Source organism: Lysobacter sp. Soil_N_51, assembly GCF_057655755.1.
Genome location: NZ_JBDGLR010000008.1, coordinates 1 through 55,814, shown reverse-complemented (window position 1 = coordinate 55,814; position 55,814 = coordinate 1). Strand labels below are relative to the sequence as shown.

The window sequence follows — 55,814 nt, the reverse complement described above, 5'->3', positions numbered from 1 at the left end:
CGCCGGCTGGCGATCTTCCGCACTCAGATCTACGCCAGCCCGAATTACCTCGCCCGCCACGGCGAACCGCTGCACCCCGACGACCTGCGCCATCACCGCACCCTGGCGATGCCCAAGTCGCGACGCAACAACGAGTACGTGTGGACCCTCAGCGACGGCGAACGCAGCGTCGACTACGTGATCGACCCGGTCATGGTCGCCAACGACCCCGGTCCGCTGCGCGGCGCGCTGCTGTGCGGCGAAGCGCTGATGCTGGCGGCCGACGTCACCGTCAAGGCCTTCGCCGAACAAGGCTATGTGCAGCGCGTGCTGGCGGGTTGGACCGGGCCGGAGTACGAGTTCAATGCCGTGTTCCCGCGCGGGCAGGTGCAATCGCCCAAGGTACGGGCATTCGTCGACTTCCTGGTCGAACGCCTGAACTTCGACGCCGATTACATGCAGGTGCTGTGCCCGGACGCCAAGCGCTTCCGCAAGGCCTCCGAAGAAGCCGAAGCGGCGATGGCCCACGGCCTGGCCAAGGAAGCGGCCAGCGAACCGCGCACCATCGCGGTACCGGTGGTCGAAGCGATCGAGGCGATCACCGAGGCGGTCGACAAGCGCGCGGCGAAGACGACCGCGCGCGTGGGCAAGCGTGGCGACGAGGTGGAACGCAAGGACGATACGCCGAGCGATGAGGATGCGGCGTTGGTGTAAATCCGCGCGGTCTCAGCTTGCGATTCACCATCCCGGCCGTCTCACGACGGCCGGTTTTTTTGGTACCTCCCCTGTAGGAGCGGCGTAAGCCGCGACCGCGACATTTCGGCTTCGACGCAGCTTTCGACGCAAGCGCAGTGCCGCGGTCGCGGCTCGCGCCGCTCCTACAGGGAGATACCAGCAACACGACGGATGACCTCAGCGCTCCCCCAACCGCCACGACAACCCCGACACCCGCGCCGCATGCCGCGACAACGCCAGCCGCAGCACCGCTTCGCTGCCGGCGATATGCAGCTCGCGGCGGGCGCGGGTCATGCCGGTGTAGAGCAGTTCGCGCGACAGGTGGCGCGCGTCCTGGCGCGGCAGTTGCAGCCAGACCGCGTCGAACTCCGAGCCCTGCGCCTTGTGCACGGTCATCGCGAACGCGCCGCTGTGCGCGGGCAAGGCCGAGGGATGGAAGGGGCGCACGCCTTCGCTGCCGCCGGCGAACCAGGCGACGGTCGCGGCGTTGGCCAGTTCGCGGCCGTCGGCGTCGCGCGGCCGCAGGCAGATGCCGATGTCGCCGTTGAACAGGCCGTGGCGATAGCTGTTCTCGGTGATCAGCAACAGGCGGCCGTGGAAATACGCCGGACGATGCGCGCCGGCCAGCGCTTCCTCGATGCGCGCATTCAACGGCGCCGCGCCCTGGCCGCCGTCGCGCAACGCGGTCAGCAGGCGCAGGCGCGCGGCGGCCTGCAGCGCTTCGAGCGGATCGTCGATCGCGGCCAGCGCGCGCCACGCCGGCAGCAGCCAGTCGCGGCCGGCGCCGGCCAAGGGGTCGTGCACGTCTTCGTGGAATTGCACGCCGGCCAATTCGCCGCCGCGCAACAAGGCCAGCACGGTGTCGGCGTCGCCGGCGCGGGTCGCTTCGGCGAGCGGCGCGAGTTCCAGGCTTTCGGCTTGACGATAGCCGCGACGCAGATGCACGCGATACGCGCTCAACGGCGCCGGATCGGTCTGGATTGCGATCTCGCCGAGCAGCGGCTGCAAGGATTCGGCCAAGGCCGCGGGCAGACCATCGTCGTCGCCGGCCGCATCGACGATCGCGGCGAGCACGTCGCCGGCTTCGACCGACGGCAGCTGATCGCGATCGCCGAGCAGGATCAGCCGCGCGCCGGCCGGCACCGCTTCGACCAACTTGCACATCAGCGGAAGGTCGACCATCGAGGCTTCGTCGACCACGATCACGTCGAACGCCAGCGGATTGCGCGCGTCGTGACGGAAGCGCGGGCTGTCGGGCACGCTGCCGAGCAGACGATGCAAGGTGCTGGCCTGATTCGGCAAGGCCTCGCACAGGCTCGGGTCGATGCCGTCGAGCGCGCTCAATCGCAACGCCGCCGCGCGCAGGCTCTCGGCCATGCGTTCGGCGGCGCGGCCGGTCGGCGCGGCCAGGGCGATGCGTGGCGCGCTGACGCCATCCAGACGCGCCTGCGCGATCAACAGCAGCAGCACCCGCGCGATCGTGGTGGTCTTGCCGGTGCCGGGGCCGCCGGTGGCGAGCAGCAGCGACTGCAGCAAGGCCAAGGCGGCCGCGCGCGCCTGGCGGTCGTCGTCGCGCGCGTTCGGAAACAGGATCGCGAACAACGGCGCCAATGCGGCCAGATCGGTCGGCGGCGGCGCGAACGCGGCGATCCGGCGCAGACCGTCGGCGAGACGGCGTTCGTACTCGCGATAGCGACGCAGATACAGCAGGCCGCGCTCGAGCACCAACGGCGCATGCGCGCTCGCGGCGATGCCGGGCGCGGGCGTGGCGACCCAGCGCGAATCGGCCAGCAGCGCGAGCCACTCATCCGGATCGGGCCAGTCGGTGGTCGCTTCGCTGAGCCACTGCGGGCTGCGCGGATCGAACGCGGCATGGCCGCGCGCGATCGCCTGCGAGGCCAGCGCGGCGGCCGCGAGCACCGCGTCGGGCGTGTCGCGATCGAGCCTGCGCAGCGCCTGCGCGAACGCATGATCGACCGTGCGCAGGCTGCCTTCGCGATGCAAGGCCTCGAGCAGGCTCATGCCACGGCTCCGGCGAACAAGGCATCGACCGCGTCGACCAGTTCGCGCGCGGGTTGGTGCGCGTACAAGCCGGCGCCGGGATCGGCCGGGTCGAGGCCGCGACAGAACAGATAGCGCACGCCGCCGAAATCGCGCGCGTAGTCGTAGTCGTCGCCAAGGCGGAACCGCAGCCAGCGGTGCAAGGCGACGGTGTAGATCAACGATTGCAGGGTGTACTCGCTTTCGCTCATCGCGCGTTCGACCTGGATCGCGTCGTAGGACGGCAGGCGGTTGGTCTTGTAGTCGAGCACGTAGTAGCGGCCTTCGAAGGCGTAGACCAAGTCGATCTTGCCGGTCATCAGACCTTCCAGGCGGCGACGCAGGCCGAACGCCTGGCGTTCACGCAACCAGCCATGCGCATGCAGGGTCGCGAGCAGGCGATCGACCGGCACCGATTCCAAAGCGAAATGGAATTCCATCTCGCTGCGCCGCTCGCGCTCGGGCAGTTCGCACAGGCGCGTGCCTTCGGGCAACGCGGCAGTGAGCGTGAGGCCGACCAGCGAAGTCAGCAGCGGCATGCCGTCGTCGATATCGGCATCGGTGTAACCCTCGCCACGCAGCGCCGAGGCCAGCCACGCGGCTTCGCCGTCGGGCGCGGGCGCGTCGGCGGTCCAGTCGCGCCACGCGCCGAAATCCACGCGTTCCAGCGCGGTGTGGACGACGTTGCCGAAGCGGCTGCCGGAATAGCGCGCATCGCCGGGCGTGAGCAAGACCGCGGCGATGTCGGGCTCGTCTTCGGCGCCGCGCTCGTCGGCGACCAGTGCGCCCTGGCCGGCGCCGTCGTCCTCGTTGGTCAGCTGGGTAAAGCTGTAAACCCACCAATCGCGCGGCACGCTGTGACGCGCGCGACGCGCCGGCGGCACCGCGCCGGCCGCGGGCGGCGGCAGCGGCGTGGGCGGGTGTTCAAGCGGTGCATCGTCGATGACGACTTCGCCGGGAAGTTCGCGCGCGAGCGCGTCGGCATCGGCCAGCATCGCCTGCAACGGCGAGGCTTGCGCGAGATACAACGGCCCGCTCGCCAACCACAAGGCATGACGCGCGCGGGTCAGGCCGACGTAGAGCAGGCGCGCGTCTTCCGAACGCGCCTCTATCCCTGCGCGTTCGCGCGCGCTGTCCCAATCCGGCGCGTTCGGATCGAACACCTCGCTCTGCACCTGCAGCACCCGACCGTGAAGCGGATCAGGGTATTCGCACCATCGGCCGCCGCGCGGCTCGCGCCCGATCGCCACGAACGGCAGGAACACCAACGCGAACTCCAGGCCCTTGCTCTTGTGCAGGGTCAGGATCTGCACCCGGCGCGCGTCGGATTCCAGCCGCAGCTGCTGTTTTTCGTCGCTGTCGTCGGCTTCGGCGATGCGCAGATGCAACCAGTCACGCAGACCGTGCAGGCCGAGCGAACGGGTGTCGGCTTCCTGCAGGGTTTCGCCGAGTTGCAGCAGATTGGTCAGGCGGCGTTCGCCATCGGCCAGCGCGAGCAGGCGCGGCGCGTGTTCGGCGCACAGGTCGCTGACTAACGCGAGTGGCCCATGCCGCTGCCACCGCTCGCGCCAACTCAGCGCCTGCGCTTGCCACACCGCCTGCTCCGTCTCGTCCAACCCCAACGCTGCGATGCGCTCCCCATCCAACCCGATCAACACCGTAGCCAGCGCCGCGCGCAAACGCCCGCCGTCGCCGGGATGCAGCACCGCATCGAACACCGTCAGCAACTCAATCGCCTGCTCGGTCGCGAACAGGCTGCGTCGGCCGGCCGCGACCGCGGCGATACCGGCCGCGATCAGCGCCTGCTGGATGCGCGCGGCTTCGTCGTGACTGCGCACCAGCACCGCGATATCGCCCGGTTGCAGCGCGCGGCCGTCAATGCTCGCGCGGCCCTCGCGCGCATCGCGCAGCCACGAGTGGATCGCGGCGACGCAGGCGCGCACGGCCAGCTCGCGCGATTCGGGTGAACTCCATTCGGGTTTCTTGCGATCGTCGTCGGGCGCGGGCAAGCGCCGGATCGTCAACGCCGGTGCGATCGCGCCGTCGCGTTGCAGATCGGCGTCGGCGACCGCGCCGCCGGGCGCGACTTCGCGAAAGCGGATGCGCGCATCGACGAAGGCGGTATCGCCGGCCTGCGCGTACAGCGCCGAGATGGCGCGCAGCACGCTGGGCCGCGAACGGAAGTTGTGATCCAGCGGCGGCGCGGCCTCGGCCAATGCGGCCGCCGTCAGATAGGTGTGGACGTCGCCGCCGCGGAAGCCGTAGATCGCCTGCTTCGGATCGCCGATCAGGAACAGGCCGGCGGCGCGCGCGGGTTCGCCCAAGCCCGTTTCCAGCACCGTCGCTTCGCCGAACACGCGTTCGAAGATCCGCCACTGGCGCACGTCGGTGTCCTGGAACTCATCGACCAGCGCCACCGCGTACTGCTCGCGCAGCCGCTGCGCCAGGGCCTCGCCGTGCGGCCCGTCGAGCGCCGAGGCGACATCGGCGATCAAGTCGTCGAAGCTCTGCACGCGCCGAACCCGCTTGAGTTCGGCCAGGCGCACGCGTCCGGCATCGCGGATGTCGTGGACCAGACGCAACGCCTGCCGCGCCAGCCATTGCGCGCGTTGCGCGTCAACATCGAGATAGCGTTCGACTGCCAGGAACAACGGCGACGACGGCGTTTGCGCCTGCTTGCCCTTGTTGGTTTTCTCGGCGAGCACCGCCGGGGTCAGCCGATCGATGCGCGGCTCGATCGGTTCGATCGGATCGCCGTTCGCGCACCAGCGATCCAGCGCTTGGCGCAATTGTCCGGGCAGAGTCGCGCGCCAGGTCTGGCCGTTGAGCACCTTGGCCGCCATCGCCGCTTCGATCGCGTCGAACGCCTGCGCGCCGTGTTGTTCGTAGGCCAACCGCAGCGATTCGGCCGCGTCCTGCAAGGCCGACAAGGGATCGGGCGATAGCTCCGGCACCGACGGCAGCAACACCGGCGCGCGCATCAACGCGCCCAGGTCCGAGGCCAATGCGCGCGGCCCGGCGGGCCATTGCAGCGACAGAAGTTCGGCCTGACTGGCGTCGTTGCCGAACGCGCGCCACAGGTCGACCGCGATCTCGTCGATCAGCTCGCGTTCGCTGCCGATCATCTCCGGCGCGGCGAACGGCTGGCCGGTTTCCAAGGCGTGTTCGGCGAGCACGCGCGCGCAGAAGCCGTGGATGGTGACCACCGCGGCCAGATCGATCTCGCGCGCGGCGCGTTGCAGACGCGTGCGCAAGGCCGCGTCGCCTTCATGCTCGGCCTGCGCGCGCACCAGTTCGCGGGTGATCGCGCGTTCGCCGTCGTCTTCGGCGGCGATCAGGGCCGGATCGTCGGCGGCGATGCGCGCGGCCAGCAGCAGACGACGACGCAAGCGTTCGCGCAGCTCCTGAGTGGCGGCGTCGGTGAAGGTCACCGCGAGGATGTCGCCGATGCGCAGGCCGCGTTCGATCACCAGGCGGGTGACCAAGGTCGCCAACGTGTAAGTCTTGCCGGTGCCGGCGCTGGCTTCGATCAGGCGCAGGCCGTCGAGCGGCAGGTCGAGGAAGGGATCGCGCACGGCGCTCATGCCTGCCCGCCTTCGTCGCGGCCATGCACGACCGCGTCGAACACCAACTTGGCGATGTCGCGGAATTGTTCGCCCGAATCGGGATCGAGAAACGGATCGCGTCCGCGCAGCGCCAACCGCACCGCGGCCGAACTCGCTTCGCCCCAACTGCGCGCGCTGCCGTGCCATTGCGCTTCGGCCTTGTTCCAGCCGGCCTTGTTCCAGGCGTTCGGATCCTGCGCCGCGGCTTCGTACCACAGCCAACCCGCGCGCGGCAGGAACGGCAACGGCATGCGCAGGCCGTAGTCGCGCAGCCGCAGCAGCGCGCGCAACGCGGCCTTGGCCTCGCGCGGCGACAACGCGTTGCGCAGATGCGGGCCAGGGCCTTCGTTGGTGTGCGCGAACTGCGCCAGCGGACGCGGATCGCCGAGCGCCGACAGCACCAGCCAGTCCAGGCCGTGCGCTATCTGCGAGGGGCCGTGCAGGCTGTCGAAACGCAGCCGCGCCAAGCCACCCGCATAGACATCGTCGAGCCGGCCGCGCAACTGGGTGCCGCCCAGATCGAGTTCGAACGGCAGCACTTGGCCTTCGCCGTCGCGCCAACGCGCGAACGCGTCCGCGTACGGACGCACCTGACCGAGCAAGGCATCGAGCTGGCGCCGCCCCAACGGACCGGTCGGCAGCAGCGCGCGTGCGCGCAGACTCGCCTGCAGGCGGTCGCGATCGATCCGGCCGTCGCCGGCGATCAGGTCGTCGAACACCGCGCGCTGCAGTTGCTGGCGCATCAATCCCGGCCCCGGCAACACCAGCGGTTCGACGTCTTCGCCGCTCTCGACTTCGTCGGGCAGGCGCAGGCCCAGGCGCTGGCGCAGGAACGCGCTCGGCGGATCGCGCAGGAACGCGCGCAGGTCCTGGTACGCCAGCGTGATCTCGTTCGCGTCGGCCGGCATCGGCGGCAACGCATCTTCCAGCCACGGGCCGAGTTGCAGGCGCGGGCCGTGGCCGCCGGCATCCGCGGCCGGTCGCCATTCGCTGCGATAGCTGAAGCGCCGCGGATCGATCTCGCCGCCGCGTCCGTCCGGATCGGCGCCGAACGCGGCCGGCGCGAACGGCTGCAGCGGTTCGCGCACCACGAACTCGCCGCGCGCGCGCGTCGGGTCGGCGTGATAGCGCGCGGCGACATCCAGCAACTCCGACACCAAGGTCGACGGTTCGCGCGCGCTGCCGTCGCGCGGATCGGCGCCGAGGTAACTCAGATAGAACGCGTCGGACGCGGCGGCGAACAGCTGCAGAAACAAGAAGCGGTCGTCGTCGCGCAGCGAACGGTCGCCGTGACGGCGCGCGGCGGTGCCCAGTTCGGCGGCGAGCCGGTTCATGCCGCCGGCCGGATCGCGGCGCGGGTAATCGCCGTCGTTCATGCCGAGCAGGCAGATCACCCGGAACGGAATCAGCCGCATCGGCACCATCCGGCCGAAGCTGACCCCGCCGGTCAGCAGCGGCGCGCGGGTGTCGGCTTCGGCCAGGGTCGCGCGGAAATGCGCGCGCACCACTTCCGGCGGCACCGTGGCGTTGAAGTCGGCGTTGTCGGCATCGCTGGCGAAACGTTCGATCAGGCTGCGCAGGCGTTCGAGGGTGCGCTGGTCGGCGTTGTCGCGCGGGCGTTCCGGCAACAGCGCGCGCAGCAGGCCGAGCAGGCGGTCGGCCCATTGCCCTGGGGTCAGGTCGCCGGCCAGGCCGCGTTCGAAGCGCGCGAGCACGCGCAGCAGACGGATCAAGGCGTCCAGCGCATCCAGCGACGCGCCTTCGAGTTCGGCGTACGGCGCGATCCCGGCGACCAGGCTGTCGGCGGCCTCGCCATCGCCGGCGGCGTGGCCGATCAACAACCGATCGAGCGCGAACGCCCAGGTGTAGGCATCGTCGCCCGGCGCGTCGTGGCGGCTGCGATGGGCCGCGTCGATGCCCCAGCGCGCGCCGGCCTGACCCAGCCACAGGCGCAGCCGTTCCAGGCCGGCGGCGTCGAGCCCGGCCTGATCGGCGATCGCCGGCGTCGCCAGCAGGTCCAGCACTTCGCCCAGGCCGAAGCGCGACACCGGCAGCGCGAGCAGGCGCAGGAACACTTCGGCCAGCGGCTCGGCCGCGAGCGGGCTGACGTCGGCCAGCGCATACGGAATGAATCCCGCGCGCCCGGCCAGGCCGCCGAACACCGCGGCGATATGCGGCGCGTACGGATCGATGTCGGGCGCGAGCACCGCGATCTCGCGCGGCTGCAGCGGCGGATCGAAGCGGCGGCCCTGTTCGGACTGCGGGTCGAGCAGGCCCTGCAACTGATCGTGCAGCACCTGCACTTCGCGCAAGCGGGTGTGGCAGGCGTGGACCTGCACGCTCGCGTCGAGGCGATCGACCTGCGCGCGCCACGGCGTCGCCGGCAGCGCGCGCCGGTGCAGCAGGTCGCGTTGCAGGCGTTGCAGCAAGGTATCGCGCGTCGGGTCGTCGTGGCGGCTGTCTTCCGGGTCGGCGTAGGCGGCGATCTCGCCGGAGGGATGCACCACCTCGTAGCCGCCGAGCACCGCCATGAAGTCGCGCCCGGCCGTGCCCCAGGCCTGCAGCAGCGGGTTGTCGTCCTCGCCGAACGCGGCGTCCTCGCCCTGGCGCAGGCGTTCGGCCAGGGTGCCCAGGTCGCCCCAGTACTTGCGCGTCGGGGTCGGCAGATAGAAGTGCAGGGTGCCGGCGATCGCCTGGGTCGCGATCACCCGCAGCACGTCGGGCGAGACGTTGAGGGTGGCGAAGGCGAACAGCCGCGACGGCAGGCCGCGCGGGATCCGCGCCGGGCCGTGCTCGCCGCCATCGTCGTTGAAGCGGCTCAGGTAATCGTCGATGCGCCGCGCGCGGTAGCGACGGCCGGAGGCGATGCGGCGCCACAGCGCGGCCTGGGCGTCGTTGCGGTCGCGGCCGGCGTCCCAGGCCAACAGCCAGTCGCGGCGCCAGGCCTGGTACTTCTCGAACAACGAGGCCAGCTCGCCCGACAGCGACCACGATTTGATCGGGTCGTCGCCGTCCAGGTAGGCGCGCAGCGGCGCCAACGCCGGCTCGCGCAGCTGCGCCGGCTGCGACAGCACGCCGTACAGGCGCCAGCGCATCGCCGAGGCGTCGAGATCGTCGCCGCGCTCGGCCGGGTCGATGCCCGGTTCGTTGGCGTCGAGCGCGCGCTGGACGAATTCGCCCGGGGTGAGGAATTCCAGATTGGCCGCGATCCCGTACGCCTGCGCCAGCGTCGCCTGCAGCCAGCGGCGCATCGCGACCTGCGGGATCAGGATGGTGTCGGGCGCCAGCAGTGCCTGACCGGGCGCGGGCGTGCGCAGTTCCTGCGCCAGCAGACCGGCGAGGACGTCCAGCGCATTGGAATGGTAGAGACGGAAATCGGGACGCGCAGGCATTGCGCCATCTTGCCGGAATGGGTGCCAGGGCGCCTGGAGAGGGTGTGGCGATTGGGGCGTTGGCTTTAGAGCGAAAGGCGAATCCCCCACCGCGCGCCCACCCCACTTAAAACCGTTTTAATCGCCCCCCATCAGCATCGCCCCACCCACCGACCCCACCGGTCAAACACCCCGTTGCGGTACAGGCACGGGCCCGGCCGGCTAAGCTGCGACAATGTCCGACGCTCCACCCCCGTTCAGCCGCAGTGGGCCAAGCTGCGCCGCTTCGCCGGCCCTGATCGTCCGCGGCGCTCAACGTCCGCGGCCCTGACCGGCCCCTGGTTCCGCCGTTCGCCCCTTCCCGCACGGATTGCCGCCCCGCATGACGACGCCAACGCCCATCGTCCGCCTGACCGACCTCCGCCTCGACCGCGGCGGCCGCAGCGTGCTGCGCGGGATCAACCTGTCGGTGCCGCGCGGCAGCATCGTCGCGGTGCTCGGGCCCTCGGGCAGCGGCAAGTCGACCTTGTTGTCGGCGCTGACCGGCGAACTCGCGCCGGCCTCGGGCAAGGTCGAAGTGTTCGGCCAGGAAGTGCCGCAGAACCAGCGCGACCTGCTCGAGCTGCGCAAGGGCATCGGCGTGCTGCTTCAGGGCAATGGCCTGCTGACCGACCTGACCGCGGCCGAGAATGTGGCCCTGCCGCTACGCGCCCATACCAAGCTGCCGCCCGCGCTGATCCGCCGCCTGGTGCTGATGAAACTGCACGCGGTCGGCCTGCGCGCCGCCGCCGATGCCTACCCGCGCGAGCTGTCCGGCGGCATGGCCCGCCGGGTCGCGCTGGCCCGCGCGCTGGCGCTGGACCCGCCGCTGATGATCTACGACGAACCGCTGACCGGGCTCGACCCGATCGCGTCGGGCGTGGTCATGAGCCTGGTCCGCCGCCTCAACGACACCCTGGGCCTGACCAGCATCATCGTCACCCACCACGTCCACGAGACCCTGCCGGTGGCCGACCACGCGATCGTGATCGCCAACGGCGGCATCGTGTTCTCCGGCACTCCGGCCGAACTCGAACACAGCACCGACCCGCTGGTCCGCCAGTTCCTGCGCGGCGAGCCCGACGGCCCGATCGGCTTCGACGCCGCCCCCCGCACCTCGGAGGCCGCGTGATGCCTTTCATCGAAGCCACCCGCTCGCTCGGCCGCGCCGGCCTGTTCTCGCTGTCGGTGCTGCGCGCGTCCAAGCCGACCGCCGACTTCTTCCGCGAGCTGGTGCGCGAAATCTACAAGATCGGCGCGCGTTCGCTGCCGATCATCGCCGTTGGCGGCGCGTTCGTCGGCCTTTCGGTCACCCTGCTGGGCTACCGCGCACTCGATACCTATGGCGCCGCCAATCAGGTCAGCGCCATGCTGGGCCTGGGCCTGTACCGCGAACTGGGCCCGGTGCTGACCGCGCTGCTGTTCATCGGCCGCGCCGGCAGCTCGATCGCGGCCGAACTGGGCCTGATGCGCGCGACCGACCAGATCACCGCGCTCGGCCTGATGGCGATCGACCCGATCGGCAAGGCGGTGGCACCGCGGTTCTGGGCGGCGGTGCTGTGCGTGCCGCTGCTGACCGGGTTCTTCTGCAGCCTGGCGATCAGCGCGAGCTATTTCGAGTCGGTCCACGTGATCGGCCTGCAGGCCGGCACGTTCTGGCAGGTGCTCAAGGACAGCGTCGATTTCTATAACGACTTCCTGATGGCGTTCGTGAAGTCGGCGGTGTTCGGCGGGACCGCGGCGCTGGTCGCGGCCTATGTCGGTTTCCATGCCGAGCCGACCATCGAAGGCACCTCGGTGGCGACCACCCGCGCGGTGGTGAACGCCTCGCTGCTGGTGCTGATGTTCAATTTCGTGATGTCGGCGTTTTTGTTCAGGTAATTCGATTTCCCTTCTCCCGCAAGCGGGAGGAGTTGTTTGACCTTCCTTCTCCCGCAAGCGGGAGAAGGTGCCCGAAGGGCGGATGAGGGCCGAAGTGAGGTTGCAGCGCCAAGCGCGCCCTCACCCCAACCCCTCTCCCGCCCGCGGGAGAGGGGCTTTCAAGCCGGGGCGGGGGCGAATCCCTTCGCGGCATCCACACCGTTCCATGCATACCGTTCCCACAGCCGCGTTGATCCACGCGGGCTTTATCCCCAAGGTGGTGCCATGTCCATCCGCAGTCCCCGCATCGAATTCGCCGTTGGCGCGTTCCTGCTCCTCGCCCTGGCGTCGCTGCTGGTGCTGGCGATCGCCTCGACCAACGGCAAGTTCGGTTTCGGCGGCGATAGCTACAACATCACCGCCAACTTCACCACGATCGGCCCGCTGCGCCCAAACGCGCCGGTCAAGATCGGCGGCGTGACGGTCGGCCAGGTGACCGATATCACGCTTGACCCGGTCAAGTACCAGTCGGTGGTGACCCTGGCGATCAACAAGCGCTACACGCTGTCGGCCGACACCTCCGCGGGCATCCTCACCAGCGGCCTGCTGGGCGAGAGCTATGTCGGGCTCAGCCCCGGCGGCGACCCGGAAAACCTCAAGCCCGGCGACAAGATCTTCCTGACCCAGCCGGCGGTCGACCTGATCCAGCTGGTCGGCAAGTACATGTTCAGCGGCGGTGGTGCACAAGGCGGCAATGGCGGCGGCGCGGCCGCGGCCCAGCCCGCCGACGCCGGCGTTCCCGATTACCTCCAGGGCGAACAAGCCGCCCCCTCCGACGAGACCAAGAAATGAAGCGTTCCCTGATCGTTACCGTCCTCGCCTCGGCCCTGATCGCCGGCGCTCCCTCGTTCGCGTTCGCCCAGGCCACCGCGGCCCCGGGCCAGGCCGCGCCCGCCGCCGGTTCGCCCAGCGCGATGGTGCTGGCCAACAGCACCCGCATCCTGTCGACCCTGGAATCGCGCCGCGCCGAGTTCAGCAAGAACCGCGCCGCGCTGAGCCAGTTCATCACCACCGAGTTCAACACGGTGTTCGACCGCGACTACGCCGCGCGCCTGGTCCTGGGCACCCACGGCCGCGGCGCGTCCGACGCCGAGGTCGGCCTGTTCGCCGACGCGCTGACCGGCAGCCTGATGCAGCGCTACGGGTCGGCCCTGCTCGACTTCAATACCCGCCTGCAGGTCCGCATCAAGTCCGAGACCCCGCTGCGCGGCGGCGCCATCGTCAAGGTGTCGAGCGAGTTCCTGCGCCAGGGCGGCGAGCCGATTCCGGTCGACTACCTGCTGCGCAAGAACGGCGCGCAGTGGAAGGTGTTCGACGTGATGGTCGAAGGCGTCAGCTTCGTGCAGACCTTCCGCAACCAGTTCGACACCCCGCTCAACCAGAAGTCGATCGCCCAGGTCGCCGCCGACATCAAGGCCGGCAAGCTGCAGGCCCAGGCGAGCGGCAACTGAGATGAGCGCGGCCGTGGCCAGCCTGCGCAAGGACGGCGACACCCTGGTGTTCGCCGGCGCGCTCGATCGCGCCGCGGCCGCCGCGTTGTGGCCGCAGGCGCGCGCGCTGGTCGCCGGCGCGCGCCGGTTCGACCTGTCGGCGGTCGATTCGGTCGACAGCGCCGGGCTGGCGCTGCTGGCCGAGTTGGCCGAACAGGCGCCTGGCGTGGACGTGCGCGGCGAACCGGCCGGACTGGCCGAGTTGCGCGCGGCGTACCGGCTCGACGCGTCGCTCGGTTTCGCCAGTTGATCGCGCCGCATCCGACCACGTTCACAGTTGCGGTCGCCGACGCCCACGGACGTGGCCTGGCCGCCCCCACCGATGTAACGGAAGACTAGACTGCAACCATGCGCCCCCACGCACTCCCCTTAGCGCTCGGCCTGATCCTGGCCGCGCTGCACTCCGCACCGGCCCTCGCGCAGGACGCGAGCCCGGCTTCCTCCAGCGCCGCCGGCCCGACCGCGTCGAGCACGGCCCTGGTCGCCGCCGATCGGCAGGCCGATGTGGCCGCCGAGGCTCCGCCGCCGGCCGTTGCCGGGTCCGACCTGGTTCAGCCCGCGCCGGTCGAGTCCGCGCATATCGCGGCTTCGTCGCAACTGCCGGTGCAGACCGATTCGGCGACCGCGCTGTCCGCGGCCGGTGTCGCCGCGAGCGCGCCGGTCGATGCGACTACTGGCTCGACCGCGACCGCCGAAACGTCGTCGCCGCAGCAGGCTCCGGCCGCGCACGGCGACGACTTCGCCGTGGTGCCGCTCGAACTGGACCTGGACTACAGCCTGGCTCAGGTCGATCCGCCCGCGCCGCCGTCGCTCGACCCGGCCGCGGCCCAGCCGATCGAACCGGTCGCCGACCCGCGCACCGCCGCCGAACGCGACTTCGACGACATCTACGGCAACTCGCAGGCCTACGATCCGGTCGCCGATCCCACCTTGCCGACCCCTGCCAACGTGCCCGGCGCTTACGATCCGTGGGAGAAGTACAACCGCCGCATGCACCGCTTCAACATGGCGGTGGACAAGGGCATCGCGCGGCCGCTGGCGCGCGCCTACACCAAGGTCGTGCCGCGCCCGATCCGGCTGGGTGTGAGCAACTTCTTCAACAACCTCGGCCAGCCGGTGTCGGCGCTCAACGCGCTGCTGCAGGGCAAGCCCAAGCAGGCCGCGCAGTCGCTGGGCCGGTTCGCGCTCAACACCACCCTGGGCATCGCCGGCATCTTCGATCCGGCCAGCGACGCCAAGCTGCCCAACCGCAGCGAAGACTTCGGCCAGACCCTCGGCATCTGGGGCTGGAAGCGTTCGCGTTATCTCGAGCTGCCGCTGTTCGGGCCGCGCACCGTGCGCGACGCGTTCGGCGCGCTCGGCGACGCGCCGCTGAGCCCGCTGCGTCAGGTTGATCGCGACCGCATCCGCATCCCGCTGCAGGGCCTGCAGCTGGTGGACGTGCGCGCCCAGCTGCTGCCGCTGGACAGCCTGCGCGAGGGCGCCGAAGACGAATACGCGCTGGTGCGCGATTCGTGGACCCAGCGCCGCGACTACCAGATCTTCGGCGACCGCATGGACAAGAACAGCGACGAGCAGCTGCCCGACTATCTGCAGGACGACAGCAACCCGAGCGTCCCGGCCGATGCGATGCCGGTGATGCCGACCGACGGCGGTCGCTGAGCGCCGCGCGAGTTCGCTGCAAAGCTGGATGCACGAACGGCCCGGATGCGAATCCGGGCCGTTTTGTTTTTCCTCGCCGACGTGCTTTCCCCCCCTTTGAAAAGGGGCTGGGGGATTTGTTCTCAGGTTCGTATCGCCGCGCCACACAAGCAAAAGCAAATCCCCCGCGCCGCAAGCAATGCCCGTCCCATCGTGCCGTCGGGCGCTCGCCCCCTTTTGCAAAGGGGGCAATGGACTGCCGCTTCGTTACGCAGATTGCTTGCCGTTTTCGTCCGCGTCCGCTCGCGCGCCCGCATCATCCGGGTTGTCCGGGCTGTCGGATTCGGCGGCCAACAACCCCGCCGCGCCCTCGATCGGCCGCGGGCCGTCGGGTTCGATGCCGTCGTCGGCCAATGCATCGTCGGCCGACAACTCGACCAGTTTCGCCGGCAATGCGCGACTGGGCTTGACCCCCATGTCGCGCAGCATCTCGGCCTGGCGGATCACGCTGCCCTTGTTGCGGCTGAGCTTGTCGCGCGCGCTGTCGAAGCTGTCCTTGGCCTGGTTGATGCGGTCGCCGACTTTCTCCAGGTCGGCCACGAACGAACACAGCCGGTCGTACAGCTGCGCGCCGCGCTTGGCGATTTCCTGGGCGTTGCGGTTCTGCGCCTCCTGCCGCCACAGATGGGCGACGGTGCGCAGCACGAACAACAAGGTCGACGGGCTGACCACCAGCACGTTGCGCTGCCAGCCGTCCATGAACAGATTGCGGTCGTGGGTGACCGCCAGCATGAAGGCCGGTTCGATCGGCACGAACATCAGCACGAAATCCAGCGAGCGCAGGCCGTACAGCTCCTGATAGCGCTTGTCCGACAAGACGCGCATATGCGCGCGCACCGAGTCGAGATGGCGCTTGACCGCGCGCGCGCGCTGCTCCTCGTCCTCGGCGCTGGCGTACTCCTCGTACGCGACCAGCGAGACCTTGGAATCGATCACCAAATGCCGGTCTTCGGGCAGATGGATGGTCACGTCGGGCCGGCGCTCGCCGTCCTCGGTGCCGTGGCTTTCCTGGACGTCGTATTCCTCGCCCTTGCGCAGTCCGGCCGATTCGAGCACGCGTTCGAGGATCAACTCGCCCCACGCGCCCTGGGTCTTGCTGGAACCCTTGAGCGCGGTGGTCAGGTTCTTCGCGTCTTCGCTGAGCGACTGGTTCAGCGCCATCAACTGGCGCACCTGCTCGCCCAGCGCGGTGCGGTCGCGGGTTTCGTTGTCGTAGACGGTCTCGACCCGGGTCTGGAACTCGGCGAGTTTCTGCTGCAGCGGATCGAGCAACAGGCCCAGGTGGCTGCGGTTCTGTTCGGTGAAGCGCTTGCTCTTTTCTTCCAGGATGTCGTTGGCGAGGTTCTTGAACTGGGTGGTCAGTTCGTCGCGCACGTCCTTGAGCTGGGCGATCTTTTCCTGCGACTGGCTGCGCTCGGCATCGAGCTGGGTGCTCATGCGGCTGAGTTCGACGCTGCGCCGCTGCAGCTCGGCATTGGCCGCGTCGCGCAGGCGTTCGGCGTCGAGCAGCTCGGCCCGCAGGCGTTGCAGGGCCTGCTGTTCCTTTTCCAGCTCGGTGCTGGCGCGACCGATGGCCTCGCGCAGCTGGCCGCTGTCGTGGATCAGGCGGTCGCGCAGGTCCTCGAGTTCGTCCAGCCGGCCCTGCAGTTCGGGAATGCGCGCGCTGCGCTCGAGCAATTGCGCGCGCTCGGTGTTGGCCGCGTTCAACTGCGCGCCCAGCTCGCCGCGCGCGGCCTCCAGCGCGCGCGCGGCGCCGGCGCGGGCGAGCAGCCAGGCGAGCGCGGCGCCGATCAGCAACGCGAACACGATGGCGAGCAGGGCGGCGGTCAGGGGCATGGGGACTCTTGCAAGGCGGCAGGGGCGACGGCGTGGCCGCGCGGCGCGGCGGTGGTCCGCCGGGCGGGGGCGGGCACGGATCGGGCGCCTGGGACAGCCAGGGCACCTGAGTTTAGGGCCCCAGTCTAAACGGGTGAGTCTCAGCTCCTGCGATGCGGGGGGCGGCGAGGGGTGGAGCGCGTCGGTGCGGCCGGGGTGGTGGGTCTGTGGTTGCCGCACTGCGATGGCGTCGATTCTCGATGCCCGAACGGTGTTCCAGCAGGACTTGCTTCGGTCGCCGGCTGCGATCGCGGCATCCCTGCCTGCGACGCAGGCGCGGTTTCGCGGTCGCGACTTGCGTCGCTCCTACAGGGGCGGTCGTGGCTGGCCGTCGCAACCGGTGCGTAGCGCGTAGGCGAGGCTGGGCGACCGATCCGACGCCCGGAGTAAACGTGATGTCAATCACATTTGACCGCTTGGCCACGCCTCCGGTGTTCCATACGGCACCCGATTGGGCGTATCCGATGTGCCAATCTTGGCCGCCCACCGGTTCGGCAGCCGCCGTCCCGTCCGTGCAAGGACCGTTCGCATGAACCCGCAAGATCCCAGGCTGTACGCCGATCCGCGCGGCGTCTGGCGCGACGACGGCGCCGGACGCATCCACGGCATCCGCTGGACCGACATCGACGGCATCGACGGCTATGCGATCGACGCGAACGAGCGCCGGCTGATCTTCGTGGAAGTCGGCACCGCGACCGGCGAACGCCTGGAACTGCGCACCGATTGGCCGGGGTATCGCGAGGTCGCCACGGCGATGAGCGTGCATCTGCCCGGATTGGACCTGGGCGCGCTGCAGCGATTGGAGCAGACCCGTCCCGAGGATCCGCCGACGATCCTGTGGTGGAAGGACTGAGCGCGAAACCGGCGCCGGCTTTCGATCGGCTCGACGTCTTGCCCACCGGTCGCGCGCGCGCCTACGCTGTTGCGATCGCGCAAGCGCGCAGGGATGCCCGGCCATGACTGCATCGTCTTCCGGATCGGCCAACGACAGGCCTCACGGCCGCGACGCGCGTGCTCCGTCGCTGTTCAAGTCGGCACTGTATGCCGCGTGCATCGTGGTGGCGGTGGCGCTGGTCCTCGTGGCCAATTCTTCGAAACTGAAGGCATTCGACGCACCTGTCGAACCACCGCGCGTGGCGACGGCCGCGGAACAGCGCGCGATTCTGATCGCCGTGGTCGAACACCAGCAGTCCACCGAACAGTCGCCGACGTTCGACGCGAATGGAACGCGACGTCGCCTCGCATTGGAAAACGCCACGGTATCCATCTGCGGCAAGCGTCGGCAAAGTCAGGAGCGTTGCAGCGAGCTGACACCGGAATGGTACGAAGATCCGCGCAATTCCCGGGACCGGCCCAACCAACTGATCGATCGGAATCTGTCCGAGACGCTGGTTGATGCGTTGCGGCGCGTCAATGTCGGACAACAGCCGCTGGACGCATGGTCGGTGCCCGGTATCGTTCCGGTCGAGCGCGAGCGCGTAGCGACCATTTTTTCGATGAAGGAGGACCCGCCGGTGTTCTACTGCGGCATTCCGCCGGCCTTCTACCGAGCATATCCGCAGGCTAGCGGTATCCTCCGGATCAGCCGGCCGGTCGTGTCGGCGCGCGGGGATCAGGCCCTGCTGTATGTCCAGACGACTTACCGCAACTCGGGCCAGCACGGTCGAATGGAACTGTTCGCGCTCCAGCGAGGACAGTGGAAGTTCGTCGGCGTGATCGGTTCTGTCCAAATCATATACGGCTGAACGCGGGGGCGGAAACCAGAATGCAACTCATCGACCAACGCGATCGGGCCTGGACGCTGTACGCCGATGGCGAGCGACGCTATCTGTCAGTGCTGTGCGGCACGATCGCCAGTTACGAGCTCACGCTCGAACTCGATGCCGGCGAACGCGCGCGGATCGGGGAGCCGGGGTTTGTGGATGCGCTGGCACGCGAGGTGGCGTATCGGCCCGATAGCTACAAGGCGCGGCATGTGACGGGGTTTCGGGCGACGGACTGATCGTCCGGCTCCCTCTCCCTGCGTAGTGCTCCCTCTCCCGCAAGCGGGAGAGGGAACATTACGTCGCAAGCGAATTACTGCGCGAAACCCCACGCGCAACCCACCTCACCTCAATCCAGCACCCGGCAAAACACCGCCTTGAGATACCGCGACTCCGGCACCTGCGCCAGCCACGGATGGTCGGCGCCCGCGCCCGACACCTTCAGCACCTGCACGGTGCGGCCGGCATAGAACGCGGCGCGACGCAGCATGTCGAGGAACTGGTCTTCGCTGACCAGGCCGGTGCAGGAGAACGTCGCGAACAAACCGCCCGGCTTGACCACGCCCAGCGCCAACTTGTTCATGTCGAGGTATTTCTTCAGCGCCGCGATCACCTGCTCGCGATCGCGGGTCATCTTGGCCGGATCCAGGATCACCACGTCGAACTGCTCGCCCGCGTTACCCATGTCGCGCAGGTACGGGAAGATGTCGGCCTGGACGAACTTGACGTTGGCGCCGTTGAGCTTGGCGTTGCCCTTGGCGATGTTGAGCACGTCGGCGTCGATGTCCACGCCGATCACTTCCTCGGCGCCGCGCGCCTTGGCGTACACGCCGAAGCCGCCGGTGTTGCAGCACAGGTCGAGCACGCGCTTGCCGGCGACCTGCCGCGACAGCCATTCGCGGTTTTCGCGCTGGTCGGCGAAGAAACCGGTCTTGTGCGCGCCGGCCGGATCGGCGCGGAACTTGATGCCGTATTCGGTGATGGTCGACGGCGGGACCGGCTCGGTGCCGCGGAAGTCGAAGCTTTCCTGCTTCTGCACGTGCTCGTCGGCGAAGGCATAGAAACGGCAGCCCGGGAACTGCGCGCGCAGCGCGTCGTAGATCCATTCGCGATGGCGGAACGCACCGGCGCTGAAGTATTCGACCACCAACAGATCGCCGTAACGGTCCACGACCAGCCCGCTGATCCCGTCGCCCTCGCTATGCACCACGCGCCACGCGTCGCTGACCTCGTCGAGCTTGAGCACGTCGCGGCGCAGCGACACCGAGGCGGCGATCTTGCGCGCGAACCACTCGGCGTCGACTTCGACGTCCGGGTCGTTTTCGAGCATGCGCAGGGCGATGCGCGAATGGCCGTTGTAGAAGCCGCGGCCGATCCAGACGCCGTCGACCCCGACCACGTTGACGATGGCGCCGGGTTTGGGCCGCTGGGCGGGCTTGTCGACCAGGCGCTGGAAGATCCAGGGGTGGGTGGATTTCCAGGCGTTCTTGAGGCGTACGGTGGGGATTTCGTTATTCATCGGCCCATTCTACCGGGGCCGGGCGATTCCTCCCGGGCCTGGGTTCGCCGACGACCCGCCCGGACGGGCCCCGCCTGGTTGTTGACCGGGGCCACATTCCCGTGGGCGGGACAAAGAAGCCCGCCCGGGCCGGCTTGCAAAGGCCGCTGGCGGTGCCAATCTGGTTGACATGCAACTGCCCACCGAAGCCCCCGTCCCCGACACCCCGGCCCAGCGCAAGGCCGACCGCCGCCGCCTGCTGCGCGCGCTCAACGCCAGCCTGGCGTTCGTGCTGCTGCTGGTGGCGGTGTTCGCCGCCCAGGGCAGCTTCGACGTGCGCGCCTTCACCGTGCAGCCGTGGTCGCTGCACGGCCTGATCGGGCTGCTGACCGCGCCGCTGCTGCACGGCTCGGTCGAGCATCTGGCCGCCAATGCGACCTCCTTGCTGCTGCTCGGCACCCTGGCCGGCGCGGTCTATCCCAAGGCGACGCTGCGGGCGCTGCCGATGCTGTGGCTCGGCTCGGGTATCGGCGCGTGGCTGCTCGGCAATCCAGGCAGCTATCACCTCGGCGCCAGCGGCGTGACCCACGGCCTGATGTTCCTGGTCATGACCCTGGGCCTGCTGCGCCGCGACCGGCCCTCGATCGCCGCGGCGATGATCGCGTTCCTGCTCTACGGCGGCATGTTGCTGACCGTGCTGCCGCGCGAGATCGGCGTGTCCTGGCAGGCCCATCTGGGCGGCGCGGTGGCCGGCGTGATCGCCGCCTTCGTGCTGCGCCGGCGCGACCCGCTGCCGCCGCGCAAGCGCTACAGCTGGGAAGACGAGGACGAGAGCATGGTCCCGGCGCACGACGAACTCGAGCCGCCGACCCCGCGCAACGTGCCGGTGCTGTGGAACCGCCCCGAGCACCAGACCGGCGTGGTGCTGCGGTTTCCGCCGCGCAGTGGGCAGGAAGAGTAGCCGCGCAGCCACAGGTCCGATTCTGCGATGCGCCGCGCCGGTATCCGCGCGCTGACGCTTCCAGGCTGTGCAAGGCACGCAGCGGTTGAGCCGAGCGTGTGCCACCGGTCACCCAAGCGCGCTAGAGTGATGCGGTGTCCATGGGGATGGACCGCGACGGCGCATCGATGCGCCGCGCGCTTCGTCTCCTGGCTGCCGCGACCTGCGAGGTCGCGGTTTCCCGCCGCCTCCGGAGCCCTCGCCATGCGCCGTCTTACCGCACCGCTCGTTGTCGCCGCCCTGCTGCTCGCCTGTCCGCTCGCCTACGCCAAGAGCGCCTGCATGATGCAGGGCCAGATCATGGGTCAGGTCATCAACGAGTGCACCGAGGCCGACATGAACCTGTCCGAGGGTCAGCAGAAGGTGCAGTGCAGCGGCCAGGCGCCCGGGCTGGAAGGCATGGGCGGCCAGGTCGATATGCGGCTGGTCGCGTCCTGCCCCAGCGGCGCCGGCGGCAAGTGCGATTCGCCGCGCGGCGCGCCGGCGCAGATCTACTACTACCAGCGCACCCCCGATCAGCTCGCCGCCTTGAAGGCCGCCTGCGAAAGCCAGCAGGGCGTCTGGTCGAAGCTGTAAGCACGCGGCAGTAAGGCGTCGCTGCCCGGCGCCCGGAACGAAGGACTAAACGCAATGCGGGAAAGGACACTGCGCCTGGACGTATCGAGCAATCGTCATCGACCGCAGACGCGAGCATGCGCATGACGCCCGGTTCGATCCCGCTGTGCATGGCCGCATTGATCGGCCTGGGCGCGACCGCGCCGGCCCGCGCCGACGAGGCGCCGTCGTTCGACCGGCCCGGCATCGCCTTCTCCACCGGCACCCTGCCCAAGGGAAGTTTCGCCTGGGAACAGGGCCTGCCCGATTTCCAGCGCGACGACGACGGCGGCGGCCGCAGCACCCAGTACAACGCCAACACCAGCTTGCGCCTGGGCCTGAGCGACACGGTCGAGCTGCAACTGGCGACCTCGCCGTACAACTATCTGCACGAACGCGACGACGACGGCGGCCGCCGCTCGCGCCACGGCGCCGGCGACACCGGGCTCGCGTTGAAGGTCGCGCTGCCGTCCTCGCACGATAAATTTTCCTGGGCCGTGCTCGGCGCCGTCACCGCCGCCAGCGGCGCGCGCGATTTCAGCAACGGCGCGACTCAGTACACGCTCGGCACCACCCTGGGTTACGACTTCAGCGAGCGCGTGTCCGGCGCGCTGTACTTCAACCTCGACCGCAGCGACGGTGAGGACACCTGGACCTGGTCGCCGAGCGTCAGCGTCGCACTGAGCGACACGGTCGGGGCCTATATCGAAGCCGGCGTGTCGTACACCGATCACCAGTCCACGACCTCGGTCGCCGGCACCGGCGTGACCTGGATGGCGACCTCGCATGTGCAGCTCGACGCCTCGCTGGACTGGGGCCTGGACCGCGACAGCCCGGACCTGCAAGGCGGGATAGGCGTGGCCGTGTTGTTCGACTGATCGATCCCGTTCGTCCGCAGGAGCACGTCTACCCCATGGAACCCAACCTCTACGCCCCGCCGACCGCGGCGGTGACGCAGCCGGCCGGACCGGCCGACCGCGGCAACGAATTCTTCATCGTGTCCGCGCGCAAGTTCTGCATCCTGTTCTTCGCCACCTTCGGCCTGTACCAGCTGTATTGGTCGTACATGCACTGGGCGCGTTATCGCGCCGCCAGCGGCGAGTACCTGTGGCCGGTGGCGCGCACGCTGCTCTCGATCTTCTATACCCATGCGCTGACCGCGCGCATCGACGGGGTGCTGCGCAAGGCCGGGCGCGCCTATGCGTGGGCGCCGGGCGCGATGGCGACCTTGTACGTGATCGCGAGCATCGGCAACGCCGTGCTGGACCGGCTGAGCGCGCGCGGGGTCGGCTCGCCCTATACCGACGTGCTCGGCGTGCTGGCCCTGCTGCCGGTGGGCTGGAGCCTGCTGCAGATCCAGCGCGCCGCCAACGCCGCCTGCGGCGATCCGCACGGCGAATCCAACGCGCGCCTGACCCCGGCGAATTACCTCTGGATCGCACTCGGCGCGGTGCTGTGGGCGCTGATCCTGCTGGGGGTGGCGGTGGCCTTCGGCTTCGGCGAGATCAACAGCGTCGAGATGGCGATTCCCGAATCGGCGTAGACCGCGTAAGCGGCGGGCGACCGGCGTTGTATTGACGCCGTGGCGGCGATGGCGCGATTGCATATGCCATCGCGATTCACCACCGGTACGGAGCAAAAACAATCCCCATGCGCAAATCGCGCGCGGGCGCGCGCTCGCCCGCGTTCGCGCCGGCCTCGCTGTCCGCTTCGGGCGCGCGCGACGCGTTGCCGGAGTTGTCGTTCGCGGCCGGGGTCGATGGCGCAGCTTCGCCTGGGTCGGTGCGCTTGCCGTCGGCCGACTCGGCCGGCGTTGAGGGATCGGACGTGTTCATGCGGACGTTCGTTTCGATTCTCCAAGACTCGGCGCTGGATCAGGCGCGCGCCGAAGTGAACCTGGCGACCCGGCCGGAAGACATCAACTTCCTGCCCGGGATCGCATCGTTGGCCGCGCAGATCGCGATGGGCCGCGGCGATCTCAGGCAGGCGGCGGTATTCGCCGATGAAGCGCTGCAGCGCGCCGCGCAGAGCCCGGCCTACAAGAACCCGGTGATGCTGTCGAAGATCCAACTGGTCGCCGCCGACATCGCGTTGCGCCAGGGCCGGCGCCCGGATGCGCGCAAGCTGCTGCAACAGGCGATCGCGCTGATGCGGCTGAACCTGGAAACCGATGCGCCGCCGTTGGTCGAGGCCGAGAAGAAGCTACGCGAAGCTTCGTCGTGAACGTCAGCCTCGGCTGAAGCCGCCGCGACTCACTCGCTCTCGTGATCGCTCGCAGCGTGCGCATCACCATCATGCGCATGCCCGAGCCCCGACAACTCGCCCAGTTGCAGATGCCCGTCGACGATGCGCATCTCGCGGAACAGGTTGTCGCCGAACAGATCCGAACCCTGCAGATAGTCCACTGCGGCGCGCGCGTTGGGATTGTGGATCGAAAACCCCATCCGCCATGCCAGCGCGCGCGCCAGATCGTGATGGCTCAGCCAGTCGCCGTTGCCGGCCAGCGGCATCTGCGCCGCGCCGCGGGTGCGCACCAACATCGGCACCTGGGCGATCTGCGGGGTCAGCACGTTATGCCCCCACACTCCGTCCTCGCCAAGCATCTGACCGTGATCGGAAGTGACCACAAACAGGCCGTCGCCATCGCCGCGCTCGAACCTCCGGTACAACTTCTCGACCAACGCGTCCTGATAGACGATCGCGTTGTCGTAGGCGTTGACCAGGCGCGCGCCCTCGGTCAGACCCTTGCCGTCGGGCCAGCGCCGGTAGCTGCCGCCGTGGCGGCGATAAGCGTCGTCGTAGGGAATGTGCGCGGTGCGCAGCATCATCACCACCAGCCGCGGCTGATTTGGCGTGACCGCGTCGAGCATGTCCAGTACCGCATCGTCGCCGACCGCGGCGATCCGCGCTTCGTCGCTGCCGCGGGTGCGGATCACGTCGATGCTGGGCGCATCGATCTCATCGAGCAGGTCGCCGTGCTGGGTCGACAGCCAGTAGGTGCGATAACCCGCGCGCTTGGCCAGACGCAGCAGATTGGCCTCGTGCGAACGCAGTTGTGCGATGTTGCCCGGCTCGCGCACGCCGTTGAACAACAGGCCCAGCGAGGCGCGCGTCGAGACCGCCCCGGCGAGGCCGCGATGCCAGCGCGCCTGGCCCTGCGCGACCCAGCGCGACATATTGGGCGTGGTCGCTCGCGCATAACCGGCCAGGCCCCAGTGATCGGTGCGGGTCGAATCGAAGATCACCAGCCACAGATCGCGCGGCCGCTCGCGGGCCGCGTCGGCATCGTCGCGGGCGACGACGCTGTAGGCCTGATAGCTCAGCACATTGCGCCGCACCGACTTGCCGACCAGATTGACCGCGCAATAGCTGAAGGCCAACAGCGAGTTGTGCAGCGAGCTGCGCTCGGGCCGCGGCATGAACCGCTTCATGGTGTAGCGGCTGGCGTTGTAGAACTGGGTGGCGAACACCAGCACGACGATCAGCAAGGCCCAGCGCAAACGCGGCAACCGCAGCCGCGGCAGGCCGAGGTTGAACATCGCGAACGCCAGCGCATACGGCACGCCGCCGGCGAACAAGGTCGGCCAATGACTGGCCGCGCCGGCCCGCACCGCCTGCGCGATGTCGCTCAATTCATGCGGAATCATCGCCACGTCCAGCGGCGTCAGCGCGCGGCCGATCGCGGCGATATGGCACAGCTGGAACAACTGCATGACCGCGAACGCGGCGATCACCGCATTCGCGACCCAGCGGCTGGCGCCCAGCCACAGGCACGTCACGATCGTCATCAGGCCCGCGACCCAGCCGGGCTGCAGCACCGCCCGATTATTGGAACTGACCGCCTGTTGCAGGCGGTCGTCGAGCAGCAACAGCGCCGTCGTCGCCGCGCTGACCAGCACCAGCATCGCCACGCGCCATCCGGGGCCGCTGCGCGACGGGGTGGCAAGCGGGGTGTCGGAAGGTCGAGTGTGCATGCGGTCGCGGGCCGGGTGTCGATTGATCGCGGACACTAGGCAGGCGCGAAACATTGCAAGTTAAGGAACAGATAAGCCACGCCAATCCAGGCCGATCGTGGTGGCTTACTTGCATATTTATTCCGTGTTTTTCCGGCCGATCGTGAATCGGCATTCATTCGCCACGTAGCGAAATGTCGAAAAAAAACACATCACATGCGCAGGTTTCGCGATCACCCCCGCTGGCCCGCGACAAAGTTTTGTAACGCGGTGTAAGCGAATGTAACGCCGGGCCAGAACCGCGCGTTCGCACGTGCACGGCGCGCCGGTTTGCGCGGAACTGCGCCGGCTCGGTGGTCCACGGCGCCCGGGCCGGCGCCGTCCGTCGAAGAATCGGCCACACCCAGGCACACCGCCCGCGCCGCGTGCTAGCGTCGCTGCGCGCCCGCGCCAGGGCGTCCAGCCATCGCCGGGAGCCGCCGCATGCCGCGCACGCCGTTCCAGTACCGTTGTCTGCACCGCCGTTCGTATCGCATCGCTGTCGTCGCGCTCGCGCTGTTGCTCGCAGCCTGCGAGCGCCCGGCGCCGCTGCCCGTGGCCGACGGTTTCGACGCAAGCGCCAGCGCGCACGCACGCCGGATCGAGGCCGACGTGCGCTTTCTCGCCGACGACCTGCTCGAAGGCCGCGAAGCCGGCACGCGCGGCTTCGACCTGGCCTCGCTGTACGTCGCCCAGCGCCTGCGCGCGATCGGCCTGCGCCCGGCCGGCGACGACGGCGGTTATTTCCAGCGCGTGCCGCTGCTGCGCGCCAGCCGCGAAGACGGCGGCGGCCGCCTGATCGTGCAGCGCGACACCGGCACGGTCGAATTGAAATTTCGCGAGCAATTCCTGCCGCAGCTCGATTTCGATCGCGCGCAATCGCAAGTGACCGCGCCGGCGGTGTTCGTCGGCCAGGCGGTGCACGCGCCCGAGCTCGATCACGACGACTTCATCGGCCTGGACCTGCGCGGCAAGATCGCGGTGCTGCTGCACGGCGCGCCCAGGCGCTTCGATACCGACCGGCGCGCGTTCTACAGTTCGTTCCGCGAGAAACTCCGCGCCCTGGTCGAACGCGGCGCGGTCGGCGCGGTGATCGTGGCCACGCAAGACGAAGAAAAACGCCAGCCCTGGGCGCGCGGCGCGCAGAACTGGGCGCGGCCGGGCATGCGCCTGCGCGGCAGCGACGGCCGCGCGATCGACACGTTTCCGCAATTGGCGGTGATCGCCAACGTCAGCGCGGCCAGCGCCGATGCCGTGCTCAGCGCCGGCGGCCACAGCGCGGCCGAGTTGTTCCGCGACGCGCGCGAAGGCACCCTGCGCGGCTTCGATCTGCCCGGCACCATCGCCTTGTCGGCGCGCAACCGGATCGAGCAGACCCAGTCGCGCAATGTGGTCGCGTTGCTGCCCGGCAGCGACGCCGCGCTCAAGCGCGAGCACGTGGTGTTCAGCGCGCATCTCGATCACCTGGGGATCGGCGCGCCGGTCAAGGGCGATGCGATCTACAACGGCGCGCTCGACAACGCGCTGGGCGTGGCGATCATGCTCGAAACCGCGCAGCAGCTCGCGCTGGCGAAAACGCCGCCCAAGCGCTCGCTGCTGTTCGTCGCGGTCACCGCCGAAGAAAAGGGCCTGCTCGGCGCGGAATGGTTCGCGCGCAACCCGAGCGTGCCGCGCGATTCGCTGGTCGCCAACATCAACATGGACATGCCGGTGATGCGCGTGCCGACCCGCGACGTGGTGCCGATCGGGGTCGAGCATTCCAGCCTGCAGGCGGTGCTCGATCAAGCCGCAGCCGAGGTCGGGGTCGACATCACGCCCGACCCATCGCCGGAGGAAAGCATCTTCATCCGCAGCGACCAATACGCCTTCATCCGCGCCGGCGTGCCGGCGGTGTACCTGACCGGCGGCATGGTCGCGCGCGATGCCGGCGTCGACGCGCGCCAGCAGTTCCGCGCCTTCCTCGCCGATCACTATCACCAGCCCGACGACGACGCCGAGCAACCGATCCAGTACGCCGACGCCGCGCGCTTGGCGCGGCTCAACGCGCGCATCGGCCAGTTGATCGCCGACGCGCCGCGGCGGCCGCGCTGGAACGATGGCGATTTCTTCGGCCAGCGGTTCGGTGGCCTGGATGCGGGCAAGCCGGATGCGGATGCGATGCCGGCTGCTTCGCCGTCGCGATGAGGCCGCATCGGCGAAATCGAACCGCGCATTCGCGTTCGCAACGCATGGCTATACTCGAACCATGACTGCGACCATCACCAAAACCCTCGGCCTGCTCGGCGGCATGAGCTGGGAATCGACCCTGCCGTATTACCGCGTGATCAATGAAACCGTGCGCGAACGCCTCGGCGGCCTGCACTCGGCCCGGTTGCTGCTGTACAGCGTGGATTTCGCCGAAGTCGAACGCCTGCAACACGCCGGCGACTGGGACGCGGCCGGCGCCCTGCTCGGCCGCGCCGCGCGCAGCCTGCGCGACGGCGGCGCGGAGCTGCTTGTGATCTGCACCAACACCATGCACAAGGTCGCCGACGCGGTCGAAACCGCGAGCGGCCTGCCGCTGCTGCACATCGCCGACCCGACCGGCGAAGCGATCCGCGCCGCGGGCCTGAGCAAGATCGGCCTGCTCGGCACGCGCTTCACCATGGAGCAGGAGTTCTACCGGCAGCGGCTGATCGAACGGCACGGGCTGGATGTGATCGTGCCCGACGACGATGGTCGCGAGTTGGTGCACAAAGTGATCTACGAAGAGCTGTGCCTGGGCCGGATTCGCGACGAATCGCGCGAGGCGTACCGGCGGATCATCGCCGGGCTGGCTGCGCGTGGTGCGCAGGGTGTGATTCTCGGATGCACGGAGATCGGCTTGCTGATTGGTCCGGCCGATGTGGACGTTCCGTTGTTCGATACCACGGCGCTGCATGCGCGGGCGGCGGCGTTGGCGTCGATTGGGTGAGTTGGGCGGCGGGAATCGGGAATCGGGAATCGGGAATCGGGAATCGGGAATCGGGAATCGGGAATCGGGAATCGGGAATCGGGAATCGGTTAGAGCATAGCGCTTCGTTACTGCCGGTTACGCAACCTATCCGAAGTAATGTGCTCCTAAGTCCCGGCGTTCTTACCTACCGTCATTCCCGCGAAGGCGGGCTCCGCTTTACTTCGGCGCAGCCGAACATCCAGCGCCTTTCGTGCGAGAACGTTTAAAGTCTCTGGATTCCCGCGTTCGCGGGAATGACGTTCTGGAAAGATGACGCTGAAGTCTCTGGATATTCGGCTGCGCCGAAGTAAAGCAGAGCCCGTCTTCGCGGGAATGGCGCTCTGGAGAGATCACGCTGAAGTCTCCGGATGTTCGGCTGCGCCGAAGTAAAGCGGAGCCCGCCTTCGCGGGAATGACGCTCTGGAGAGATGACGCTGAAGCTTCTGGATATTTGGCTGCGCCGAAGTAAAGCAGAGCCCGCGCTCGCGGGAATGACGTTCTGGAGAGATGGCGCTGAAGTCTCTCGATGTTCGGCCCGCTTTTCCATCAATAACGCAGTGTCTTGAGCTGTCATGAACGGTCACGCGGCCACGACGACTGCGCGACCGAATAACGAAGCCATGATCGTTTGCCCCCTTTGACAAAGGGGGCCAGCGCCCGGCGCAAGTTGAAGGACCGATGGTGTTGGTAGCGCGGGGGATTTGCTGTTGCTGTTGCTGTTGCCTCGATGGTTGGCCGCGATCTGCAAGCAAAAGCACCCCCCCTGCCCCCCCTTTTCAAAGGGGGGGATCCTTCGGGAGGATGCTTTGGCATGTGCGGTGATGTCGCGCCTGGAGGTGTCGACGCGCCGACCACCGTCACGCGTGGCTGCATCGACGTAGTTCACCGCGCCACACAAGCCAACCCACCCGCATTCAAATCCGCGCGCCGTTCACTCGGCTGGCATCCAACCCCACATGCAGCGACACTGCCCGCCTATCGAACGCAAGGAGTCCGCGATGAACGACCGTCCCAACCCCGGCTGGTGGAGTCGTAACTGGAAATGGTTCGTGCCCACCGGCTGCCTGACCATGATCCTGCTCGCCGGGCTGCTGCTGTTCGGCCTGATCGGTCTGGGCATCAAGGGCGTGTCGAGCCTGATGGGCTCCAGCGAGCCGGTCCGCCACGCGATCACGCTGGCGCAGGCCAATCAGGCCGCGGTCGCCGTGCTCGGCACGCCGCTGGAACCGGGCGCGATGATCAACGGCACCCTGCGGACCGACAATTCCAGCGGCCACGCCGACTTGTCGATACCGCTCAAGGGCCCGAAAGGCAGCGCCCGCGTCTACATCAAGGGCGAACGCGAGGCCGATCGCTGGACCTATTCGCTGATCGAGTTGGCGATCGACGCCAGCGGCGATCGCATCGATCTGCTCGACGGTGCCGGCGCTTCGGACGAGAACGCGCAAAACCGCCTGGACGTCCCGCCCGACATCGACCAGCCGCCGGTCGAGCACTCCGAACCCGCCGACGCGCCTGAGCCCGAACAGCCCAGCGAAACCGCGCCCGAGCGCAGCGCCCACGCGGGTTGAGCCGGCGCCGCCGCTGCCGTCAGCGCGACGGCAGCGGCAAGCCCTTGAAGGCCTTGACCGTGCGCAGCACCAAGCTGGAATTGATGTCGGCGCCGCCGGCCTGGTTGAGCAGGCGGTCGAGCAGGAAGCGCGACAGATGCTCCAGGTCGCGCACCACGATCTGCAGCAGATAGTCCATGTCGCCGGTCAGCGCGTAGCACGCGACCACCTCGTCCCAGGTCTCGACGAATTCGGCGAAGGCGCCGACCGCCTCGCTGTCGTGGCGGCCCAGGCGGACCCGCACGAACGCCTGCAGGCCCAGGTCCAGCCGCACCGGGTCGACCTCGGCGCGGTAGCCGGAGATGACCCCCTCGCGTTCCAGCCGCTGCACCCGGCGCAGGCAGGCCGAGGCCGACAGGTGCACGCGCTCGGCCAGCTCGGCGTTGGTCAGGCGGCCGTTGCGCTGCAATTCGGCCAGCACGACGATGTCGGTACGGTCCAGTTCGACGGTGGCCATTCGCAGCGCCCTTTCGGCATTTGACGCAACAATCTTGCGCCAGACCGGCCAGGACACGCAACAACGCAAGCTAATTGCGCCTGAGCGCGGTTAAAGTCGATGGACCCCGGCCTTTCACTGCCCGGGCCCAGGAGCGACACCGCCATGAACCCCACCACCCCGCAGCGCGTCGAACACCAACTCACCGACAAGGGCTATGTGCCGGTCTATACGACCGCCGTGGTCGAACAGCCGTGGGCGTCGTATTCGAGCGCGGACCATGCGGTGTGGGCGCAGCTGTTCGAGCGCCAGCAGCAGGTGCTGGTCGGCCGCGCCAGCGACGAGTTCCTGACCGCGCAGCGCGCGATGCGGATGACGCCCGACCGCATTCCGAAGTTCGCCGACCTCAACCGGGTGCTGCGCGCGCACACCGGTTGGGAGCTGATCGGCGTGGAAGGCCTGCTGCCCGAACTGACCTTCTTCGATCACCTGGCCAATCGCCGTTTCCCGGTGACCTGGTGGATCCGCAAGCCCGAGCAGATCGATTACCTCAGCGAACCGGATCTGTTCCACGACCTGTTCGGCCACGTGCCGCTGCTGATGAACCCGGTCTTCGCCGACTACATGGAAGCCTACGGCCGCGGCGGGGTGAAGGCGCACGCCATCGACCCCGAAGCGCTGGTGCATCTGACCCGGCTGTACTGGTACACGGTCGAATTCGGCCTGATCAAGCAGGCCGACGGGTTGCGCATCTACGGCAGCGGCATCGTCTCGTCCAAGAGCGAATCGATCCACAGCCTGGAATCGCCGGCGCCGAACCGGATCGGCTTCGATCTCGAACGGGTCATGCGCACCCGCTACCGCATCGACACCTTCCAGAAGACCTACTTCGTCATCGACAGCTTCGAACAGCTGATGCGCGCGACCGAGCCGGATTTCACTCCGATCTACCAGCGTCTGGCGACCCAGGACTCGATCCCGGCCGGCGACGTGCTCGCGACCGACAGCGTGTTCCAGCGCGGCACCGGCGAAGGCTGGCTGCGGGACGGCGACGTCTAAGCCGCGTTTCAATAGATCGGTTTCAAACTGTAGGAGCGGCGTGAGCCGCGACCGCGACATCGCAGCTACGACGCCAGTAACGGCGTAAGCGCGGTACCGCGGTCGCGGCTCGCGCCGCTCCTACAGTCGGCTTACGCGCGCTAGACTCCCGCGCAATGAACGACGACAACCCGAGCAAGACCCCGCACATGGGTGCGGCCTCCACCCGCGGCGACACCGCGGCTCCCGATCAGCAGATCCCTTACCAACAGATCCGCGCCGTCCACGACGACACCACGATCCGCGTCTACCAGGCGTATGGCGACCAGATCGCCGATGCCGCGCTCGCCCACGGCCGCTTCGTCGCGCCGTTCTCGCGCTCGCGCATGACCTGGATCAAGCCCTCGTTCCTGTGGATGATGTACCGCGCCGGCTGGGGCTACAAAGACGACAACCAGCGCCGCATCCTCGCCATCGACCTCGACCGCGCCGGCTTCGAATGGGCGCTGGCCCACAGCTGTCCCTCGCATCCGGATGCGTCGATGAGCGCGCAGGAGTGGAAACGCCACAAGGACGCCACGCCGGTGCGCATCCAATGGGACCCCGAACGCAGCTTGCGGCTGGGCGCGCTGCAACACCGCGCGATCCAGATCGGCCTCAGCGGCGAAGCGGTGCCGTTGTATGTCGACCAGTGGACTCGCCGGATCGAAGAGGTGACGCCGCTCGCGCATCGGATTCATGCGCTGGTCCAGGCCGATCGCCTGGACGAGGCCAAGGCGCTGCTGCCGGTGGAGCGGCCGTATACGGCGACGGTCGAGGTTTGATGGCGCGCTTGCAGGCAGAGGACGTAGCGAGTGACGCAGCGCTCTGAGACAAGAGCGTCGGGGCGCAAGCCCCTCCCACAAAAGACCTCGTCACAGCGCTGCTTTTTTGCAAGACAGACTAAGCACCCAGCCACCTCGCTGCAGCGCAATCTTTTGTGGGAGGGGCTTGCGCCCCGACGCTTGTCGTTCCGATCGCAGTGAACCTCACATCGCCGCCCACCGATGTCGTAACCCGCGCGACCCAACCCTCAAGCCGCCCCAACCAGCAGATCCGTCTGCGGCGCCCGCCGCAAGCCGATCACAAACCGCAGCGCCCAACCGATGAAGAACCCGGCGCTGAATCCCGACACGTACAGATCCCAGCCCATCGCACTGTCGCGCATGTGCGGATGGGTCGCGGCGAACACCTGCAAGACGTAGTGGCCGAAGAAGATCGCCAGATTTCGCAGCAACGGCAACGCGCTGCCGGGCTGACGCACCAGGCGGTTGCGATGATCGAACTGCAGACGCTCGGGCGACAACGACCACGCCCCCAACACCGCGCCGACGAGGGCGCCGAGCAGCCAATGCGCGGCGATCTGCATCGGCGCGCCGCCGTGCGCGGCCAATCCCGACAAGCCCCAGACGATGAAGATCGCCGGCACCGTCCACACCCGCGCCAGCGGCGTGGTGTGTGGCCGCAATCGCTTGGCGCCGAGCCAGACCAGGACGAAGAACAGGGCGAACACCCAGACCGGGGTTCCTTGCAGGATGGCGTTCATGACGGGGTCTCGGCGGCGGAGCGTGGCGACAGTAGCGGCGGGTCCGCGTCCGGCGCTGACGCGGCGGACGAGGACTGCCGCGGTATGTCGACCATGCTCGTTCGCGCGGCGCGCGCGCCCCAGTCCCGGCGGTCACCGATTCGACCTGCCGGAAGTCACTCGCGCGCGTCGCCAGACGCGGCCCGACCCCGGGCAGCGGTTGCGGCGGCAGCGCGCCGACCACGAGCACCACCCGGTCGCTGACGAAATCGCTGCCATCGGCCAGATGCACGCGGAACCCGGCCGACGCGCGTTCCACCGCGATCGCTTCGTGGCGGATCTGACCGAAACCCGCGGCGCTGCCGGCGACCGCGGTCTGCAACTGCGCGTGCAGGTAGTCGTCGTACAACAAACGCGGCAGGTAACTACCGCACGCGCGATCGGTCAGGTTGAGCCAATCGGCGAAACCGCCGGGCTGGTCGGGCGTCGTGCCAGATCGCTGGCGCGCACGTTGAGCAGATGCTCGGGTCGCGCTTCGCCATAGGCCACACCCGGCCGTAACTGTCGGGCACGCCGACCAGGCACAACTCCACGTCCGGCCCCGCTTGCCACGCCAATTCGCTGGCGAGCGCGCTGCCGCTGAAACCCGCTCCGACGATGGTGATCCGCATGACTGGGCTTCGCGACGCGATTGAGGAGTCACCGTTCTGGTGAATCGCGTGAGTGCATGCGTAAAAGCGGGGTTACCGGTTCGTAAAGCGACGCCAAGGAAGCGGAACTTCGTCATTACCAATCAGCATGATGGGTGACGTGAAACTGTAATGGGGGTTGGGGTTTGGATGGTGCGTGTTATTCACCACCGCATGCGAATGGCCGATCGCGCAAGCGCGTCGCCTTATCCAATCGTAGCGAACAGTTCCCTCTCCCGCTTGCGGCGACCGAAGGAAGTGCAGAGCTGAGAGGGTTAGGGTGAGGGAGGTCATGGGGTCGTCGTTGCGATCGCGCTTGCCCTCACCCCGGCCCTCTCCCGCGAGCGGGAGAGGGAGACCAGCGATGTGCGCTGACTTACTTCGGCCCAGCCAACTGCCTGGCCTGCCCATACGGCCAGCCCTTCAACGTCCCGTGCTTGATCCAATCCAGCTGCATGCGGATATACCCCTCCGCGATGCGGGTGTGCTGACGCTCGCCCTTCGCGTCCTTCACGAATTCCAGGATGCCGTGATCGGCCTGCGGAAACACCACCGAGGTGATCGGACGGCCGGCTTCGCCCAACGCGGTCAAACGCTTCTGCGTATCCGCCGACGGCGCCTCGACGTCGTCGCCGCCGACGATCCACAACTGCGGCGTCTTCAAACTGCGCAGCACCGGCATCGGGTCGTAATCCCAGCTCACTTCGAAATCGAACTTGGCCAGCTCAGCCAGCGCTTCCTCGCGCGTATGCGATGCGATCAAGCCGCTGTACTCGCCCTTGAGCGCCTTCCACCACGGCTCGCCCTGGTACTTCGCGCGCAACGCATCGAGTTGATCGTAGCCGCGCTTGCCGCTGGTCGAAGCGATCAGGCCGGTGACGTCGCTGACCTCGCGCGCCTTGCGCAAGGTCTCGGCGTCGCCGAAACCGGCCGCGCGCAGATCCAGCACGACCTGGTCGCGGTCCTCGGCCAGCACGCCGTCGGTCAGGCCGAAGCCGACGAACACGAAGCTCGCCCGCGGCGTCTTGCTCGCCGCCAGCGGCGCGACCCACCCGCCCTGGCTGCCGCCGTGGAAACCGATCCGGCCGATCCGCTTGCGGCCCAGGCGCTGCGCTTCGCGCAGAGCCGCGGACGCGTCATCGGCCAGGTCGTGGAAATTCTGCGAGTACTTGCCGGTGGAACCGCCGGTGCCGCGCTTGTCGTAGACGAACACGCCCACGCCTTCGGCCGGAAACATGTACTGCTGGAAATACGAATCCACGCCGGAATAGCTTTCCGAGCCATGCACCAGCACCACCACCGGCACCTTGCTCTTGCCCTGCGGCAGCACCAGGCGGCCGCGCAGGCTCACGCCCTTGCCTTCGAATTGGGTGTCGACGATGTCGTACTTGAGCTTGGTGCCGGTATGACCGTCGTAGCGGATCCCTTGATCGGCGCAATCGCCGAACGAGACCGCGACCGGATCGGGCTGATCGGTCCAGCCGCGGGTGCCGACCCAGCGGCCGTTCTCCCAGCTCAGCTTGCCGACGCGTCCGTCGAACGCACGCCAGCGCAGTTGCGTGGGTTTTTCCATCTGGGTGACCGCGACCACGCTGCCGTCGTCGAGCCGGTAGGCGCCGACGTGGCAACGCTGATCGGTCGTCGCATTAGCGGCGGCGGGCGCGGCGGGTTCGGCCGCATGTGCACTGAACAGCGCACCGGCCAGCAGCGGCGCGGTCAGCCATGGGGCGGAGCGAACGATGATTGGGTTCATGTCGTGGGCCGTGACGGGAGGACTGCTGTTTGTGATGCGAGCTTCGCCGCAACGGTTGCAGCGTCGACCCGACCATCGACACAACCGTCGCCACTGTCGCTTTCGCGCAGGATGTGCTGCGCCGGACGTGCGGGGTCTACGCCGCCTCGGTGTTTGCGCGCGTCGCCGCCGGGCGCGGCGCGGTGTTGTCGAGCGCCGGCTTGGCCGCCGCCGCGCGGCCCCAGCGGCGATCGGCCCACAGCTTGGCGCCGATCGCGGTGAGCAGCGGGCCGAACCACGCCAGGTAATGCAGCATCGCGCCGTCGACCATCGGCAGCAGACGCGGCAGGCCGATGCCGAGAAACGCGATATGCACGGCGATGCCGTTGCCGATCATCGCGGTGTAATGCTCGACCAACCACCAGCGCGGCCGCGCCGCCAGCTGCTCGCGCCGGCGCCGCTTGCGCAGCATGTCCGAGCCGGTATACAGGCCGACGACGGAGAAACCGATCAACAGCGGCGCGCCGATCTTCATCCCCAGCGCCAGCATCGCCGCGCCCGATGCGATCGACAGCGCGGCCAGCGCGGTGAACACTGCGCCGGTGTAGCGGCGCACGTCGCGCTTGTCGACGATCGCGCGCCAACTGGCCCAAGTGCCGGTCGCGGTGATCACGATCAGATAGCCCAAGAACGCGGCGGTGTTCGCGTTGCCGCGATGCAGCGCGTACAAGGTCATCGGCACCGCGGTGATCACGATGCCGGTCATCGCCAGCAGGAACACCTGCCCGGCGCGGCGATGCAACACACTGCCCTTGCGCGCCAGGCCGGCCGTCCAGAAGCCGATCAGCGCCACCGCGCCGATCGCGATGTGCAGGTATTTGACGATTGCGTAAGCCGATTCCATCTCGTCCCCTCCGTTCCCGGCGGACCGGGCCGGGGCAGGCTGATGCTCGGCCGGACGCGAGGCCGCGGCAGGTCCCGGCGGTCACCACCTGCACCTGCCGGAAGTCACTTTCGGCGCGCGAGCCATTGCCAGCGCGGTGGCCGCGCCGCAGCATGCCCGGCATGACCTCGCTGCTGCGCCAGACCCTGCTGCAACCCATGAACCTGCCGGCGGTGTTGACCTGGCTGGCGGTGGCGCTGTCGCTGCGCTTCAACGAGGACAAGGATTCGCCGCTGCTGTGGACGGCGATGATCGTGTTCGCGATCTGCTTTCTCGCCCACGATGCGTTCAAGGCTCGCCAGGCTCATTGGCGGGCTTTGCTGTTCGCGCTGGAAACGGCCAGCGCCTTGACCGTGTGTCTGTACGCCTCGCGCGGCGGCGCCGCGCCGGCGCTGCTGGTGATCCTGATCGCGCAGTTGGCCATGGTCTATCCGCCGCGCGTACTGATCGCGCTGGCGGTCGCGATCAATCTGGCGCTGTACCTGATTCTGCTGCAAGCGGGCAGCCCCGCGCCGGTGGTGATCACCCTGATCTTCGCCGGCTTCCAATCCTTTTCCGCGCTGATCGCGCATTACGCGCTCAGCGCCGAACAGGCGCGCGACCGCCTCGCCCTGGTCAACGCCGACCTGCTCGCGACCCGCGCCCTGCTGGCCGACAGCGCGCGCGACGCCGAGCGCCTGCGCATGGCGCGCGAGCTGCACGACGTGGCCGGGCACAAGCTCACCGCGATGATGTTGAACCTGCGCGTGCTCGCCGCAGACGACGACTTCGCGCAACGGCGCGAAGTGTTGCTCGCGCAGCAACTGGCCGGCGAACTGCTCGGCGACATCCGCGGCGTGGTCCAGGCCCTGCGCGACACCCGCGGGCTGGACCTGGCGACGGCGCTGCGCGCGCTGGCCGCGCCGATTCCCAAGCCGACATTGCAACTGGAGATCGCCGACGACGTGCAGGTGACCGATCCGGCCCTGGCCGAAACCCTGCTGCGCGTGGTGCAGGAAGCGCTGACCAACAGCGCGCGCCATGCCGAGGCCGAGCGGGTCACGGTGCGGATCGATCGCGATGCGTCCGCGCTGCATCTGCGCATCGAAGACGACGGCCGGGTGCGTGGCGCGCTATGCGAAGGCAACGGCCTGTCGGGCCTGCGCGAACGCATCGCCGAAGCCGGCGGCCGCGCCGATATCGAGGTCGGCCCGCGCGGCGGCTTGCGCATCGATGCGAGTTTTCCCCTGACCGCCCGCACCGCCACGAGCCCCGCATGATGCTTTCCACTCCGATCCGCCTGGCCCTGGCTGACGACCAGATGCTGGTGCGCGCGGGCCTGCGCGCGCTGCTCGAACGCCTGGGCCTGGTCATCGCGTTCGAAGCCGACGACGGCCAGGCGCTGCTCGATCAATTGGTCGGCACCCCGGTGGACGTGGTACTCAGCGACATCCGCATGCCCGGCCTCGACGGCATCGAGGCGCTGGTGAAACTGCGCGAACGCGGCGATCGCACCCCGGTGCTGCTGCTGACCACCTTCGACGACAGCGACCTGCTGCTGCGCGCGACCGAGGCTGGCGCACAAGGCTTCCTGCTCAAGGACGCCGCGCCCGAAGACCTGCGCGACGCGATCGCGCGGGTCGCCGCCGGCGAAACCCTGCTGCAGCCGGTCAGCACCGAGCCGGTGCGCGCGCGTTACCGCTACCACGCCGACGACGCACCGCGCGCACTGTTCACCGAACGCGAAGTGTCGGTGCTGCGGCTGATGGCCGGCGGCTACTCGAACAAGGAAATCGCCCGGGCGATGTTCCTGGCCGAGGGCACGGTCAAGAACTACGTCTCGGTGATCCTGGAAAAACTCGATACCCGCGATCGCACGCGCGCGGTGTTGAAGGCGATCACCTTGCGGGTGATCTGAGGACTGGGACGCCCGGTCGGGGGCCTGGCCCGAGGCGCATGAGGGCCCGGATCGGGCCGCCGCGAAGTTTTTTCGTCGTCCATGTCACGGGCCGGCGGGCTGGATCGTCACTCAGGGTGTAGGCAATCCCAACCCCGAGAGGACATCAGCATGAGCAGCACCGAAGCGGTCAAGTACGAACGCGAAATCCCCGAGATCCTGACCCAGCTGGGCAAGGTCCACACCGCGATCCAGGGCGCGATCGAGGCCAACAACCTGCCGCGCGCGATCTATCACCTGATCCAGCTGCGCGCCTCGAAGATCAACGGCTGCGCGTACTGCATCAAGATGCACTTGCGCGAGGCGCGCGCCGACGGCGAGAGCAACGACCGCCTGGACCGCCTGATCGTGTGGCGCCACGTCGAGGACTTCAGCGCCGCCGAACGCGCCGCCCTGGCCTGGGCCGAGGCGCTGACCACGATCGACGCGAGCGCCGATTACGCCGACCTGCGCGGCGAGCTGCGCGCGCATTACGACGAAAAACAGATCGGCACGATCACCTCGGTGGTGATGATGATCAACCTGTGGAATCGCCTGCAGGTCTCCAAGCACTGACCGTTGTGCTCCCTCTCCCGCTCGCGGGAGAGGGCCGGGGTGAGGGCCCGACCTCATCGCGCGACTTCATCCCCCGATCCAGCACACAGCGATCCGGTCAACCCGCCGAACGTCCACAACACCGACCACGCGCGCAAAAGCCGCACCACCGCAAGCCCTATCATTCCCCCGCCTTCTTCAGCGCAGCGACCATGACCGCCTCCGACGACGCCCGCCTGTTCGCCCAATCCGCGCCGATGCTGACCGGCCTGGCCTATCGCATCCTCGGCTCGCGCGCCGACGCCGAGGACGCGGTGCAAGACACCTTCCTGAAGTGGCAGGCGACCGACCGCGACAGCATCGACAACCCCGGCGCTTGGCTGACCACCGCCTGCACCCGCCGCTGCATCGACCTGCTGCGCTCGGCGCACCGCACCCGCGTCGATTACGTCGGCTCATGGCTGCCCGAACCGATCCACACCGAGGCCGCCGGCCAACCCGAGCAGCAACTGTCGCTGGCGTCCTCGCTGTCGACCGCGTTCCTGCTGCTGCTCGAACGATTGACGCCGAAGGAACGCGCGGCCTATCTGCTGCACGAAATCTTCGATCAGCCTTATCCGGACGTCGCGCGCATTCTCGACATCGAGGAAGCGGCCTGCCGCAAGCTGGTGCAACGCGCGCGCGGCCATGTCGAACAGGCCAAGGTCCGCCACGTCACTCCGGCCGAGCAGCAGGATCAATTGCTGGCCGCGTTCGAAACCGCGCTCAGCGAAGGCCGCACCGCGCCGTTGGCGGCGCTGCTGTCGGAACAGATCACCCTGCGCGCCGATGGCGGCGGCAAGGTCACCGCGGTGGCGCAGGCGCTGCACGGCCGCGACGCGGTGCTGGGCTTCATCGAGCAGGTGCTGCATCCGGCCTGCCGCGACGACCGTTGGACCTTCGTCGACCTCAACGGCTCGCGCGGCGTGATCCTGGAACGCGCCGGCCGCATCGAGGCGGCGGTGAGCTTCGGTTACGACGAGGACGATCGCTTGCGCGACATCTTCATCATGCGCAATCCCGACAAGTTGGCGCGGCTGGAGGCGGTGGCGATTCGGTGAGGATGGGCGGTTGGCGATGGCGATAAAGGCAACCGCATCGATTGCTGGCTGGTAACGACATCGTGGATCGCACCCTGCCGCACACCTCGACTTACCCCGCGTCCAACCCCTGTGCCCCCACCGAACGCAAATACCCGTGCAAACCGCGCTCGCGGGTTTCGACGAAGGCCTCGCCGGTCGCGGCGTACTCGACGATGCGATCGGGGCGGAAGCTGCGGAAGTCCTCGCGCAGTCGGCACCATGCGCCCAGGGTCCAGCTGCCGCCCCAGAACGACAGGCACAGCGGTTCGATGTCGCGTTCGCTCGCTCGCGCTTCGCCGTCGCGGTACAGCAATCGCAGTACGCGTTGCTCCAGCACCGCGCCGTGCAACGCATCGATCAGACCGCTGGATTCGATCCGGTTGTCCAGCTGCGGCGCGAAGATCCGCGTGCGTTCGCTGCGCGCGCGCAGCTCCGGCGGCAGCACCGCTTCGATCTTGAGCAGGGCCGCGGTCGCGCCGCGGCCCAGGCGCTCGCCGCCGAAGGCGCGCACGAAACGGCTGCCGACCACCAAGGCTTCGAGCTCGTCGGGACTGAACATCAGCGGCGGAATATCCGCGCCCTTGCGCAACAGATAGCCAACCCCGGCCTCGCCTTCGATCGGCACGCCCGAGCGTTGCAGGTCGGCGACGTCGCGATAGATCGTGCGCAGCGACACTTCCAGGGTCTGCGCCAACTGCTGGGCGGTGATCGCATGGCGGCGGCCGCGCAAGGCATGGATCAGCAGGAACAGTCGGTCGGCGCGGCGCATGCGGCATGATCCCGCGCCGCGCGCGGCGGCTCAAGCGCTGGCACACGTTCGATCTCGGGCGACACGACCCGGTCGCGGCATACCGAGCATCGCAACCCCCGCCGCGCGCTCATCCGCGCAACTCCGAACGCGCGGTCGGCGACAGACGCAACCATTGCGGCGCCTGCTTGAGATCGCCGAGCAAGGCGTCGGCGAGCAGCGCGCGCCAACGCGGATCGGCCTGCACCCGCGCGATGCCATCGGCATCTGCATGACCGGCGAACCACACCAGCACCGACTCGCCCTCGCGCACCGGCAGGCGCGCGAATCCGTTCGGCGAGGTATCGGTCACGTATACACCGTGCAAGCGTGCGCCGTGTTCGCTCAGCAGCGGGGCGAAACGCTGGCGGAACAGTTCGGCGAACCCGTCCTGGGCCGGCGCATTCAAGGCGCAGATGCCGATCGCGACCACCGCATCGGGCAGCGCGCGACTGCCGCGCGGTTCGCGAGGCTGCTCCGCGACCGGAAACTCCGCGCCCGGCCATGCCGGCTTGAGCATCAGCACGTCGTCGTTATCGAGCAAGGTCGCATTGGCCGCGTCGCGATGACGCTTCCAGGTCGGCCCGAAGTAGAACGCGCTCAGCGAGGCCGTGCGCAGCGCCTGATTCGGAAACCCGCGCACCCAGGTGTAGCGGTCGTCGTGGTCGAGATCGCGGAACTGGCCGATCACGTGCATGCCGACCGCTTCCTGCGATTCGATGAATTCGTTTTCGAACAACTCGATCAAGTCGTCGCGACGGCCCGGTTGCATGCGGTACTGGCGCAGTTCGATCACCGCGTCCTCGTGCAGCAGGCGGCCGTGTTCGTCGCTGCGGCGCATCCACATATGCCAGTTGGTTTCCCAGCTGTTGCCGCCGTCGGCGGAAAATTCTTGATGCCAGTGCGCGGTGTTGGCGCTGATGTCGCTCCAGACGAAGCGCGCCATCACCGGGCGGCCGTCGTGCTCCAGTTCGCCGTCGAACACGCCACGCAAAGCGCCGCCGTCGCGCTCGAAACCGCCGCGGACCGGCGGTTCCAGCACGCCGTCGTGATTGCCGGCCCACCAGATGCTCCACTGCCGCTGTTCGATATTGAACAGACGCAAGGTCATGCCCTGGAAGGTGTCGTGCGCGCCGGGCCGGTTCCAGTCGCTGAGGAACGCGTCGACATTGCCCAGTCCGCCGAGCACCGGCTCGCAGGTCTGCTGCGCGGGGAAAATCTCCCAGTCGTCCGAGCCCGCCAGACGTTGGGTCAGGCGTTCGTTATGCACCTGCCAGCGGCCGTGCAGGAAGTCGAAATCGTGGCGGCCGTCATGGCGCGCGCTGGTGTCGTTCATGGCGTCGGTCTCGTGGCGATGCGGTGGTTCGGTGCGTTTCATGCGATCCGGGTCATCTGCATGACCCAGTTGGTTTCCCAGCTGCGGCCGCCGTCGGGCGACAGCGCCTGTTCCCAGTACACGCTGTCGGCCTGGATCCGCGACCACGTCGCGCGCGAGGGCAGCATTGCGCCGTCGTGCGCTTCCAGCCCTTCGAACACGCCCACGCCGTCGCGGAAGCCGCCGGTCAACGGCGCTTCGAGCACGCCGTCGCGGTCGCTGGCCCAGTACACCGACCATTGCCGGGTCCGCGGCTGGTACAGGCGCAGGGCGAAGCCTTCGATGCCGCCGTTCCAGTCGGTGAGGTAGCGATCGACGCTGCCCAGGCCGCCGAGCACCGGCCGGCATTCGTCGGTGGCGTCGAATTCGATCCAGTCGTTGCTGCCGGCCAGGCGCTTGGCCAGGCGGCGGTTGTGAACCTTCCAGCGACCGAAATAGAAATCGAAGTCGTGGCGGCCGTCGCTGGCCGCGGGTTTGGCATCAGCGGCGGCTTGGCCGGCGGCGGCCGGGATGGGCGCCGAGGCGTGCAGGCCCGACGCCAGGGCGGCGATGGGCGCGCTGGCGCTTAATTGCAGGATTGTTCGTCGTTGCCGGTCCATCGCGCGCTCCCCGCCGTGCCGATTGCACGCAGGCATGGTGGGCGGGGGCTGCTGCCAGCTTGTTGTCAGTAGGGATGGATGGGTAGGCGAAATCGCAACGTTGGGACAACGTCGCGCTTGCGGCTAAAAGCGAATCCCCCCTAACCCCCCTTTTCCAAAGGGGGGAATGCATGCCGGTGATTTGCCACGACATTGCGCAACCCACCTATCGGTTCCCCCCTTTGGAAAAGGGGGGTTAGGGGGATTCGCTTTTGGCGCCAGATCGCTACGCCACCACCGGCGCAGCCGGAAACCGCACACACACCTCAAACCCGCGCCCCGGACCGCGCGGGTCCTCGGCGCCGCGCTCCAGTCCCAGGCCGCATTCGATCTTCGCGCCATGGGTCTGGGCGATCCGCGCCACCAGCGACAGACCGATGCCGCTGCCGCCCTCGGGGCTGCCGGGCGCGCGGTAGAAGCGGTCGAAGATGCGCTCGCAATCCTCCGGCGCCACGCCGATGCCGTTGTCGGCCACGCGCAGCACCACGGTGCCGTCGGCTTCGGCCGTGCACGCCACCGCCACCTGGCCGTCAGCGCCGGCATGACGCACCGCGTTGTCGATCAGGTTGCGCAGCAGGATGCCGAGCTGATCGACATCGCCGAGCAATCGCGCCGGACCGGCGCGCAGGCTGATGCGCTGACGGCGCTCGCGCGCGAGGGTTTCGAAATCGCGGATCACCAACACGATCAGATCGGACAGATCCAGCGGCGCCAGCCGCACCGTCTCCGCGCCGGCATCCAGCCGGGCCAGGTCCAGCAACTGCTCCGACAAGCGCGCGCTGCGCTGCACGCCGGCGTTGAGCCGCAGCAATGCGGCGTTCTTCTCTTCCAAGGTGGTCGCGCGCAGCGCCAGCTCGGCGTGGGTGCTGAGCACCGCCAGCGGCGTGCGCAACTCGTGCGCGGCGTCGGAGATGAAGCGGCGCTCGTGCTGGACCGCGGCGTCGACGCGTTCGAGCTGATCGTTGAACGCGTCGACCAGCGGCCGGAACTCGGCCGGCAAGGCCTGAGTCGGCAACGGCGTGAGGTCGAGGGGCGGGCGGCCCTTCAAGGTGTCGCGCAAGGCGGTGATCGGACGCAGCGACATGCCGATCACCTTCCACGTTGCCAGCCCGAACAACACCAGGATCAAGGCCGCGGCGAGCAAACTGCCGACGATCCAGCCCTGCAGTTCCTTGATCGCCATGCGCTTGGTGCGGCCGACCTGCACGATCAGGCCGCGGCGCGCATCGCTGAGCGTATACACCTGCCAACGCTCGCCATCGATCATGCGCCGGGCGAAGCCGTCCTTGAACGCGGGGTTCAACGGCTGCAACGGCGCCGCCGCCGAATACACCACGTTGCGGCCCTGCGCCCAGACCTGGAAGCTCATCTTCTGATCGGCCGAGACCGGCACGGTGGCGCGCTTGGGATCGCGCGAGGGCAGCCGCTCCAATCCTTCGGGCATCGACGCGAGCACTTGTTCGGCGATCTCGCGCAGCGAATTGTCGAGCATCCCGGAATGCTCGCGGCTGAGCTGCCACACCTGGCAGGCCAGCCATACGAACCACGCCAGCAGCACGGTCTTGAGCAGCACCCAGGTCAGGGTCCAGCGCAGCGAACGGCCGCCGTCGAAGCTGTGGTGACGGGCGTGGTGGCGCTCGTGCCAGGCGCGGTGGCGCGCTTCGAGTTCGCACCAGCGCGCGCGCCGGCTTTCCTCGTGCTCGCTCGCCGAAGGCGCGCGCGCGTCGGCGTCGTTGCTCGCCGGCGTGTCGCCGCCGATCGCGCTCATGCCGACACTCCGCCGATGCGATAGCCGTAACCGTGCACGGTCACGATCAATTGTTCGCCGAGCTTGCGCCGCAGCTGATGCACGTACACCGCGATGGTGTTGCTCTCGATCGTGCCGGAGCTGCCGTATACCGATTCTTCCAGTTGCTCGCGCGTGACCACCCGGCCCTGGCGTTCGAGCAGCAGCATCAGGGTGCGGAATTCATGGCCGCTGAGCGCGACCGGCTCGCCGTCGCGGGTCACCAGCCGCCGCGCCGGATCCAGTACCACGGTGCCGCAGCTGAGCACCGGCGACACCCGACCCTGGCTGCGCCGCATCACCGCGCGCAGGCGCGCGCACAGTTCGTCGAGCTGGAATGGTTTGACGATGTAGTCGTCGGCGCCGGCATCGAGCCCGGCGATGCGTTCGCTGAGCTTGTCGCGCGCGGTCACGATCAACACCGGGGTGGCGTCGTAGCGGTTGCGCAGGGTCGCCAGCACGCCCAGGCCGGAGCCGCCGGGCAGGCCGACGTCGAGCACCACCGCGTCGAAGTTGTGATCGACCAGCGCGGTCTTGGCCAACGGCGCGTCGGCGACCCACTCCACGCACCAACCGTCGTGGGTGAGTCCCGCGCGCACCGCTTCGGCCAGCATCGCGTCGTCTTCCACCAACAAAATGTTCATACCTGGTACTGCGTCACCTGGTCGCATCGTCGTTTGCACCATGCCCACGCACGATTAAAAACTTCTTAAAGGCCGGCGCGCACGATGGCCCGCATGCTCGCTCCCATCACGCCGCCATGACCGTTGCCCACCGCACCACCGCCTCGCAGGCGCGAATCGGCCGGTCCTGGCCGCGCCATCGGTCCGCGGCGTCGATGCTACGCCTGTGGCCGGCGCGCGACCGTGGCGGCGATCGGCCCGGTCGCGGCGCATGCGCGCCGCAGCGCATCCCCTTCCTCCCCCGTCCCGGACGTCCGCGATGAATGCCCCGCTCGCCGTATCCGAAACCGCCGCCCTCCGCCCCGTGCCCGCTCCCGGGCTGGTGGTGCGTCCCGTCGTCCGCGCCGATGCGCCGACCCTGATCGCCCTGTGCGACGAGCACGCCGGCAACCGCGCGCTCGAGCGCCGACCCTACGGCCCACCGCGCGCGCAGCCGCTGGAACTGCTGGAGGTGTTGTTCGAGCCGCCGTTCGGCGCCTGGGCCTGGATCGCCGAAATCGACGGCGCGGTGGTCGGCTACGCCAGCGCGACCGCCGGCTTCTCGATGCTCGAACGCGCCTACTGCCTGCATCTGGACGAGCCTTACCTGCGCCCGCCCGGCCGCGACCGCGGCGTGGAGACCGAACTGCTGCGCCATGCGCTCGACGCCGCCCAGCGCTTCGGTTGCCTCAACCTGCAATGCCAGTCGCCGGCCTGGAGCGAGGCCGCTCGCGAACTCGACGCGCCGCTGCGCGCGGTGCGGGTGGAGGCAGTGAAGTATGTGGTGCGAACAGAAGGGGAGACCGCACAGGCTTGAAGGCGCGGTCTTGGGCTACCGCACTCCGCGCGCTATTTTGAAGTACCCCATTTTGCGCAGTGACTTCAGGTGGTACTTGCGGAAATAGAGCACGCCGGGAATCAGAGAGAGCACGTACCCAGCGATAAAGCTCAATAGGTAGAGGGGCTGCGCTAGCGCGCCTTCGCGCTCTGCATCGATGGAGCTCATTATTCCCAGCAACTGCAACGCGATCACACAAGCCATCAGCAAGTAGACGGTCATTCCGGCGCTAACGCGCAATAGCGCCGGAGCCCTCGCCGCCAACGACAACAGCCACGCATAGCCGGCGAACACCGGAATCCACAGCCCGGCCCAGACGGCGAAATACACCAGGATTGCCAACCAGATCATGCGGGGCCTGCGTTGGGTTAAGGGGGTGCGACCGTTGCATCATCCCCCACCGGCGCGTCTTCCAACAACCGTGATTTCGCGCGCGCCCCTGTAGGAGCGGCGTGAGCCGCGACCGCGACCTCTCGGCGGCGACGCACGCGCGGTTTCGCGGTCGCGGCTCACGCCGCTCCTACAGTCGCTTTCGGCCGCATTTTCGGCATCTGACACGCCTTGGCAGTCACCGGCCCGAAGCCAAGCCGCACGCGGCTCACCAGCTGCGCGCGTAGGTCACGCAATCCCCCTGTAGGAGCGGCGTAAGCCGCGACCGCGACCTCTCGATAACGACGCAAGCGAGGTTTCGCGGTCGCGACTTGCGTCGCTCCTACAGTCGCTTTCGGCCGCATTTTCGGCATCTGACACTTCTTGGCAGTCACCGGCCCGAAGCCAAGCCGCACGCGGCTTACCAGCTGCGCGCGTGGGTCACGCAATCCCCTTGTAGGAGCGGCGTGAGCCGCGACCTCTCGGCTACGGCGCAAGCGTGGTTTCGCGGTCGCGACTTGCGGCGCTCCTACAGTCGCTTTCGGCCGAATCTTCGGCGTCTGGCGTCACTTGAAAGTCGACAGACTGGAGCGAGATCACATGGCTCCCAAGGTACGCGCGTGATCACGCAAACCCCCTGTAGCAGCGGCGCAAGCCGCGACCGCGACCGCGACCTCTCGGCGGCGACGCACGCGCGGTTTCGCGGTCGCGGCTCACGCCGCTCCTACAGTCGACTTCCGCCACATCGCGCTGTCTTGCGTTAGCGCTCGTCCATGTCGTCGTCGCCATCGAACAGATCGGTCTGCAACATCGCCGCGTCTTCGTCTTCATCGACGAAACCCGACAGCCCCACGCCCACCAGCCGGTACAAGGTCTGCGCCGGCAGATCGACGCGCGCGCGCAGGCCGCTGGCGAGATCGGCCAGTTCGGCTTCGCCGCTGGGCGGGTGCGGCGCGGTCAGGCTGCGGGTCAGGATGCGGAAGTCCGAAGTCTTGAGCTTGAGCACCACCGTGCGCGCGATCCGTCCCGGGTTGCGCTGCAGTTCGCGCTGATAGCCGGCCCAGGTCTTGCCGGCGAGGCGGCGGATGTCGGTCTCGACCTGCTCCAGCGGCAGATCCCGCTCGAAGGTGTCTTCCGAGGAAATCTGCAGGGTCGGCCGCTCCGGTTCGACCGGATGCTCGTCGATGCCGTGCGCCAGTTCGTGCAGGCGCCGGCCCCAGCGGCCGAAACGCTGCTCCAGCGCTAGCGCGCCGAGCGCGCGCAGGTCGGTGACCACGCTCACGCCCAGTTCGGCCAGCTTGGCCTCCATGACCTTGCCCACGCCGGGCAAGCGCCCGACCGGCAGCGGCGCCAGGAAGGCTTCGACCTGATGCGGCTTGACCACGAACAGACCATCGGGCTTGTTCCAGTCCGAAGCGATCTTGGCCACGAACTTGTTCGGCGCGACGCCGGCCGACGCGGTCAGCCGGGTTTCCTCGCGGATCGCGTCGCGGATCGCTTCGGCGGTCGCGGTCGCCGACGGCAGCCCGGTCTTGGTCGTGGTGACGTCCAGGTAGGCTTCGTCCAGCGACAACGGCTCGATCAGGTCGGTGTGGCGGGCGAAGATTTCGCGCACCTGGCGCGACACCGCCTTGTAGCGCACGAAGTCCGGCGGCACGAACACCGCGTGCGGACACAAACGCTCCGCGCGTACCGCCGGCATCGCCGAACGCACGCCGAACTTGCGAGCCTCGTAACTGGCCGCGCACACCACCGAGCGCGCGCCGCGCCAGGCCACCACCACCGGCTGGCCGCGCAGTTCGGGCGCATCGCGCTGCTCCACCGACGCATAGAACGCGTCCATGTCGACATGCAGGATCTTGCGGCGGGGCGCGGACTCGGGCACACGATCGGCGAAAGCTCGGGTGCGTGCATGGTAGCGCCTGGCCGCGCGGCGGCCGTTGCCGGCGCGGGTGGATTGGCGCCGGGTACGGTCATGTCGCGTCGATCGCGTCGGGCGCCGGACGAACCCGCGCGCGATGCAACGCCGCGCGCGGGTCGATGCTCGAAATCCGGCCGCGCGGGCACCGGACTCAACGCGGAACCGGATACGCGGTATAGAGCACCCAGCGCCGGTTGATGAAGCGCATCACCACGCGCACCGTATTGGTCTGGATTTCGCGACCGGCGGTGCACACGCCGGCGGCGTTGGCGGCGGTGCACTGGTACGAGAAGAACTGGATCGGCAGATCGCGCGCGGCCTCGGCGTCGGGCAGCGGGTTCTGCGCGCAATACAGCGGCGGGTTCTGCGCGGCCAGGGTGTTGTAGGCCTCGGTCCAATCCTGCGCGTCGCGAAACAAGGTGCGGTTGTTCTGGGTGAAGCCCTGCGGCGGCACCTGGCCGCGGATGTGGGCGTTGAGGTGCCCGCCGTATTCGTTGTTCATCAGCGGCGAGGACGAAATCTGCACGGTGTTGATGTTGGTGCAGGCGACCTGGGCGAACGCCGGCGCGGCGCACAGGGCCAGCGGAACGGCGAGCGCGGCGAGGGCGCGGCGGGCGGTGGGGACGCGACGCGAGGCGGCGTGGATCATGGCGAACTCCGGTTGGGAAAAGAAACACGAGGCGGGACCGGCGCGCGCTGCGGGCCGGCCGGCCCGACGGGACCGATGCGGGTTGCCTGGAGAAACGCCTCGCGAGCGGGTTCGTGAATCCGCGACCGGCGCGAATACGGACGGCGTGACGAGCGCTTGGGCGACGAGCGCGCGCGCCGCGCCTATCGGCTGATTTGCGATCGTCGAGAACCCGGCCGATAGCGACTGTAGGAGCGGCGTGAGCCGCGACCGCCAAACCTCGCTTGCGTCGCCGCCGAGAGGTCGCGGTCGCGGCTCGCGCCGCTCCTACAGGAGGATTGCGTGACTCACGCGCGCAGCTGGCAAGCCGCGTGGGCTCGCTTCAGGCCGGCGACTATCAATGACGTCAGAAGGGTTTCTGCGCCCGAAGCCCAGAGTCGCGATGACCGATGCTCGCCATCGCAATCGGATTGAACGAACCATTCCCGAGTCGGGCGACGCCGCGCCCCATTCACGGCCACGCCGACCCCGCGTTCTGACTGGCATGACGCATCCCCCCAGCCCGCGGACCGACGCCGGCGATACCACCGCCATCGCCCACCCTTACTTCGCCGGACTGCCGGCGCCGGATTCGAGCGATTTCGAATCGCTGTGCCGGTTCTGCGAAGACCACCGCGTCACCGTGCTCGCCTCGCTGCCGTGGGTCGCCGCCGAGGTCGCCGCGCTCGGCGGGTTCGCCGCGATGCTGCGGCTGGTGCGCCGCCACGGCGGCCGCAGGCTGTATCTGCCGCGCGGCCGCACCGCGTGTTCGGTGCGTCTGGGCGTGGCCCTGGACGCGCCGACTCACCGGCGCCTGCTCGACCGCGCCAGCGCCGCCGGCACCATCGAGATCCCGTCGGCCTGGGGCGTGTTCGTCGGCCTGCGCCGGGTCGCGATCCGCGCCGCGGTGCGCGCCGGACGCAGCCAGCGCGAGGTCGCCCAGAGCTTCGGGGTGACCGAGCGCCATCTGCGCCGCGAAGCCGATTCGATCCAGCTGGCCGACCGCCCCGCCGCCGACCCGGACGACGCTACCTCAGGGCCGAAGAACTGAGCGCGGCCCGCCGCGCGCGTTCACGGCCGCGCGGCGATCGCGTTCCACCCGGCGCGCGTCCCCTCCGCATCCCCTTCAAGAACAGGCCCGCCGCCTGATGTCATGCACTGCTATCTTCGGGCCGGCGCAGATCCAATCGGCAGTGGAGACAGACGTCGGTCTGATAGTTGGTGCATGCCCTGTCGTCGGACGGGTCGGGGGCCACCCACTGGTGCGGCGTGTTGCCACAGGTCGGGCAGCGAAATTGATCGGCGCTGTTGAGTCGCCGAACGGAGCGCACGCTCAGACCCACCAGAATGAAGATCGCGATGGCTACCGAAGCGACGACGACGATGGTCGACTGCGCGAGGCTGCCCAGCAGGGCGATGACAATCGCGATCCAGGCAAGCAGCGGACCGGAATCGGTGGGCGCCCTCAGCCGGTTGTACTCCGCCAGTTTCATGCGTCCAAGGCCCCGCGGAGCCTGTGCGGTTCGATGGCTGCAAGATAGCAGTGCAGAAGGCGAACGCCGCTATCGACACGTTTCGGTTCGCATCGCGAGCAGGCCAGGTCGTGATCGCAATCAGGATGCTCCGATCACAGCAGCATCCCGACAGCAAGACCGGCGTTTTCGATGCGCCGTGCGCTCAGTCTGGGGCCGGCCCTAGTGGACCCACCGCGGGCAGCATGCCGTCCAGGCCAAGCCAGAACGCGGCGGCGGCCCCGGCGCGCAACCGGCCCACCCGGCCTCGCCCGCACTCCCGCAAAAACTGAACGCGTCGCGCAGCGGCCACCCGGCCGGTCATCCGCATCGGCGACAATGGCGGCCCTCGCCGCCACCGCCCCGAGCCATGTCCGCCGCCCTCAATCCCAGCACCAGCCCGATTTCCCTGACCCGTTACCTGATCGAAGAACAGCGCGCCGGGCGCATCAACCCCGACCTGCGCCTGCTGATCGAGGTCGTCGCCCGCGCCTGCAAGACCATCTCGATCGCGGTCGGCAAGGGCGCGCTGGGCGGCGTGCTCGGCGAGGCCGGCACGCCCGGCGAGGCCAGCATGAACATCCAGGGCGAGGCGCAGAAGAAGCTCGACGTGCTCAGCAACGAGATCCTGCTCGAGGCCAACGCCTGGGGCGGCCACCTCGCCGGCCTGGCCTCGGAGGAAATGGACACCTCGCACCCGATCCCGGACGTCTACCCGCGCGGCAACTACCTGCTGCTGTTCGATCCGCTCGACGGCTCCAGCAACATCGACGTCAACATCTCGGTCGGCACGATCTTCTCGGTGCTGCGCTGCCCCGACGGCGTCACCCAGGCCGCCGACAAGGACTTCCTGCAGCCCGGCAGCGAACAGGTCTGCGCCGGCTACACCACCTACGGCCCGAGCACGATGCTGGTGCTGACCATCGGCAACGGCACTCATTCCTTCACCCTGGACCGCGAAGTCGGCAGCTTCGTGATGACCACGCGCGGCATGCGCATTCCCGAGGACACCAAGGAATTCGCGGTCAACATGTCCAACCAGCGCCACTGGCAGCCGCCGATGCAGGCCTACGTGGGCGATCTGCTGGCCGGCAAGGAAGGCCCGCGCGGCAAGGACTTCAACATGCGCTGGGTGGCCTCGATGGTCGCCGACGTGCATCGCATCCTGACCCGCGGCGGCATCTTCAGCTATCCGCTCGATGCCAAGTGCGCGGCCCAGGGCGGCAAGTTGCGGCTGATGTACGAGGCCAACCCGATGGCGTTCCTGGTCGAACAGGCCGGCGGCGCGGCCAGCACCGGCCGCCAGCGCATGCTTGAGGTCGAACCGACCGGCCTGCACATGCGCGTGCCGGTGTTCCTGGGCAGCAAGAGCGAAGTCGAAACCGCGGTGCGTTACCACCACGAGTACGACGCCGAGCAGGGCTGAGCCCGCTCGGGTTTTGCTATCGCGTGTCGTCGGCCGTCCCGGCGGGACCCGATGGCGCGCCGCCGCCGCGCCGGTCGGCCTTGCTCCGATCGGCTCCAGGCCAGCCGCGCCGTTCGCGCGCGGACGCTTCCTCCCGGCTCGGGCGACAGCGCTTAAACGCGCCGCGCCCGCGGCACCGGCCGTCGATGACCGGCTTTTGCCGCGCCCCGCGTTTGCCTAAGGACTTGCAGGGGCTGGCGCATTTGCGCCGGCGGGGAAGCTTCCGATGTCCAACACCACTCGCGGCGACTTGGGGAGTCGTCGCACCAACAGCCGTCACGCCGCCGCGCGCTCGATCGCCTCGCGCGGCGACGGCGCGCGCGAGCTGATCTACCTCAGCCCCGGCGGGGCCGGCCGCATGCATGCGCTGGCGCCGCTGCAGACCCTGGGCTGGACCCTGCGCCGCGCCGCCGACGCGCGCGCCGCCCTGCGCATGCTGCAGTCGCAGCCGCAGCTGCCGCACGCGGTGCTGATCGACCTGCGCGAGGGCTTCGACGCGCGCGATCTGGACGAACTCGGCCCGGCCCTGGCGACCCAGAACGCCGGCTGGATCGCCGGCATCGCCGCGGCCCAGCTCGACGACGAACACGCGCGCCGGCTGATCCGCGACTACTGCTACGACTACGTCACCCTGCCCTGCCCGGAAGCGGTGCTGCACACGGTGATCGGCCACGCCTACGGCATGGCCGCGCTGGCCTGCGGCCACGACGCCGACAGCATCGGCGCCGGCGGGGTCGACGGCATGATCGGCGAGAGCCAGCCCATCCGCAGCCTGTGCCGCGGCCTGCACAAGGCCGCCGCCACCGACGCGCCGGTGTTCATCGCCGGCGAAACCGGCACCGGCAAGGAACTGGCCGCGATGGCGGTCCACCGCCACTCGCATCGCCAGCGCCATCCCTTCGTCGCGATCAACTGCGGCTCGATCCCGCACCCCCTGGTCCAGTCCGAACTGTTCGGTTACGAGCGCGGCGCCTTCGCCGGCGCGCACCAGCGCAAGCTCGGCCGGATCGAGATGGCCAACGGCGGCACCTTGTTCCTCGACGAAATCGGCGACCTGCCGATGGACAGCCAGGCCGCGCTGCTGCGGTTCCTGCAGCAAGGCTCGATCGAGCGCCTGGGCGGCCACGAACAGATCCCGGTCGACGTGCGCATCGTCTCGGCCAGCCACCACGACCTCGACGACGCCATCGCCGCCGGGCGCTTTCGCGCCGATCTGTTCCATCGCCTGTGCGTGCTGCGGCTGGAGCAACCGCCGCTGCGCGAACGCGGCGGCGACATCGACCTGATCGCCGACCACGCGTTGCAGCGCTACGCCCAGGAAACCTCGCGCGGGATCAAGGGCTTTTCGCCGTGCGCGCGCCAGGCCCTGCACCGCCACCCGTGGCCGGGCAACGTGCGCGAACTGATCAACCGCGTGCGCCAGGCGGTGATCATGGCCGAAGGCCGCTACATCACCGCCGCCGACCTGCACATCGACGACGCTGGCGACGGCCTGCCGATCACCCTGGAGGAAGCCCGCGATGCCGCCACCCGCGAAGCGATCGAACGCGCCCTGCACCGCAACCGCCGCCGGCTGGGCGAATCGGCGCGCGAACTGGGCGTGTCGCGGGTGACCTTGTACCGGCTGATGCAGCGCCTGGGCATGCGCGGCAGCGAGGACGAAGCCGACGAGGAATCTCAGGCCGTGTGACGCCGATCACGCACAATTTCCGGACCAACCAAGACGGGGAAGTCGGGGATGAAGCCAAGGATTTCGGTCAACCAGCTCGGCGAATACATGACGGCCACGCCGTCGCGGCGGCGGCAGATCGTCAGGGACCAGAAGAACCCGCCGCTGTTCAAATCCACCCGCTACCGCGACGCGCGCGAAGTCATCGCCGATCACATCGCCTCGAACATGGTCGACGACGCGGCCGCGCTGGCCGCGGCCGAAGCGCTGCGCGAGAACGCCGAGGGCAGCGACTTCGCGATCCAGGACCGGATCCATTCGGCGCATGCGATCACCGCGTTCCTGGATATCTGTGAAGACATGAAGATCGGCGCGCTGACCGCGGTGCGGGTCGACACGTTTTCCAGCGACGGGCTGGAACTGGCCGGGGTCAAGGTGGTGATGCGTCCGGAGGCCTTGCTGCTGGACCCGGCGACGCAGGAAGTCGTCGGCTGCGTCAAGCTGCACTTCTCGCGCACCCAGCCATTGGATGGCCGCAGCGCCGCCTACGTCGCGACCGCGCTGCGCGCGCATCTGGAGCAGAACCTGTCCGCGCCCGGCACGGTCAATCCGGATCGCTGCTACGTCGTCGATATCGCCACCCGCAGCATTCTGAGCGCGCCGAAGGCCAACAAACGCCGGCTCGGCGATCTGGGCGCGGCGTGCGAGGAGATCAAGGACCGCTGGGTCGGGGTGTGAGCGCGGCGCGGCGATCGCTCGCCGAGCGTCCGCCGTAATGCCGGATCGACGCGCGAGCGGGCCGTGACCGCATGGCTCACTCGCGCCGGTGTACGCCGGCCTTCAAGTGGCTGAAATGGTTCGCGATTCAGCCGACGCTTCGCGACGCGGGCCGGGCCTCGCGCGCCGGCTTTTTGCAAGCCAGCGCGCGCATGCGAGGATGCCCACCTTGCCCGCGCTCGCGGCGGGGCGCCTTCCTGCAGCCATCCACGCCATGTCATCGACCCCCGACTCCAGCGAAACCAGCGATTCCGGCGCCGCCGATTTCATCGAGGTCTATCCACAGGCGTTGACGCGCGAGCAATGCGCGGCGCTGGTGCAGCGCTTCGACGCCAGCGGCGACAGCGAACCGGGCCGGGTCGGCGGCGGGGTGATGCCCGACCTCAAGGACAGCCGCGATCTCACCATCACCGGCCGCGAAGGCTGGAAGGACATGGAGCTCGCCTTGAACCTGGCGGTGTTCCGCGGCCTGTTGCAGTACCTGCGCCGCTATCCGCACACGATGATCGCGCCGCTGATGCTCGAAGCGCCGAGCACCGACGGCAAGCGCCACCGGCTCACCGCCGAGCGGGTGGCCGAGATGGACGACAACGCGCTGTCGCCGATCGCCCAGACCGTGTTCCGTCCCGGCGCGATCAACCTGCAGCGCTACACCGCCAACCGCGGCGGCTATCCGTATTGGCATTGCGAGCTGTACCCGCGCGACCAGAGCGCGGAGACGCTGCACCGGCACGTGCTGTGGACGATCTACTTGAACGACGGCTTCGAGGAAGGCGAAACCGAATTCCTCTATCAGCGCCGCAAGATCGCGCCGCGCGCGGGCGACCTGCTGATCGCGCCGGCCGCGTTCACCCACACCCATCGCGGCAATCGGCCCAAGGGTGGGGATAAGTACATCGCGACCAGCTGGATTCTGTTTCAGCGTGCCGAGCGGTTGTACGCGGGCGGGTAAGGGGTACCGCTGCCAGGAAGTGCTCGTGCGAAGAGCGAATCCCCCGGCGCTGACGGTGTTGTCGCTGCGACGCTTTTCGCCGGGCGCCGGCCCCCTTTTTCAAAGTGGGCTCGTTGGCGCGCTTGATGGTGTATTCGGGAATCGGGAATCGGGAATCGGGAATCGGGAATCGGGAATCGGGAATCGGGAATCGGGAATCGGGAATCGGGAATCGGGAA

General features: G+C 68.7%; 48 protein-coding genes and 3 pseudogenes (1 of these 51 running past the window's edge). 30 read left to right on the top strand and 21 right to left on the bottom strand.

Going from position 1 to position 55,814, the window contains the following annotated elements; all coding sequences use genetic code 11:
• Positions 1-492 (top strand): annotated as a pseudogene (locus AC3A4T_RS16320) (LysR family transcriptional regulator) (its annotated part extends 468 nt beyond the left edge of the window); the annotation flags it as partial.
• Positions 493-891: 399 nt separating this feature from the next.
• On the opposite strand, the gene recD reads toward AC3A4T_RS16320, so the two are convergent.
• Genes recD through recC form a run of 3 tightly spaced genes read right to left on the bottom strand, consistent with a single transcriptional unit; the run spans position 892 to position 9,751 of the window.
• Complete coding sequence (recD, locus tag AC3A4T_RS16315; RefSeq protein WP_487676326.1) at positions 892-2,736, bottom strand: exodeoxyribonuclease V subunit alpha; 1,845 nt, start codon at positions 2,734-2,736, stop codon at positions 892-894.
• Positions 2,733-6,338: an exodeoxyribonuclease V subunit beta gene (gene recB, locus AC3A4T_RS16310; RefSeq protein ID WP_487676325.1), complete on the bottom strand. Its 3,606-nt coding sequence runs from the start codon at positions 6,336-6,338 to the stop codon at positions 2,733-2,735. Before recB ends, recD begins: the two co-directional genes overlap by 4 nt.
• Positions 6,335-9,751 (bottom strand): exodeoxyribonuclease V subunit gamma, encoded by a 3,417-nt coding sequence (recC, locus tag AC3A4T_RS16305; protein WP_487676324.1) that lies wholly within the window; start codon positions 9,749-9,751, stop codon positions 6,335-6,337. The genes recB and recC overlap by 4 nt, the downstream gene beginning before the upstream one ends.
• Before the next feature lie 361 nt (positions 9,752-10,112).
• Between recC and AC3A4T_RS16300 the strand changes: the two genes are divergently transcribed.
• The 6 genes from AC3A4T_RS16300 (at position 10,113) to AC3A4T_RS16275 (ending at position 14,841) form a co-directional block, all read left to right on the top strand.
• Positions 10,113-10,901 (top strand): ABC transporter ATP-binding protein, encoded by a 789-nt coding sequence (locus AC3A4T_RS16300; RefSeq protein WP_487676323.1) that lies wholly within the window; start codon positions 10,113-10,115, stop codon positions 10,899-10,901.
• Complete coding sequence (locus tag AC3A4T_RS16295; RefSeq protein ID WP_056109432.1) at positions 10,901-11,650, top strand: MlaE family lipid ABC transporter permease subunit; 750 nt, start codon at positions 10,901-10,903, stop codon at positions 11,648-11,650. The genes AC3A4T_RS16300 and AC3A4T_RS16295 overlap by 1 nt, the downstream gene beginning before the upstream one ends.
• Before the next feature lie 264 nt (positions 11,651-11,914).
• The gene (gene mlaD / locus AC3A4T_RS16290) at positions 11,915-12,481 is read left to right on the top strand and encodes an outer membrane lipid asymmetry maintenance protein MlaD (protein ID WP_487676322.1); all 567 of its coding nucleotides are present in this window, start codon (positions 11,915-11,917) and stop codon (positions 12,479-12,481) included.
• Positions 12,478-13,140, top strand: a complete 663-nt coding sequence (locus AC3A4T_RS16285) for an MlaC/ttg2D family ABC transporter substrate-binding protein (RefSeq protein ID WP_487676321.1) — start codon at positions 12,478-12,480, stop codon at positions 13,138-13,140. The genes mlaD and AC3A4T_RS16285 overlap by 4 nt, the downstream gene beginning before the upstream one ends.
• Position 13,141: 1 nt before the next feature.
• Positions 13,142-13,429: an STAS domain-containing protein gene (locus tag AC3A4T_RS16280; protein ID WP_487676320.1), complete on the top strand. Its 288-nt coding sequence runs from the start codon at positions 13,142-13,144 to the stop codon at positions 13,427-13,429.
• A 98-nt stretch (positions 13,430-13,527) separates the two neighbouring features.
• Positions 13,528-14,841: an MlaA family lipoprotein gene (locus tag AC3A4T_RS16275; protein ID WP_487676319.1), complete on the top strand. Its 1,314-nt coding sequence runs from the start codon at positions 13,528-13,530 to the stop codon at positions 14,839-14,841.
• Between the two features lie 246 nt (positions 14,842-15,087).
• On the opposite strand, the gene AC3A4T_RS16270 is transcribed toward AC3A4T_RS16275, so the two are convergent.
• Positions 15,088-16,716 (bottom strand): DNA recombination protein RmuC, encoded by a 1,629-nt coding sequence (locus AC3A4T_RS16270; protein ID WP_487676318.1) that lies wholly within the window; start codon positions 16,714-16,716, stop codon positions 15,088-15,090.
• A 568-nt stretch (positions 16,717-17,284) separates the two neighbouring features.
• On the opposite strand from AC3A4T_RS16270, the gene AC3A4T_RS16265 reads away from it, so the two are divergent.
• From AC3A4T_RS16265 to AC3A4T_RS16255, 3 genes are all read left to right on the top strand, one after another.
• On the top strand, positions 17,285-17,608 hold the full coding sequence (locus AC3A4T_RS16265) for a hypothetical protein (protein WP_487676317.1): 324 nt from the start codon (positions 17,285-17,287) through the stop codon (positions 17,606-17,608).
• A gap of 103 nt (positions 17,609-17,711) precedes the next feature.
• Entirely contained in the window at positions 17,712-18,500 is a 789-nt protein-coding gene (locus tag AC3A4T_RS16260; RefSeq protein WP_487676316.1) for a hypothetical protein, read from the top strand.
• 20 nt (positions 18,501-18,520) lie between these two features.
• Positions 18,521-18,757 carry a hypothetical protein gene (locus AC3A4T_RS16255; protein ID WP_487676315.1) on the top strand — a complete coding sequence of 79 codons (237 nt, stop codon included), beginning with the start codon at positions 18,521-18,523 and terminating at the stop codon, positions 18,755-18,757.
• 110 nt (positions 18,758-18,867) lie between these two features.
• Here the strand turns inward: AC3A4T_RS16255 and AC3A4T_RS16250 are convergent, their stop codons facing one another.
• Complete coding sequence (locus AC3A4T_RS16250; protein ID WP_487676314.1) at positions 18,868-20,037, bottom strand: class I SAM-dependent rRNA methyltransferase; 1,170 nt, start codon at positions 20,035-20,037, stop codon at positions 18,868-18,870.
• A 169-nt stretch (positions 20,038-20,206) separates the two neighbouring features.
• Here AC3A4T_RS16250 and AC3A4T_RS16245 point away from each other — a divergent pair, with 169 nt between their 5' ends.
• The 4 genes from AC3A4T_RS16245 (at position 20,207) to AC3A4T_RS16230 (ending at position 23,153) form a co-directional block, all read left to right on the top strand.
• On the top strand, positions 20,207-20,977 hold the full coding sequence (locus AC3A4T_RS16245; RefSeq protein ID WP_487676313.1) for a rhomboid family intramembrane serine protease: 771 nt from the start codon (positions 20,207-20,209) through the stop codon (positions 20,975-20,977).
• 243 nt (positions 20,978-21,220) lie between these two features.
• Positions 21,221-21,592 carry a hypothetical protein gene (locus AC3A4T_RS16240; protein WP_487676312.1) on the top strand — a complete coding sequence of 124 codons (372 nt, stop codon included), beginning with the start codon at positions 21,221-21,223 and terminating at the stop codon, positions 21,590-21,592.
• 116 nt (positions 21,593-21,708) lie between these two features.
• Positions 21,709-22,488 (top strand): transporter, encoded by a 780-nt coding sequence (locus AC3A4T_RS16235; RefSeq protein WP_487676311.1) that lies wholly within the window; start codon positions 21,709-21,711, stop codon positions 22,486-22,488.
• A gap of 35 nt (positions 22,489-22,523) precedes the next feature.
• Positions 22,524-23,153 carry a hypothetical protein gene (locus AC3A4T_RS16230; protein ID WP_487676310.1) on the top strand — a complete coding sequence of 210 codons (630 nt, stop codon included), beginning with the start codon at positions 22,524-22,526 and terminating at the stop codon, positions 23,151-23,153.
• Positions 23,154-23,229: 76 nt separating this feature from the next.
• On the opposite strand, the gene AC3A4T_RS16225 is transcribed toward AC3A4T_RS16230, so the two are convergent.
• Positions 23,230-23,445 carry a hypothetical protein gene (locus tag AC3A4T_RS16225; protein ID WP_487676309.1) on the bottom strand — a complete coding sequence of 72 codons (216 nt, stop codon included), beginning with the start codon at positions 23,443-23,445 and terminating at the stop codon, positions 23,230-23,232.
• Here AC3A4T_RS16225 and AC3A4T_RS16220 point away from each other — a divergent pair.
• Entirely contained in the window at positions 23,444-23,833 is a 390-nt protein-coding gene (locus tag AC3A4T_RS16220) for a hypothetical protein (RefSeq protein ID WP_487676308.1), read from the top strand. The genes AC3A4T_RS16225 and AC3A4T_RS16220 overlap by 2 nt on opposite strands.
• A gap of 29 nt (positions 23,834-23,862) precedes the next feature.
• Here AC3A4T_RS16220 and AC3A4T_RS16215 read toward each other — a convergent pair whose 3' ends face one another.
• Positions 23,863-25,584 (bottom strand): phosphoethanolamine transferase, encoded by a 1,722-nt coding sequence (locus AC3A4T_RS16215; RefSeq protein WP_487676307.1) that lies wholly within the window; start codon positions 25,582-25,584, stop codon positions 23,863-23,865.
• Between the two features lie 462 nt (positions 25,585-26,046).
• Between AC3A4T_RS16215 and AC3A4T_RS16210 the strand changes: the two genes are divergently transcribed.
• The 3 genes from AC3A4T_RS16210 to AC3A4T_RS16200 all read left to right on the top strand — a co-directional run bounded on the left by AC3A4T_RS16210 (position 26,047) and on the right by AC3A4T_RS16200 (position 30,147).
• On the top strand, positions 26,047-27,786 hold the full coding sequence (locus AC3A4T_RS16210; protein WP_487676306.1) for a M20/M25/M40 family metallo-hydrolase: 1,740 nt from the start codon (positions 26,047-26,049) through the stop codon (positions 27,784-27,786).
• A gap of 61 nt (positions 27,787-27,847) precedes the next feature.
• Positions 27,848-28,555: an aspartate/glutamate racemase family protein gene (locus AC3A4T_RS16205; RefSeq protein WP_487676305.1), complete on the top strand. Its 708-nt coding sequence runs from the start codon at positions 27,848-27,850 to the stop codon at positions 28,553-28,555.
• Positions 28,556-29,574: 1,019 nt separating this feature from the next.
• Positions 29,575-30,147 (top strand): cytochrome c oxidase assembly factor Coa1 family protein, encoded by a 573-nt coding sequence (locus tag AC3A4T_RS16200; protein ID WP_487676304.1) that lies wholly within the window; start codon positions 29,575-29,577, stop codon positions 30,145-30,147.
• A 19-nt stretch (positions 30,148-30,166) separates the two neighbouring features.
• On the opposite strand, the gene AC3A4T_RS16195 is transcribed toward AC3A4T_RS16200, so the two are convergent.
• Positions 30,167-30,643 carry an Lrp/AsnC family transcriptional regulator gene (locus AC3A4T_RS16195; protein ID WP_046658593.1) on the bottom strand — a complete coding sequence of 159 codons (477 nt, stop codon included), beginning with the start codon at positions 30,641-30,643 and terminating at the stop codon, positions 30,167-30,169.
• Between the two features lie 144 nt (positions 30,644-30,787).
• Here AC3A4T_RS16195 and phhA point away from each other — a divergent pair, with 144 nt between their 5' ends.
• Both phhA and AC3A4T_RS16185 read left to right on the top strand, forming a co-directional pair.
• Positions 30,788-31,681, top strand: a complete 894-nt coding sequence (gene phhA / locus AC3A4T_RS16190) for a phenylalanine 4-monooxygenase (protein ID WP_487676303.1) — start codon at positions 30,788-30,790, stop codon at positions 31,679-31,681.
• 188 nt (positions 31,682-31,869) lie between these two features.
• On the top strand, positions 31,870-32,484 hold the full coding sequence (locus AC3A4T_RS16185) for a DUF4291 domain-containing protein (protein ID WP_487676569.1): 615 nt from the start codon (positions 31,870-31,872) through the stop codon (positions 32,482-32,484).
• Between the two features lie 248 nt (positions 32,485-32,732).
• Here the strand turns inward: AC3A4T_RS16185 and AC3A4T_RS16180 are convergent, their stop codons facing one another.
• The 4 genes and pseudogenes from AC3A4T_RS16180 to AC3A4T_RS16165 all read right to left on the bottom strand — a co-directional run bounded on the left by AC3A4T_RS16180 (position 32,733) and on the right by AC3A4T_RS16165 (position 36,549).
• Positions 32,733-33,368 carry a DUF6622 family protein gene (locus tag AC3A4T_RS16180; protein WP_487676568.1) on the bottom strand — a complete coding sequence of 212 codons (636 nt, stop codon included), beginning with the start codon at positions 33,366-33,368 and terminating at the stop codon, positions 32,733-32,735.
• Positions 33,369-33,516: 148 nt separating this feature from the next.
• A pseudogene (locus AC3A4T_RS16175) lies at positions 33,517-34,011 on the bottom strand (FAD/NAD(P)-binding protein); the annotation flags it as partial.
• Between the two features lie 278 nt (positions 34,012-34,289).
• Positions 34,290-35,666, bottom strand: coding sequence for an alpha/beta hydrolase family protein (locus AC3A4T_RS16170; RefSeq protein ID WP_487676302.1), 1,377 nt, complete (start codon positions 35,664-35,666; stop codon positions 34,290-34,292).
• Between the two features lie 136 nt (positions 35,667-35,802).
• Entirely contained in the window at positions 35,803-36,549 is a 747-nt protein-coding gene (locus AC3A4T_RS16165) for a hypothetical protein (protein WP_487676301.1), read from the bottom strand.
• 94 nt (positions 36,550-36,643) lie between these two features.
• Between AC3A4T_RS16165 and AC3A4T_RS16160 the strand changes: the two are divergent.
• The 4 genes and pseudogenes from AC3A4T_RS16160 to sigJ all read left to right on the top strand — a co-directional run bounded on the left by AC3A4T_RS16160 (position 36,644) and on the right by sigJ (position 40,158).
• A pseudogene (locus AC3A4T_RS16160) lies at positions 36,644-37,847 on the top strand (sensor histidine kinase).
• Positions 37,847-38,485, top strand: a complete 639-nt coding sequence (locus AC3A4T_RS16155; RefSeq protein ID WP_487676567.1) for a response regulator — start codon at positions 37,847-37,849, stop codon at positions 38,483-38,485. The pseudogene AC3A4T_RS16160 and the gene AC3A4T_RS16155 overlap by 1 nt, the downstream one beginning before the upstream one ends.
• Positions 38,486-38,635: 150 nt before the next feature.
• Positions 38,636-39,079 (top strand): carboxymuconolactone decarboxylase family protein, encoded by a 444-nt coding sequence (locus AC3A4T_RS16150; protein WP_487676300.1) that lies wholly within the window; start codon positions 38,636-38,638, stop codon positions 39,077-39,079.
• Positions 39,080-39,270: 191 nt separating this feature from the next.
• Positions 39,271-40,158: an RNA polymerase sigma factor SigJ gene (gene sigJ / locus AC3A4T_RS16145; RefSeq protein ID WP_487676299.1), complete on the top strand. Its 888-nt coding sequence runs from the start codon at positions 39,271-39,273 to the stop codon at positions 40,156-40,158.
• 91 nt (positions 40,159-40,249) lie between these two features.
• Here sigJ and AC3A4T_RS16140 read toward each other — a convergent pair whose 3' ends face one another.
• From AC3A4T_RS16140 to AC3A4T_RS16120, 5 genes are all read right to left on the bottom strand, one after another.
• Complete coding sequence (locus AC3A4T_RS16140) at positions 40,250-40,948, bottom strand: helix-turn-helix transcriptional regulator (RefSeq protein WP_487676298.1); 699 nt, start codon at positions 40,946-40,948, stop codon at positions 40,250-40,252.
• Between the two features lie 109 nt (positions 40,949-41,057).
• The gene (locus AC3A4T_RS16135; RefSeq protein WP_487676297.1) at positions 41,058-42,344 is read right to left on the bottom strand and encodes an NIPSNAP family protein; all 1,287 of its coding nucleotides are present in this window, start codon (positions 42,342-42,344) and stop codon (positions 41,058-41,060) included.
• Positions 42,341-42,940, bottom strand: a complete 600-nt coding sequence (locus AC3A4T_RS16130) for a hypothetical protein (RefSeq protein WP_487676296.1) — start codon at positions 42,938-42,940, stop codon at positions 42,341-42,343. Before AC3A4T_RS16130 ends, AC3A4T_RS16135 begins: the two co-directional genes overlap by 4 nt.
• Before the next feature lie 265 nt (positions 42,941-43,205).
• Entirely contained in the window at positions 43,206-44,747 is a 1,542-nt protein-coding gene (locus AC3A4T_RS16125; protein ID WP_487676295.1) for an ATP-binding protein, read from the bottom strand.
• The gene (locus AC3A4T_RS16120; RefSeq protein ID WP_056109491.1) at positions 44,744-45,409 is read right to left on the bottom strand and encodes a response regulator transcription factor; all 666 of its coding nucleotides are present in this window, start codon (positions 45,407-45,409) and stop codon (positions 44,744-44,746) included. Before AC3A4T_RS16120 ends, AC3A4T_RS16125 begins: the two co-directional genes overlap by 4 nt.
• A 298-nt stretch (positions 45,410-45,707) precedes the next feature.
• Here AC3A4T_RS16120 and AC3A4T_RS16115 point away from each other — a divergent pair, with 298 nt between their 5' ends.
• Entirely contained in the window at positions 45,708-46,244 is a 537-nt protein-coding gene (locus AC3A4T_RS16115) for an N-acetyltransferase family protein (RefSeq protein ID WP_487676294.1), read from the top strand.
• A gap of 15 nt (positions 46,245-46,259) precedes the next feature.
• On the opposite strand, the gene AC3A4T_RS16110 is transcribed toward AC3A4T_RS16115, so the two are convergent.
• The 3 genes from AC3A4T_RS16110 to AC3A4T_RS16100 form a co-directional block, all read right to left on the bottom strand.
• A complete protein-coding gene (locus AC3A4T_RS16110; protein ID WP_487676293.1) occupies positions 46,260-46,616 on the bottom strand; it encodes a hypothetical protein in 357 nt (118 codons plus the stop codon).
• A 778-nt stretch (positions 46,617-47,394) separates the two neighbouring features.
• On the bottom strand, positions 47,395-48,519 hold the full coding sequence (gene dinB, locus AC3A4T_RS16105) for a DNA polymerase IV (protein ID WP_487676292.1): 1,125 nt from the start codon (positions 48,517-48,519) through the stop codon (positions 47,395-47,397).
• A 187-nt stretch (positions 48,520-48,706) separates the two neighbouring features.
• Positions 48,707-49,204: a hypothetical protein gene (locus tag AC3A4T_RS16100; RefSeq protein WP_487676291.1), complete on the bottom strand. Its 498-nt coding sequence runs from the start codon at positions 49,202-49,204 to the stop codon at positions 48,707-48,709.
• 523 nt (positions 49,205-49,727) lie between these two features.
• Between AC3A4T_RS16100 and AC3A4T_RS16095 the strand changes: the two genes are divergently transcribed.
• Positions 49,728-50,273, top strand: a complete 546-nt coding sequence (locus AC3A4T_RS16095; protein ID WP_487676290.1) for a hypothetical protein — start codon at positions 49,728-49,730, stop codon at positions 50,271-50,273.
• A gap of 100 nt (positions 50,274-50,373) precedes the next feature.
• Here the strand turns inward: AC3A4T_RS16095 and AC3A4T_RS16090 are convergent, their stop codons facing one another.
• Complete coding sequence (locus AC3A4T_RS16090; RefSeq protein ID WP_487676289.1) at positions 50,374-50,715, bottom strand: hypothetical protein; 342 nt, start codon at positions 50,713-50,715, stop codon at positions 50,374-50,376.
• A 388-nt stretch (positions 50,716-51,103) separates the two neighbouring features.
• Between AC3A4T_RS16090 and AC3A4T_RS16085 the strand changes: the two genes are divergently transcribed.
• The 4 genes from AC3A4T_RS16085 to AC3A4T_RS16070 all read left to right on the top strand — a co-directional run bounded on the left by AC3A4T_RS16085 (position 51,104) and on the right by AC3A4T_RS16070 (position 55,596).
• Complete coding sequence (locus tag AC3A4T_RS16085) at positions 51,104-52,159, top strand: class 1 fructose-bisphosphatase (protein WP_056109507.1); 1,056 nt, start codon at positions 51,104-51,106, stop codon at positions 52,157-52,159.
• A gap of 265 nt (positions 52,160-52,424) precedes the next feature.
• Positions 52,425-53,888: a sigma-54 interaction domain-containing protein gene (locus AC3A4T_RS16080; protein WP_487676288.1), complete on the top strand. Its 1,464-nt coding sequence runs from the start codon at positions 52,425-52,427 to the stop codon at positions 53,886-53,888.
• A gap of 48 nt (positions 53,889-53,936) precedes the next feature.
• Positions 53,937-54,605, top strand: coding sequence for a hypothetical protein (locus tag AC3A4T_RS16075; protein WP_487676287.1), 669 nt, complete (start codon positions 53,937-53,939; stop codon positions 54,603-54,605).
• 253 nt (positions 54,606-54,858) lie between these two features.
• The gene (locus AC3A4T_RS16070; RefSeq protein ID WP_487676286.1) at positions 54,859-55,596 is read left to right on the top strand and encodes a 2OG-Fe(II) oxygenase; all 738 of its coding nucleotides are present in this window, start codon (positions 54,859-54,861) and stop codon (positions 55,594-55,596) included.
• Positions 55,597-55,814 lie beyond the last annotated feature (218 nt).

Excerpts from the sequence above, each read along its gene's own strand:
- recD (WP_487676326.1), bottom strand. The coding sequence starts at position 2,736 with ATGAGCCTGCTCGAGGCCTTGCATCGCGAAGGCAGCCTGCGCACGGTC.
- recB (WP_487676325.1), bottom strand. The coding sequence starts at position 6,338 with ATGAGCGCCGTGCGCGATCCCTTCCTCGACCTGCCGCTCGACGGCCTG.
- recC (WP_487676324.1), bottom strand. The coding sequence starts at position 9,751 with ATGCCTGCGCGTCCCGATTTCCGTCTCTACCATTCCAATGCGCTGGAC.
- AC3A4T_RS16300 (WP_487676323.1), top strand. The coding sequence starts at position 10,113 with ATGACGACGCCAACGCCCATCGTCCGCCTGACCGACCTCCGCCTCGAC.
- AC3A4T_RS16295 (WP_056109432.1), top strand. The coding sequence starts at position 10,901 with ATGCCTTTCATCGAAGCCACCCGCTCGCTCGGCCGCGCCGGCCTGTTC.
- mlaD (WP_487676322.1), top strand. The coding sequence starts at position 11,915 with ATGTCCATCCGCAGTCCCCGCATCGAATTCGCCGTTGGCGCGTTCCTG.
- AC3A4T_RS16285 (WP_487676321.1), top strand. The coding sequence starts at position 12,478 with ATGAAGCGTTCCCTGATCGTTACCGTCCTCGCCTCGGCCCTGATCGCC.
- AC3A4T_RS16280 (WP_487676320.1), top strand. The coding sequence starts at position 13,142 with ATGAGCGCGGCCGTGGCCAGCCTGCGCAAGGACGGCGACACCCTGGTG.
- AC3A4T_RS16275 (WP_487676319.1), top strand. The coding sequence starts at position 13,528 with ATGCGCCCCCACGCACTCCCCTTAGCGCTCGGCCTGATCCTGGCCGCG.
- AC3A4T_RS16270 (WP_487676318.1), bottom strand. The coding sequence starts at position 16,716 with ATGCCCCTGACCGCCGCCCTGCTCGCCATCGTGTTCGCGTTGCTGATC.
- AC3A4T_RS16265 (WP_487676317.1), top strand. The coding sequence starts at position 17,285 with ATGAACCCGCAAGATCCCAGGCTGTACGCCGATCCGCGCGGCGTCTGG.
- AC3A4T_RS16260 (WP_487676316.1), top strand. The coding sequence starts at position 17,712 with ATGACTGCATCGTCTTCCGGATCGGCCAACGACAGGCCTCACGGCCGC.
- AC3A4T_RS16255 (WP_487676315.1), top strand. The coding sequence starts at position 18,521 with ATGCAACTCATCGACCAACGCGATCGGGCCTGGACGCTGTACGCCGAT.
- AC3A4T_RS16250 (WP_487676314.1), bottom strand. The coding sequence starts at position 20,037 with ATGAATAACGAAATCCCCACCGTACGCCTCAAGAACGCCTGGAAATCC.
- AC3A4T_RS16245 (WP_487676313.1), top strand. The coding sequence starts at position 20,207 with ATGCAACTGCCCACCGAAGCCCCCGTCCCCGACACCCCGGCCCAGCGC.
- AC3A4T_RS16240 (WP_487676312.1), top strand. The coding sequence starts at position 21,221 with ATGCGCCGTCTTACCGCACCGCTCGTTGTCGCCGCCCTGCTGCTCGCC.
- AC3A4T_RS16235 (WP_487676311.1), top strand. The coding sequence starts at position 21,709 with ATGCGCATGACGCCCGGTTCGATCCCGCTGTGCATGGCCGCATTGATC.
- AC3A4T_RS16230 (WP_487676310.1), top strand. The coding sequence starts at position 22,524 with ATGGAACCCAACCTCTACGCCCCGCCGACCGCGGCGGTGACGCAGCCG.
- AC3A4T_RS16220 (WP_487676308.1), top strand. The coding sequence starts at position 23,444 with ATGCGGACGTTCGTTTCGATTCTCCAAGACTCGGCGCTGGATCAGGCG.
- AC3A4T_RS16225 (WP_487676309.1), bottom strand. The coding sequence starts at position 23,445 with ATGAACACGTCCGATCCCTCAACGCCGGCCGAGTCGGCCGACGGCAAG.
- AC3A4T_RS16215 (WP_487676307.1), bottom strand. The coding sequence starts at position 25,584 with ATGCACACTCGACCTTCCGACACCCCGCTTGCCACCCCGTCGCGCAGC.
- AC3A4T_RS16210 (WP_487676306.1), top strand. The coding sequence starts at position 26,047 with ATGCCGCGCACGCCGTTCCAGTACCGTTGTCTGCACCGCCGTTCGTAT.
- AC3A4T_RS16205 (WP_487676305.1), top strand. The coding sequence starts at position 27,848 with ATGACTGCGACCATCACCAAAACCCTCGGCCTGCTCGGCGGCATGAGC.
- AC3A4T_RS16200 (WP_487676304.1), top strand. The coding sequence starts at position 29,575 with ATGAACGACCGTCCCAACCCCGGCTGGTGGAGTCGTAACTGGAAATGG.
- AC3A4T_RS16195 (WP_046658593.1), bottom strand. The coding sequence starts at position 30,643 with ATGGCCACCGTCGAACTGGACCGTACCGACATCGTCGTGCTGGCCGAA.
- phhA (WP_487676303.1), top strand. The coding sequence starts at position 30,788 with ATGAACCCCACCACCCCGCAGCGCGTCGAACACCAACTCACCGACAAG.
- AC3A4T_RS16185 (WP_487676569.1), top strand. The coding sequence starts at position 31,870 with ATGGGTGCGGCCTCCACCCGCGGCGACACCGCGGCTCCCGATCAGCAG.
- AC3A4T_RS16170 (WP_487676302.1), bottom strand. The coding sequence starts at position 35,666 with ATGAACCCAATCATCGTTCGCTCCGCCCCATGGCTGACCGCGCCGCTG.
- AC3A4T_RS16165 (WP_487676301.1), bottom strand. The coding sequence starts at position 36,549 with ATGGAATCGGCTTACGCAATCGTCAAATACCTGCACATCGCGATCGGC.
- AC3A4T_RS16155 (WP_487676567.1), top strand. The coding sequence starts at position 37,847 with ATGCTTTCCACTCCGATCCGCCTGGCCCTGGCTGACGACCAGATGCTG.
- AC3A4T_RS16150 (WP_487676300.1), top strand. The coding sequence starts at position 38,636 with ATGAGCAGCACCGAAGCGGTCAAGTACGAACGCGAAATCCCCGAGATC.
- sigJ (WP_487676299.1), top strand. The coding sequence starts at position 39,271 with ATGACCGCCTCCGACGACGCCCGCCTGTTCGCCCAATCCGCGCCGATG.
- AC3A4T_RS16140 (WP_487676298.1), bottom strand. The coding sequence starts at position 40,948 with ATGCGCCGCGCCGACCGACTGTTCCTGCTGATCCATGCCTTGCGCGGC.
- AC3A4T_RS16135 (WP_487676297.1), bottom strand. The coding sequence starts at position 42,344 with ATGAAACGCACCGAACCACCGCATCGCCACGAGACCGACGCCATGAAC.
- AC3A4T_RS16130 (WP_487676296.1), bottom strand. The coding sequence starts at position 42,940 with ATGGACCGGCAACGACGAACAATCCTGCAATTAAGCGCCAGCGCGCCC.
- AC3A4T_RS16125 (WP_487676295.1), bottom strand. The coding sequence starts at position 44,747 with ATGAGCGCGATCGGCGGCGACACGCCGGCGAGCAACGACGCCGACGCG.
- AC3A4T_RS16120 (WP_056109491.1), bottom strand. The coding sequence starts at position 45,409 with ATGAACATTTTGTTGGTGGAAGACGACGCGATGCTGGCCGAAGCGGTG.
- AC3A4T_RS16115 (WP_487676294.1), top strand. The coding sequence starts at position 45,708 with ATGAATGCCCCGCTCGCCGTATCCGAAACCGCCGCCCTCCGCCCCGTG.
- AC3A4T_RS16110 (WP_487676293.1), bottom strand. The coding sequence starts at position 46,616 with ATGATCTGGTTGGCAATCCTGGTGTATTTCGCCGTCTGGGCCGGGCTG.
- AC3A4T_RS16100 (WP_487676291.1), bottom strand. The coding sequence starts at position 49,204 with ATGATCCACGCCGCCTCGCGTCGCGTCCCCACCGCCCGCCGCGCCCTC.
- AC3A4T_RS16095 (WP_487676290.1), top strand. The coding sequence starts at position 49,728 with ATGACGCATCCCCCCAGCCCGCGGACCGACGCCGGCGATACCACCGCC.
- AC3A4T_RS16090 (WP_487676289.1), bottom strand. The coding sequence starts at position 50,715 with ATGAAACTGGCGGAGTACAACCGGCTGAGGGCGCCCACCGATTCCGGT.
- AC3A4T_RS16085 (WP_056109507.1), top strand. The coding sequence starts at position 51,104 with ATGTCCGCCGCCCTCAATCCCAGCACCAGCCCGATTTCCCTGACCCGT.
- AC3A4T_RS16080 (WP_487676288.1), top strand. The coding sequence starts at position 52,425 with ATGTCCAACACCACTCGCGGCGACTTGGGGAGTCGTCGCACCAACAGC.
- AC3A4T_RS16075 (WP_487676287.1), top strand. The coding sequence starts at position 53,937 with ATGAAGCCAAGGATTTCGGTCAACCAGCTCGGCGAATACATGACGGCC.
- AC3A4T_RS16070 (WP_487676286.1), top strand. The coding sequence starts at position 54,859 with ATGTCATCGACCCCCGACTCCAGCGAAACCAGCGATTCCGGCGCCGCC.